The 57671-nt window shown below is 62.0% G+C and carries 39 protein-coding genes and 1 pseudogene (1 of these 40 running past the window's edge); 27 read left to right on the plus strand and 13 right to left on the minus strand.

Annotation, left to right across the window (positions count from 1 at the left end; genetic code table 11):
• The 3 genes from H096_RS25565 to H096_RS25570 form a co-directional block, all read right to left on the minus strand.
• Nucleotides 1-2936, minus strand: a 2936-nt coding sequence (locus H096_RS25565; RefSeq protein WP_033902131.1) for an amino acid adenylation domain-containing protein, incomplete at its 3' end; no start/stop codon positions are given.
• Nucleotides 2937-2974: 38 nt separating this feature from the next.
• The gene (locus tag H096_RS34615; protein WP_033902132.1) at nucleotides 2975-3244 is read right to left on the minus strand and encodes a phosphopantetheine-binding protein; all 270 of its coding nucleotides are present in this window, start codon (nucleotides 3242-3244) and stop codon (nucleotides 2975-2977) included.
• Nucleotides 3226-9393, minus strand: a complete 6168-nt coding sequence (locus H096_RS25570) for a non-ribosomal peptide synthetase (protein ID WP_241495544.1) — start codon at nucleotides 9391-9393, stop codon at nucleotides 3226-3228. The genes H096_RS34615 and H096_RS25570 overlap by 19 nt, the downstream gene beginning before the upstream one ends.
• Before the next feature lie 296 nt (nucleotides 9394-9689).
• On the opposite strand from H096_RS25570, the gene H096_RS25575 reads away from it, so the two are divergent.
• From H096_RS25575 to H096_RS25585, 3 genes are read left to right on the plus strand one after another with little or no spacing between them, the layout of a single operon-like run.
• Entirely contained in the window at nucleotides 9690-10574 is an 885-nt protein-coding gene (locus H096_RS25575; protein ID WP_033902133.1) for an ABC transporter ATP-binding protein, read from the plus strand.
• Nucleotides 10571-13624 carry a membrane protein gene (locus H096_RS25580; RefSeq protein ID WP_033902134.1) on the plus strand — a complete coding sequence of 1018 codons (3054 nt, stop codon included), beginning with the start codon at nucleotides 10571-10573 and terminating at the stop codon, nucleotides 13622-13624. The genes H096_RS25575 and H096_RS25580 overlap by 4 nt, the downstream gene beginning before the upstream one ends.
• Before the next feature lie 33 nt (nucleotides 13625-13657).
• Entirely contained in the window at nucleotides 13658-15805 is a 2148-nt protein-coding gene (locus H096_RS25585; protein WP_033902135.1) for a TonB-dependent receptor, read from the plus strand.
• 200 nt (nucleotides 15806-16005) lie between these two features.
• Here the strand turns inward: H096_RS25585 and H096_RS25590 are convergent, their stop codons facing one another.
• Together H096_RS25590 and H096_RS25595 are read right to left on the minus strand one after the other, a co-directional pair.
• Nucleotides 16006-16464 carry a transposase gene (locus H096_RS25590; RefSeq protein ID WP_033902136.1) on the minus strand — a complete coding sequence of 153 codons (459 nt, stop codon included), beginning with the start codon at nucleotides 16462-16464 and terminating at the stop codon, nucleotides 16006-16008.
• Nucleotides 16465-16669: 205 nt separating this feature from the next.
• Entirely contained in the window at nucleotides 16670-18724 is a 2055-nt protein-coding gene (locus H096_RS25595) for a TonB-dependent receptor (RefSeq protein ID WP_082461847.1), read from the minus strand.
• A gap of 232 nt (nucleotides 18725-18956) precedes the next feature.
• Between H096_RS25595 and H096_RS25600 the strand changes: the two genes are divergently transcribed.
• Entirely contained in the window at nucleotides 18957-19946 is a 990-nt protein-coding gene (locus tag H096_RS25600; RefSeq protein ID WP_241495545.1) for a helix-turn-helix domain-containing protein, read from the plus strand.
• Nucleotides 19947-20022: 76 nt separating this feature from the next.
• Here the strand turns inward: H096_RS25600 and H096_RS25605 are convergent, their stop codons facing one another.
• Nucleotides 20023-20937, minus strand: a complete 915-nt coding sequence (locus H096_RS25605; RefSeq protein WP_028616088.1) for a LysR substrate-binding domain-containing protein — start codon at nucleotides 20935-20937, stop codon at nucleotides 20023-20025.
• A 247-nt stretch (nucleotides 20938-21184) separates the two neighbouring features.
• Between H096_RS25605 and H096_RS25610 the strand changes: the two genes are divergently transcribed.
• From H096_RS25610 to pgm, 4 genes and pseudogenes are all read left to right on the plus strand, one after another.
• Entirely contained in the window at nucleotides 21185-22207 is a 1023-nt protein-coding gene (locus H096_RS25610) for a zinc-dependent alcohol dehydrogenase family protein (RefSeq protein WP_033902139.1), read from the plus strand.
• A 706-nt stretch (nucleotides 22208-22913) separates the two neighbouring features.
• Nucleotides 22914-24323, plus strand: coding sequence for a hypothetical protein (locus tag H096_RS25615; protein WP_033902140.1), 1410 nt, complete (start codon nucleotides 22914-22916; stop codon nucleotides 24321-24323).
• A pseudogene (locus H096_RS25620) lies at nucleotides 24320-25726 on the plus strand (PLP-dependent aminotransferase family protein). The gene H096_RS25615 and the pseudogene H096_RS25620 overlap by 4 nt, the downstream one beginning before the upstream one ends.
• Nucleotides 25727-25832: 106 nt before the next feature.
• Complete coding sequence (gene pgm / locus H096_RS25625; protein ID WP_033902141.1) at nucleotides 25833-27476, plus strand: phosphoglucomutase (alpha-D-glucose-1,6-bisphosphate-dependent); 1644 nt, start codon at nucleotides 25833-25835, stop codon at nucleotides 27474-27476.
• 41 nt (nucleotides 27477-27517) lie between these two features.
• Here pgm and H096_RS25630 read toward each other — a convergent pair whose 3' ends face one another.
• Nucleotides 27518-28213, minus strand: a complete 696-nt coding sequence (locus tag H096_RS25630) for a pirin family protein (RefSeq protein WP_033902142.1) — start codon at nucleotides 28211-28213, stop codon at nucleotides 27518-27520.
• Nucleotides 28214-28431: 218 nt separating this feature from the next.
• Here H096_RS25630 and H096_RS25635 point away from each other — a divergent pair, with 218 nt between their 5' ends.
• Nucleotides 28432-30879: a UvrD-helicase domain-containing protein gene (locus tag H096_RS25635; protein ID WP_033902143.1), complete on the plus strand. Its 2448-nt coding sequence runs from the start codon at nucleotides 28432-28434 to the stop codon at nucleotides 30877-30879.
• A gap of 11 nt (nucleotides 30880-30890) precedes the next feature.
• Here H096_RS25635 and H096_RS25640 read toward each other — a convergent pair whose 3' ends face one another.
• Nucleotides 30891-31163 carry a DUF1652 domain-containing protein gene (locus tag H096_RS25640; protein WP_014718395.1) on the minus strand — a complete coding sequence of 91 codons (273 nt, stop codon included), beginning with the start codon at nucleotides 31161-31163 and terminating at the stop codon, nucleotides 30891-30893.
• Nucleotides 31164-31420: 257 nt separating this feature from the next.
• Between H096_RS25640 and H096_RS25645 the strand changes: the two genes are divergently transcribed.
• From H096_RS25645 to H096_RS25660, 4 genes are read left to right on the plus strand one after another with little or no spacing between them, the layout of a single operon-like run.
• A complete protein-coding gene (locus H096_RS25645) occupies nucleotides 31421-32230 on the plus strand; it encodes a helix-turn-helix domain-containing protein (protein ID WP_033902144.1) in 810 nt (269 codons plus the stop codon).
• Nucleotides 32231-32279: 49 nt separating this feature from the next.
• Nucleotides 32280-33686, plus strand: a complete 1407-nt coding sequence (locus H096_RS25650) for an FAD-dependent oxidoreductase (RefSeq protein WP_033902145.1) — start codon at nucleotides 32280-32282, stop codon at nucleotides 33684-33686.
• A gap of 27 nt (nucleotides 33687-33713) precedes the next feature.
• A complete protein-coding gene (locus tag H096_RS25655; RefSeq protein WP_033902146.1) occupies nucleotides 33714-34055 on the plus strand; it encodes a cupin domain-containing protein in 342 nt (113 codons plus the stop codon).
• 60 nt (nucleotides 34056-34115) lie between these two features.
• Nucleotides 34116-35195: a polyamine ABC transporter substrate-binding protein gene (locus tag H096_RS25660; protein ID WP_033902147.1), complete on the plus strand. Its 1080-nt coding sequence runs from the start codon at nucleotides 34116-34118 to the stop codon at nucleotides 35193-35195.
• 69 nt (nucleotides 35196-35264) lie between these two features.
• Here the strand turns inward: H096_RS25660 and H096_RS25665 are convergent, their stop codons facing one another.
• Nucleotides 35265-36050, minus strand: a complete 786-nt coding sequence (locus tag H096_RS25665) for a helix-turn-helix transcriptional regulator (RefSeq protein WP_033902148.1) — start codon at nucleotides 36048-36050, stop codon at nucleotides 35265-35267.
• A gap of 199 nt (nucleotides 36051-36249) precedes the next feature.
• Between H096_RS25665 and H096_RS25670 the strand changes: the two genes are divergently transcribed.
• The 8 genes from H096_RS25670 (at nucleotide 36250) to H096_RS25705 (ending at nucleotide 46903) form a co-directional block, all read left to right on the plus strand.
• A complete protein-coding gene (locus H096_RS25670) occupies nucleotides 36250-37614 on the plus strand; it encodes an APC family permease (protein ID WP_033902149.1) in 1365 nt (454 codons plus the stop codon).
• A 9-nt stretch (nucleotides 37615-37623) separates the two neighbouring features.
• Nucleotides 37624-38727, plus strand: a complete 1104-nt coding sequence (locus H096_RS25675; RefSeq protein WP_033902150.1) for a P1 family peptidase — start codon at nucleotides 37624-37626, stop codon at nucleotides 38725-38727.
• A 366-nt stretch (nucleotides 38728-39093) separates the two neighbouring features.
• Nucleotides 39094-40542 (plus strand): serralysin family metalloprotease, encoded by a 1449-nt coding sequence (locus H096_RS25680; protein ID WP_033902151.1) that lies wholly within the window; start codon nucleotides 39094-39096, stop codon nucleotides 40540-40542.
• Nucleotides 40543-40591: 49 nt separating this feature from the next.
• The gene (locus H096_RS25685; RefSeq protein WP_033902152.1) at nucleotides 40592-40960 is read left to right on the plus strand and encodes an AprI/Inh family metalloprotease inhibitor; all 369 of its coding nucleotides are present in this window, start codon (nucleotides 40592-40594) and stop codon (nucleotides 40958-40960) included.
• Nucleotides 40961-41062: 102 nt separating this feature from the next.
• Nucleotides 41063-42814 carry a type I secretion system permease/ATPase gene (locus H096_RS25690; RefSeq protein WP_033902153.1) on the plus strand — a complete coding sequence of 584 codons (1752 nt, stop codon included), beginning with the start codon at nucleotides 41063-41065 and terminating at the stop codon, nucleotides 42812-42814.
• The gene (locus H096_RS25695; protein ID WP_033902154.1) at nucleotides 42811-44124 is read left to right on the plus strand and encodes an HlyD family type I secretion periplasmic adaptor subunit; all 1314 of its coding nucleotides are present in this window, start codon (nucleotides 42811-42813) and stop codon (nucleotides 44122-44124) included. Before H096_RS25690 ends, H096_RS25695 begins: the two co-directional genes overlap by 4 nt.
• Nucleotides 44125-44126: 2 nt before the next feature.
• Nucleotides 44127-45455 carry a TolC family outer membrane protein gene (locus tag H096_RS25700; protein WP_033902155.1) on the plus strand — a complete coding sequence of 443 codons (1329 nt, stop codon included), beginning with the start codon at nucleotides 44127-44129 and terminating at the stop codon, nucleotides 45453-45455.
• A gap of 35 nt (nucleotides 45456-45490) precedes the next feature.
• The gene (locus H096_RS25705) at nucleotides 45491-46903 is read left to right on the plus strand and encodes a lipase (protein ID WP_033902157.1); all 1413 of its coding nucleotides are present in this window, start codon (nucleotides 45491-45493) and stop codon (nucleotides 46901-46903) included.
• A gap of 40 nt (nucleotides 46904-46943) precedes the next feature.
• On the opposite strand, the gene H096_RS25710 is transcribed toward H096_RS25705, so the two are convergent.
• Nucleotides 46944-47168, minus strand: a complete 225-nt coding sequence (locus tag H096_RS25710) for a YgdI/YgdR family lipoprotein (protein ID WP_033902158.1) — start codon at nucleotides 47166-47168, stop codon at nucleotides 46944-46946.
• Nucleotides 47169-47354: 186 nt separating this feature from the next.
• On the opposite strand from H096_RS25710, the gene H096_RS25715 reads away from it, so the two are divergent.
• From H096_RS25715 to H096_RS25725, 3 genes are all read left to right on the plus strand, one after another.
• On the plus strand, nucleotides 47355-49001 hold the full coding sequence (locus H096_RS25715; protein ID WP_033902159.1) for a VRR-NUC domain-containing protein: 1647 nt from the start codon (nucleotides 47355-47357) through the stop codon (nucleotides 48999-49001).
• Nucleotides 48998-51253 (plus strand): ATP-dependent DNA helicase, encoded by a 2256-nt coding sequence (locus H096_RS25720; RefSeq protein WP_033902160.1) that lies wholly within the window; start codon nucleotides 48998-49000, stop codon nucleotides 51251-51253. Before H096_RS25715 ends, H096_RS25720 begins: the two co-directional genes overlap by 4 nt.
• 80 nt (nucleotides 51254-51333) lie before the next feature.
• The gene (locus H096_RS25725) at nucleotides 51334-52266 is read left to right on the plus strand and encodes an alpha/beta hydrolase (RefSeq protein WP_033902161.1); all 933 of its coding nucleotides are present in this window, start codon (nucleotides 51334-51336) and stop codon (nucleotides 52264-52266) included.
• Here H096_RS25725 and H096_RS25730 read toward each other — a convergent pair.
• Both H096_RS25730 and H096_RS25735 read right to left on the minus strand, forming a co-directional pair.
• Nucleotides 52229-53695, minus strand: coding sequence for a HAMP domain-containing sensor histidine kinase (locus tag H096_RS25730; RefSeq protein ID WP_033902162.1), 1467 nt, complete (start codon nucleotides 53693-53695; stop codon nucleotides 52229-52231). The genes H096_RS25725 and H096_RS25730 overlap by 38 nt on opposite strands.
• A complete protein-coding gene (locus tag H096_RS25735; protein ID WP_033902163.1) occupies nucleotides 53692-54402 on the minus strand; it encodes a response regulator transcription factor in 711 nt (236 codons plus the stop codon). Before H096_RS25735 ends, H096_RS25730 begins: the two co-directional genes overlap by 4 nt.
• A gap of 141 nt (nucleotides 54403-54543) precedes the next feature.
• Here H096_RS25735 and msrB point away from each other — a divergent pair, with 141 nt between their 5' ends.
• Genes msrB through msrA form a run of 3 tightly spaced genes read left to right on the plus strand, consistent with a single transcriptional unit; the run spans nucleotide 54544 to nucleotide 57506 of the window.
• Entirely contained in the window at nucleotides 54544-55044 is a 501-nt protein-coding gene (gene msrB, locus H096_RS25740) for a peptide-methionine (R)-S-oxide reductase MsrB (RefSeq protein WP_033902164.1), read from the plus strand.
• Nucleotides 55045-55076: 32 nt separating this feature from the next.
• Complete coding sequence (locus H096_RS25745) at nucleotides 55077-56795, plus strand: cytochrome c biogenesis protein DipZ (protein ID WP_033902165.1); 1719 nt, start codon at nucleotides 55077-55079, stop codon at nucleotides 56793-56795.
• A 15-nt stretch (nucleotides 56796-56810) separates the two neighbouring features.
• Nucleotides 56811-57506 carry a peptide-methionine (S)-S-oxide reductase MsrA gene (msrA, locus tag H096_RS25750; protein ID WP_033902166.1) on the plus strand — a complete coding sequence of 232 codons (696 nt, stop codon included), beginning with the start codon at nucleotides 56811-56813 and terminating at the stop codon, nucleotides 57504-57506.
• Here msrA and H096_RS25755 read toward each other — a convergent pair whose 3' ends face one another.
• A protein-coding gene (locus tag H096_RS25755) for a nuclear transport factor 2 family protein (protein ID WP_033902167.1) crosses the window boundary here: on the minus strand, nucleotides 57507-57671 show its 3' portion. It continues 264 nt past the right edge of the window; only the last 165 of its 429 coding nucleotides appear in the window; its start codon lies beyond the right edge, outside the window — the gene reads right to left on this strand; it ends in the stop codon at nucleotides 57507-57509.

Raw genomic sequence — 57671 nt, forward strand, 5'->3', positions numbered from 1 at the left:
TTGACCGCCGTAAGCAACGGCGCGCCTGGCAGCGGCTCGGGTTCGGCGCGTGCGGCCGCGACAAACGCCAACAGGTCGCCACTGACCAGGCTGACCGCACTGTCCACGCCAGGGGTGGCGAGCAGTGCGGCCTCGACCTCACCCAGTTCCACCCGATGCCCGCGAATTTTCACCTGGCCGTCTTCACGGCCCAGGAATTCCAGCTCACCCCCCGGCAAATAGCGGCCACGGTCACCGGTGCGGTACAGACGCTGGCCGTCGAGCGGGTGAGCAAAGAAGCGTGAGTCGCTCAATGCCGGATCGCCCAGGTAGCCCTGGGCCAGACCGACACCGGTGATATACAAGTCGCCCGGCACCCAGGTCGGCGCATCACGCCAGTGGCTGTCGAGTACCCGAAAGCCCTGGTTGGCCAGCGGCAGGCCGTAGGGAATGCTGCGCCACGTCGGGTCGATGGCGCCGATAGGGTGCAGGTTTGACCAGATCGAGGCTTCGGTGGCGCCGCCCAGGCCTACCAGTTTCAGGTCGGGCAACAACGCCTGGAGTTGCGGTGGCAGGTTCAGCGCGATCCAGTCACCGGACAGCAAGGCCAGGCGCAGGCTGTCCAGTGGGCGAGGTTCGGCGTGCAGGTAGTCGGCGAGCATGTGCAGTTGTGCCGGCACTGAGTTCCACAGCGTGACCTGATGGCGCTGTACCAGTTCAGCCCAGTGCGACGGGTCGGCGCCACGTGCCGGGTCGGGCAGCACCAGGGTTGCGCCCACCGCTAGGGGCCCGAACAGGTCATACACCGACAGGTCGAAACTCAACTGCGCCAGGCCCAGTACGCGGTCATCGGCGTTGACGTCGAAGCGTCGGTTGATGTCTTGCACGGTATTGAGCGCGGCGCGATGGCTGATCATCACGCCCTTGGGTTCGCCGGTGGAACCGGAGGTGTAGATCACGTAGGCGAGGTCATCGGGGCCGCCCTCGATCAGCTCGAAATCCGCGCCCGCCGAGGGCAACCGGTCTACGGCGTGCCATTGCAATGTTTCGGGCAACGGCGTGTTTGGCTGTGCCAGGGAATGCCCCAGCACATGCCGCACCTTGGCACTTGGCAGGACGCGGTCGCGGCGTGCGGCCGGAGCGTTGCTGTCCAGGGGCAGGTAGGCCGCGCCGGCGAGCAACACGCCGTAGGCCGCCACCACTTGGTCGAGGCCCTTGGGCATCAGGATCGCCACGGGTTCCTGCGCGTCGCATCCGACCTCACGCAGGGTGGCGGCCACGGCCAGTGCGCGTTCGGCAAGGGCGGCGTAGGTCAGGCTGCCGCTGGCATCGATCACCGCCAGTGCGTGAGGATGTTCCCAAGCCATGGCCAGCAGGCCGTCGTGCAGGCGACCGGTGGGCAACGGGGCGGCGGTGGCATTCGCCGCCAGGCGTTCACGCTGTTGCCAGGCCGGCAGCGGCACGTGCACCGGATGTTCCCAGGCGGCCGGATCGAGGGCGAGCAACTGCAACTCGGCGACAAAGGCCTGTTGCATGTCGTCCACCAGGCCGTCGGGGAATACGCCTTGGCGCACGTCCCAATGGATGTGCAGGCCGTTGGCGTCATCCATCACCTGGCAATCGAGGGTGACTTGCGGCGTCTGGGTGATGCCGTGGCCCACCCGGCGTTGACTGGCCGGCGGTGCCTCGATCCCCAGGCCGATGGCGCTGGTGAAGACCACCGGCATGGCCGCCGCTTCACGCCCACGACGCCGACCGATTTCGCGCATGACCTGGATGCCGGAAAATAGCCGGTGCTCCAGATCGGCAAACAATTGGCTGCCCAACTGGCGTGCCTGGGCGGTGAAGTCCAGCCCTTCGGGATCGTTGACCTGCAACAGGCTGACCGAGGTGAAGTCGCCCACCAGGCGATCCACTTGCGGGTGCAGTGGCAGACGGTTGAGCAATGTCAGGTTGAGGCTGAAGGCGGGCTGCTGGCTCCAGCGTTGCAACGTGGCGACGTAGGCCGCCAGCACCACGATGGATGGGGTAAGACCGCGTTCGCTGGCAGCGCTTTTCAGGGTGGCCCATGGCTGCGGCTCAAGCTGCGCCGAGTGCCGTTGGAAACGGGGTACGCGGGTGTCTTCGCCGCTCAGCGGCGCCGGCAGTTGTGGGGCGGCGGGCAATGCGTCGATGCGGGCCAGCCAGTAGTCACGGTCACGTTGGTGGCGGCTGCCTTCGAGCAAACTGCGCTCGGCCAGCAGGTAGTCGCGGAAGGTGATGTCCAGGGCAGGTAAGGCTGCCTGAGGATCCTGCAGCAACAGTTCCAGCTCATTGAACAGCAGCTGCGCGCTGGCCCAGTCCGCGATCAAGGAATCCATGGAAAAGTGCAGCGTGTCGCCGTTGTCGCTGCGGCTCATACGCAGTTCGAACAGCGGCCAGACCTCGGTGGGGTAAAGCTTCTGCTCCATGGCCTGGCGAATCTGTTGCACCGCGTGCTGGTGCTGCTCGCGGGTGGCGCCACGCAGATCGGCGATGGCCAGAGGATAGTGGTCGACGTCGGGCAGCACACGCTGCGAACCTTCGCTGGCGATCACCGCGCGCAGCATGTCGTGGCGGGCGATCAGGCGGTTCCAGGCCTGTTCCACCTGCTGCGGGTCCAGGGTTGGCCAGCTCAGTTCCAGGTAGCCATGGCAGGCGACATTGCCGTAGCCGAAGGACGATTGGCGGCCCAGCAGGTAGGCATTCTGCACATCGGTGAGGGGGAAGGGCGTGTGGTGCTGCGCCGGATCGGCCTGCACGAGCGGGCGTTCCTGTGTCTCCAGCAGGTGCAGGATCTGTTGCTTGTGTTCGCGTAGTTGCGCCATGCGTTCGGTGTCGAGCAGGCCCTGGGGCGCGCGGAATTTCAGTTGGCCATCCTGGGGCCAGAGTTCGACGCCCAGGGACTTGAGTTCGCTTAGCAGTTTGGCGGCGGGCATGGGGACAGCTCCTGGAAAAAAGGGGGGTTGCGCAGGCATCAGATAACGCCTTCTTCAACGGTGTGCGGGGTGGGCAGGCGTTCGAGGGTTTGCGCCACTTCCAACAGGCTGGCGGCGCCGAACAACTGGCCCATGGGCAGTTCCACACCGAGACGGCTGCGCAGCATTTCGAGAAAACGCGTGGCCAGTAGGCTGTCGCCGCCCAGGCGGAAAAAGTTGTCGTGGCGCGAGATGCTCTGCACCTTGAGCAAGTGCTGCCAGAGCTCGGCGATCACCTGTTCGCCTGCGCTCAGCGGTTGCTCATCCACCGCTCCCGTGGCTGGGCTGCGGCGCTCAAAGGGGCGAGCAGCGCACGGCGGTCGACCTTGCCATTGCTGCTCAAGGGCAGGCGTTCCAGCACCAGGATCTGTTCCGGGCGCATGTACGCAGGCAGGCACTGCTCCAGATGCTGTGCGAGCACCTCGGCGCAGGTGCTGGCCGTAACGGCGGCCATCAGTCGGTGGTCGGCGACCAGCGCTACGGCGCTGTTCACACAGGGGTGACGCGCCAGGGCGGCTTCGATTTCGCCCAGTTCGATGCGATGGCCACGGATCTTCACTTGGCTGTCGGCGCGCCCGAGAAACTCCAGCAGGCCATCGGGGTGGTAGCGGCCAAGGTCTCCGGTACGGTACCAACCGTCGACAAAGCGCTCGGCATTCAGCTGCGGCGCGTGGCGATAACCACGCGCGACGCCGGCACCGCCGATCCACAGTTCCCCCGTGACCCAATCCGGACAGTCACGGCCCAGGGCATCGACCACCCGGTAGGCCTGGTTGGCCAGCGGCACGCCGTAGGGGATCGAACGCCAGCCCGGCATGGCCTGGCGTACTTCAAAGTGATTCGACCAGATCGCCGCTTCGGTCGCGCCGCCGAGGGCGATAAAACGGCAACCGGAGGCCTGCTCTTGCAGGCGTTGCGGCAGATCAAGGCCGATCCAGTCGCCGGACAGCAGTGCGACCCTCAGGTCCAGAGGCTGGCGGTCTTGTACGTTGGCTTCCAGCAGCATGTCGAGCAGCGCCGGCACGCTGTTCCACAGGGTCACGCGGTGCTGTCGCAATGCCTTGAGCCAGGCGCGGGCATCGCGGCGCTGGTCTTCGTCGATCAGCACCAGGGCGCCGCCCACCGAAAGCAGGCCGAACAGGTCGTACACCGACAAGTCGAAGTCCAGCGCCGACAGGGCCAGGCCCCGGTCGCTGGCTTGGACGCCATAACAGCGGTTGATCTCGGCCACGGTATTCATCGCCGCGCGGTGGGTGATTTCCACGCCCTTGGGCTGGCCGGTGGAGCCGGAGGTGTAGATCACATAGGCCAATTCACCCGCCGCGAGCGGCCGTGGCGCCGCCAGCGGTTCGGCCTTCAACGCGGTGGAGGGCTTGAGGTGCTTGACGCCGGGCAGGTGAGGGTCGTGCTCGGCGAGTATCAGGGTCACGCCGGCCTGTTGCAGGATGCGCTGGCAGCGCTGCAACGGCTGATCGACACCCACCGGCAGGTAGGCGGCGCCGGCCGCCAGAATGCCCAGCACACAGGCGACCTGCTGCGGCCCCTTGGCCAGGGACACGGCCACCAGGTCGCCGGGTGCGACACCTGCGTCCATCAGACTGTGGGCGATACGCAGCGCGCGGTCGGCCAGTTCGCTGTACTTCAGCGTGCCGTGTTCGCCCCATAACAGGGCCGGGCGCTGCGGCGTCTGGCGCGCCTGTTCAAAGAAGCCCTGGTGCAGCGTCGGGTCGCCCGGCACGCAGTCGACCGGGGCGTTGAGCTGGGCGCGTCGCTGCGCCTGGGCCTGGGGCAGCAGGTCGGGTGGCGCGCTGTCCCAGGCGTGCTCCGCCAACCAGTTGAGGCTCTGCAAGTAAGCGTCGAACATCGCTTCAACCAGACCTTCGGGAAACAGGCCGACCACACGGTCCCAGTTAAGGGCAATACCACCGTTGGCTTCGACGACCTGGTGGTCGAGCCACACTTGCGGGGTTTGTGTCAGGCCGAACACCTGGTGGGCAAACGGGCCGTCCACCGGCGCCGCCGTGCCATCCGGCACGCCCAGGGCGCTGGTGAACACCACCGGCATGCTCACCTGTTGCTCGCCATTGCCCCGGGCCAGCTGGCGCAGCAGGCTGACCGAACCCACGCAGCGATGCTCCAACGCCTCGCCCAGGGATTGTTGCGTACGGCGTGCACGGTCAACCCAACGCTCACCCGCCACGGGCACATACCCGAGCAGGGTCAGCGATGTGAAGTCGCCCATGACCTGGTCGATCTGAGGGTGCACGGGGCGGCGATCGAACAGTGTGAGGTTGAGGCTCAGGTCCGGGCGTGCGCTCCAGCGACCGAGGGTTTCGGCAAAGGCGCAGAGCAGCACCGCCGAGGCGGTGAGCCCCTGTTGCTGGGCCTTGGCCAGGATCGCTTGCCAGGCGCTGGCATCGATCTGCCCTTGCAGGCGTTCAAAGCGTGGTCGGCCCAGGCTGGCGGGGTCGGCGGCCAGCGGCAACTGCGGATGGGGCGGCAATTCGGGCAGGTGTTCCTGCCAGAAGCGCTGCGCGGCGTGCAGCTCCGCAGGTGCAGGGGCGCACTGCAATTGGTAATCGCGAAACGATAGGTCCAACGGGGCCAGCGCTATGTCGGGCTCGCGGTACAACGCATCGAGTTCGGCGTAGAAACGCAGGATGCTCAAGGCATCGAGGATCAAATTGTCCAGGCTGATCGCCAGGCGCGTGTGCCGGCCGTGGGTCACCGTTTGCACATCGAACAACGGCCATTGGTGAGGGGCGAACACGCGATGGGCACAGTGTTCACGCAGGTCTTCCAGGCTGGCGTGGCCCTGGCCGATCACGAAGGCCGGCACTTGTTGCAGAATGCGCGCCTGGCCATTCTGGTCGAACACAGCGCGGAGCATTTCGTGGCGTTCGATCAAGCGCTGCAAGGCGTGTTGCAGGCGCGGCAGGTCAAGGTCCTCGACGTCGTATTCACGGTAGAAGTGGCAACTCACACCCCCCAGCACGAGGCTGGGGTCGCGGCCCAGCCAATAGGCCTGCTGCACCTCAGTCATCGGGAAGGGCGCGTGGCGTTGCGCCAGGTCTGCAACGACGGTGCGTGCGGGTTCGGCCTGTGCCTGTTGATGCAGGTCCACACAGAACTGCGCCAACACCGGCTTGGCAAACACCTGGGCGATGCGTGCACCGCCCAGCCCTTGTTCGGCGAGCAGGCGCACCAGGCGGGTAGCGCTCAGGGAGTCGCCGCCCAGGGCAAAGAAGCTGTGTTCGCGGCACACCTCGCCACAACCGAGCAACTGCTGCCAGGCGCGGGCCACCTGCTGTTCGATAACGCCGCAGGGCGCCGTCAGGTTGGCCTGCTGCACTGGGCTATGCTGGGCGAGCCACGCGTGCAAGGCCTTGCGGTCGACCTTGCTGTTGCCGGTCAGGGGCAACTGCGCGCAGCCGAGAATCAGCGAGGGAATCATATACGCCGGCAGGCGCTCGGCCAGGCCCGGCGGGTCGATCTGCACAGGTTGCACGGCGCCGTGCGCCAGACGGACCACCGCCGCCAATTGCTGGCCGGCCAGCAACACGACCGCGTGCTCCACGCCAGGGCAGGCCAGCAGTGCCTGTTCGACTTCGCCGGCCTCGATGCGGTAGCCGTGCAGCTTGAGCTGAAAGTCGCTACGCCCGAGGAACTCCACAGTGCCGTCGGGGTGGTAGCGCGCCCGGTCGCCGGTGCGGTACCAGCGCAGGCCTTGATAGTCGACGAAGCGCTCGGCGCTGCGCACACGGTCGCCTCGATAACCTTCGGCTACCCCGGCGCCACCGATCCACAGCTCCCCGGCCACCCAGTCCGGGCAGTCATGGCCCTGGTGGTCGACGATGCGCAGGCTGACGTTGTCCAGCGGTTTGCCGTAGGGCAGGCAGTGCCAAGGCAGAGGCTGGCCGGGGAGGGCTTCGAACAGCGTCGAGTGGATCGCCGCTTCGGTGGCGCCGCCCAAGGCCATGAAGCGACAGCCCGGCGCCTGGGCCCACAACCGTGGCGCCAGGTCCGGGGCGACTTTGTCACCGCCGAGCAACACCGCACGCAGCGGTAGGCGGGCGTCGGCCGGGGCGCAACCGAGCAACATGTCCAGCAACGCCGGCACGCAGTTGAGCACACTGGCGCGGTGCAGCAAGGCCAATTCACGCCAGCGCTCGGCATCGCGCTGCGCTTCGGGCTCGATGCCAATCACCGCCGCACCAGTGGACAGCGCAGCAAACAGGTCGAACACCGACAGGTCGAACTCCAGCGCAGAGAGCGCGAGGATGCGGTCATCGGCGGTCAGTTGGAGGCGTCGTTGCAGGTCGTCCACGGTGTTGGCGGCGGCCAGGTGGCTGATTTCCACGCCCTTGGGTTCGCCAGTGGAACCGGAGGTGTAGAGGATGTAGGCGAGGTCGCTGACCGCGCCGGGCCGGAGCGCGTCCAGCGCGGGGCCCGCAGGTGGCAGGGCCTTGAGCAGCAACCGCGCACCTGAGCTTTCGCAGATTTTCTGGCAGCGGGCGTCGGGCTGGTCGATGCCGATGGGCAGGTATGTGGCGCTGCAGGCGAGGATGCCCAGCACCGCGATGACTTGCTCGGGGCCCTTGGGCAGTTGCAGCGCCACGACATCGCCGCGCTGGATACCTTGGTCTTCCAGGTACGCTGCAACTTGCAGGGCCCGCTCGGCCAGCTCGCCATAGCTGATGACGGGAGGGTGGCCCTGCAGCAGCGCGGGCAAGGTGGGCGTCAGGCGTGCCTGGGCAAAAAAAGCCTCATGCAGGCGCTTGACGGGCAGGGCAGCAGGCTGGCCTTGCACGGTTTGGCGCAGGGCCAGTTGCTCGGCGGGGATCAGCGCAGACGGCGCCTGATGCCAGGCGTCCGGGTCAAAACACAGGCGTTGCAACAGGTCGGTATAGGCCTTGAACATGCCATCCAGCACACCGTCGGCGAACAGCCCTTCACGTGCATCGAGGTTGACCAGGATGCCGCCGTCCAGCTCGGTGACTTGCGCATCGAGCCACACCTGCGGGCCTTGGGAAATGATCCACGCCGGCTGGCCGAAACTGGCCTGTACACCCTCGGCGAACAGCTCACCTAGGCCCAGTGCGCTGGTGTATACAACGGGAGCCAGCACTTGTTCACCGCGTTGGCGGGACAGTTCGCGCAACACTTCCAGGCCGGAAAACGCACTGTGCGCGACATCGCTGTGGAAGCGGCGTTGCAGGGCGGTGGCGCGTGCGGCAAAGGTGCCGGCGACCCGGCCGTCCCAGGCCAGCAGGATCGACGAGGTGAAATCCCCCACCAGGCGATCGACATCGGCGTGCAGCGGTGTGCGATTGAACAGCGGCAGGTTGAGCAGCAACTCAGGGGTATCGCACCACGCGCCGAGGGCTTCACTGAACACCGCCGCCAACGCCATGGCCGGCGTGAGCCCATGCTCCCGCGCATGGCGTTCGAATGCCTGGCGTTCTGACGGCGGCAGCCAATGGTGACGACGGCGGACCTGGCGGTCATCGCCCTGGGGCTTGATCGGCAGGCTCGGAGCACCGGGCAATTGGTCGAGGCGCTGCAACCAATAGTCGCGCGCCTGTTGGTGGCGATCCCGCTGCTCGACGCTGGCCTGTTCCTGGCGTTGGTCGGCCAGGTAGCGGGCAAAGGTATAGTCCAGCGCGGGTAGGGGCTGCTGGCGGTACAACTGCACCAAGTCGCCGAGCAGGGTGCGCAGGCTCAGGGCGTCGGCGGCGAGCATGTCCAGGTTCAGGTGCAGGCGGGTGCCGTCGGGCAACAACGACAGCTGGATATCCAGCACCTGGCCTTGTTCTACGGCCAACTTTCGATGGGACAGCTCGGCGCGCAAGGCTGCCAGCCGTTGTTGCACCTGTTCGGCGCTGTCCTGGCGCAGGTCATGCACCGTGAGCCCCGGCCACGGGCTGTGCGCGAGGACCTGCTGGCGGCCGTCATCGAGAAACTGCGCCCGCAACATCGGGTGCCGCGCGAGCAGGGCACGCACGGCAGCTTCCAGTCGTAGCGGGTCAACGTCGTGGCCATCGAACTCGTTATAGAAGTGTGCGGCCACGCCACCCAGCGCTTGGCCAGGGGCGCGACCGATCCAGTAAGCGTGCTGCATCGGCGCCAGTTCGAACGGCAAGCCGTCATCGGTAGCGGTGCTGACCGGCGCGGCGGCCGTGGGTGCCGTATCAAGCAGGGCCAACCAGGCACACAGGCGCGGGTCCGCCACCAGGTCGGCGAAACGCGTGGCGAGACCTTGGCGCCGCCATTGGCCGGCAAGACGGATCAGGGTGACGGAATCCAGCCCCCATTCGATCAGGCTGGCCTCCAGGGGCACCTGGTCGGCGGGCAGTCCAAGGGCGTCGGACAGGGATTGGCGCAGCAGTGTTGCGGTTGAGGTGCTGGGAGTGGCCATGGCTCAACGTCTTCTCATCGCTAGGGCCCGGGCCGGGGTTGGCCCAGGCGCTGGGGGCAGGCAAATGCATGGGGCAAGATGCTAGTCATTCTCATTTTGGTAACTACCCGGATCGAATCGTTTTTGCCCCGTATCCGTTTGGTCGGTGCGGATTGCACGGGCGCAACTGCGGGGGATGACGCCAATACGCCGCGCGATGCGGTTGGAAAATGACTTGAATCGGGTAGAGCCCGGCCCACGGCCTTGACTACCGTCGCTCGCCGCCCTTTTTGCAGGGCTTCTTCATGGAGTTGCGGATGTCAGTCGATTCGGGTTTACAAGTGCGCGGCCTGCGCAAGCGCTACAACAACGGCGTTGAAGCGCTGCGCGGCGTTGACCTGAGTGTTGGCCCCGGCATGTATGGCTTGCTCGGCCCCAACGGCGCCGGCAAGAGCAGCCTGATGCGCACCCTGGCGACCTTGCAGCAGCCGGACGCCGGCAGCATTCACCTGGACGGCGTGGACGTTCTGCGCGGCCCCGACCATCTGCGTCGCCGCCTGGGTTACCTGCCGCAGCAACTGGGTGCATACCCCGGCGTGAGTGCGCGGGATTTGCTCGATCGGTTTGCCTGGCTCAAGGGCCGTACCGACAACCGCCAGCGCCGCGAGGAAATCGAGGCCCTGCTGGAAAAGGTCAACTTGCAGCAGGCGGCCCACCGTGCGTTGGCGACCTATTCGGGCGGCATGTTGCGCCGGTTCGGTATCGCCATGGCGCTGGTGGGCTCGCCGCGCTTACTGATCGTCGATGAGCCCACGGCGGGCCTCGACCCGGCCGAACGCAACCGTTTTCATCGGGTGCTGGCGGATGTCGCCGCCGAATCCATCGTGCTGCTCTCGACCCATATCGTCGAAGACGTCGAGAACCTGTGCAGCCGCCTGGCGGTGTTGGCCGGCGGGCAGATTATTGTCGAAGGTCGCCCGGCCGACTTGCTCGCTGCCGAACAGGGCCGCTTGTGGAAAGCGCCGTTCAGCCGTGGCGAAACGTTGCCCGCGGCTTTGCATGTGGCGGCCAGCCCCGAAGGCAGTCGCGTGATCGTGCACGGTGAGCGTCCAGCAGACCCGCGTTTCAGCCCCCACGCGCCGCGCCTGGAAGACATCTATTACCTGGCGCTGGCCCAGGCCGGCGAGGCGGTGGACGCATGAATACCTTCGCCTTGCTGTTGCGTGAAGCCTGGGTGGAAGTCCGCGCCGGGCTGCGCAGTGGCATTCCCTTGTTGGTGTTTCTTGGCCTCACCGGCTACCTGCTGATGTCCCTGACGAATGCCGATTACGTGCAGAAAATGGGCGCCAGCGACATCGCACGCAATGCGCCGAGCCTGATTTACCTGATGTCGTGCGGTTGCATGTTCTTCCTGTTTTTTGCCTGGGCCTGGGTGTTTGCGCAGCCGGCCCTGCGCGACCGCAAGGCGCAGTTGGAAGAGGTGCTGCTGGCCTTGCCACTGTCACTGCCGGCGCTGCTGTGGGGGCGTTTTATCGGCGCGGCGCTGGTGGGTGGATTGCTCGCGAGTGCGTTGATTGTCGGCTTCCTGGTCAGCCCGGTATTGGGCTGGCTCGGCTGGGTACCCGCGGCCAGTATCGGTGCGCCGGTGTGGTCGGCGTTGGCCTTTGCCTGGGTCGCCTTGCTGTTGCCGGTGAGTACGGGGATCGGTGCGTTGTATTACCTGCTGGCGTTGCGCAGCCGTGGCCTAGCTGCGCCCTTTGCCCTGGCGACGGTATTGATGCTGCTGTGGATGTTTGCGGTGGTCGTACTCAAGGGCGGGCATATCAACCCGCTGTTGGCGGCCAGCCTGGACCCGTCGCTATTTACCTTTGCCCAGGCCCAGGTCGAAACCTGGAGCGCCGCGCAGAAGTCGCAGTCGCTGCTGGCGCTGACGCCGGGGTTCTGGCTCAACCGCGCGTTGTGGTGTGTGTTGCCGCTGCTGGTGCTGGCCGTGGTGTTGGCGCGCACCACGCGCCAGGGCCTGATGGGCCGGCGCAGCGGTGCGGTGCTGGCGGAACCGCCGATGCTGCGCAGCCGTGACGTGCAATTGCCGGGTCCGTTGACGGCCAGTCGTTGGACGCACGCCTTGTGGCATGAAGCGCGCTGGCAGGTACGCCAGTTGTTTGCACGGCGGATCTGGTGGGTGGCGCTCGGCTTGCTGCTGGTGATGGGCGTGCTCAGTGGTTTTGTCCACGGCGTGTGGCATGCGCGCGGGCCGATGGTGCCACGGGCGGATCTGACCCTGCCGCTGTTGTCGAGCGCGTTGTTCCTGGTGATCGCCTTTATTATCGCGGCGCTGGTGGGCTTGGTGTGTCGGCGTGATGACGTCGAAGGCCTCGGGGCGATGTTGCAGGCGACCCCCGCACCGACCTGGCTGCGATTGTTCGGACGCACGGCTTGTGTGCTGTTGGCGACCCTGACCTTGGCGCTGGTGCCAGGCATTGCCAGCCTGCTGATCAGTGCCATCGCTGCGCCCGACAGCCTGGCGCCGGGCTTTGTACTGATCTACCAAGTGCTGGTGTTCGCGCCGCCGCTGTTGGAGCTGGCCGCGCTGACGGTGTTGGTGCACGCGTTGATTCGCCGTTCGGGGCTCGCGTACGCCACGTCGATGCTGCTGACGTTTTTCCTGGTGCTCAACCATGAATTGGGGCTGGTCAGTTACCCCGCCTATGCGATGGGGATACCGGCGCATGTAGCGTTGTCGCAACTCGCCGGCTGGGCGCCCTGGTTACCCTATCTCGGCACCCTGGCAGGCTGGAAACTCGCGGGTTGCGCGGTGATGGTCGGCGTGGCGGCACTGGTGTTGCCTCGCGGTCCCGAACGCCGCCGTTTCGCTGACGTGCGCCAGCCGTTGCCGCTCGCCGTATTGGCCCTGGGCGCCTTGGGTCTGCTGGGCAGTGGCGTGGCTTTGCACCATCACCTGGTGGAGCAGGGCGACTACCAATCGGTGGCCGAGGAGCGTGTTGAACGCGGCGCCTGGGAACAGCGCTGGCTGCCCGGCGCAACGGCCTGGCAGGTGGCGGGCGGGCGCGTGCAACTGCGCGTGGATTCTGCTGCGCGTCAGGTTGAGGGCCAGTGGACGCTTGACGCCGTGCTGGCCAGCCAATTGGATGCTGAGCTGCCGCCAGGCTTGCAGGTGACGGCGGTGAGCGTGATGGGGCAACCGGTCACGTTCGAACAGGCGACCGAGCACCTGCGGGTGCCTCTGGCACCGTGTGCGACGAACGCCTGCACTGTGGAGTTGAACTGGACGGTCAGCGCCAACGGCTGGCCGTCAGAAGGCGAAGCGTTCTGGTTGGGGCCGCAGGGTGTGTGGCTGCAAGCGCGCCGCGTTATGCCGCGCCTGGGGCTGGACAGCGAGCGGCTGCTGCGTGCGCCGGTGCAACGCAGCGAGGTCGGTTTGGCAGCCGACGTGCCCACCTTGGCGGCAGGTTCCGCCGTCGCCGTGGAGGCCATCGCGCCGGCGGGCGACTGGCAATGGCAGGTCGAGATTGATGGACAGGACTTCAACGGTCACAGCGCGGCGCCCTTGGATTTTGCCTACAGCTTGCAGGCAAAGGCGGATGCCAGCCGCCAGCAAACGGCTGTTGAAGTGCGCGAAGACCTGGACCTGATGAGCGCCTGTGTGGCGCGACGCCTGGGCAGTCGCCCGGTGGTGGAGGGCGTGAACCAGTGGCCGACCGGCATGGGCGACAGCCGCTTGAGCCACGGTCAGCTGTTGCTCGCCCAATCGCCGGATTGGGACGTGGCCGCGACCGGCGTCGGGCGTTCGGCACGCCGTGCGCATATTGCCGAGTTGCTTGCCCGCCGGGTGTTGATTGACGCCAGCGACCTGCGGCAGGTGCCGGGTTACCTGTGGTTGAGCCAGGGCGTGGCGGGCGCGACCGGCTTGCTGTGTGTGGCGGATGTAGACGGTCCTGAGGCGCGCGCGGCACTGGTGAAACTCATGGCCGATGACCTGACCCGCGCGCTGGGCAATGACGGCGAACCCGTCGGCACCCTGGCTGATGCCCGCGAGCATGGCTGGGCCGCCAACTATGCAGCGCTGGCGAGCCTGGCATGGACCGCCGAACAAAGCCCCGAACAACTGACGGCAATGACCGCCGCCATCCGAAACGGCCAGGGATGGCCGGCTGCGATCCAGCCCTTGTTGGGCGCGCCTGATCCTGACGCGATTGCCGCTGCGCTTGAGCGCTGGGGCCCAGCGCAATGAATTTGAACCATCCCTGCCTTTTGGAGCGTTGTCATGTCATCTGCACTGTTTATCCAACCGCTGCGCCGTCCCCTCGGCTGGCGGGCCAACGTCCTGACCCAGGCCATGGCGCTGGGCTTGTCCAGCCAGATGTGTACGGCCTATGCCGCTGACTATCAACCGGAGGCCCCCACGGAGGCCATCGAACTGGCACCGCTGACGGTCAGCGCGCGCCTGAGTCAGGAGAGTGCCAAGGACATCCCCTTTGGCCTATCGGTAATCGATGGGAAAACCCTCGAGACCCGGCGCCTGCGCACCCTGGAAGATGCGCTGCGCACCACGCCGGGGGTGGATGTGAACTCCTGGGGCGGTGCCAATGACGCCAATGTGCGTATCCGAGGTGTCGGCTCACTGAACCAGATGAGCATGGATGACGGCTCGGTGGTGTTGAATGTGGACGGCGTGCCGATGTCAGTGCGCAATGCCGCGCTGGCGACGCTCGACGTGCAGCAGGTGGAGGTGCTCAAGGGCCCGCAGGGCACCTTGCTGGGGCGCAACAGCGAGGCAGGCGCAATCAACGTCACCACCCGCAAACCGACGCGCGAGCTGGAGGGGTATGTGCGTGGCGAAGTCGGCAACCAAGGCCAGTTCATGACGGAAGGCGCCGTGGGCGGGCCGTTGACTGACTCGCTGGCCGGGCGTATCGCGGTGCGTCGCAGCGGCTTTGATAACTGGGTCGATGACCAACAGGACGGCGACCCGCTGACCAAACCCCGGGACCTGGCCCTGCGCGGCAGCCTGCTGTGGGACAACGACCAGGGCACCACCGGCCTTTTGACCGCGGAGCGCCAGCGCGCCGAGCACTATGCGGGCCTGGAGCTGTTGCGTCCGTTTGGCAATCGCCCGAGCCTGGACTACACGCCTGGTACCTTCGATGGCAACCAGAAGACCAACGAGCGTTACTCCTTCGAACTCAACCACGATCTGGCGCAGTCGCGCATCACCTCGATCAGCGCCTACACCAGCACCGACTTCAATGCCGTCAAAGGCTACGATCGCAACATCACGCGGGCGTTGTATGGTTCCCCGTTCGAATACCTGATCGAAGACTCGGCCCATGAGCGCGTGTGGAGTCAGGACCTGCGTCTGGGATCACTGGCGGATGCCGATGTGTTTTGGGTGACGGGGCTCAACTTGTCGCGCTCCGAGCGCAGTTTCGATTCCAACAACTTCACCAATGGCGCGCAGCAGATGCGCGATTTCAGCACCAACAGTTATGCGGCCTATGGCGAGGTGACGTACCCGATTGCCGAAGACTGGAAGCTCACCACTGGCCTGCGCCACACCTGGGACCGCAAGACCTATGGTGCCGATTATTCCAGTGGTGGCGCACAGGTCAGCGACAGCCGGCGTTTGCAGGACAACTACAGCACCGGGCGCGTGGCGCTGAGCTACGCGCTGACGCCGCAGACCAATGTGTATGCGGTGCTGTCACGGGGCTACAAATCGGCGGGGTTCAACGACTACGCCACGTCGATCAAGGACAGCGAGCCCTACAAGGCCGCCAAGGTGAATTCCGCCGAGCTGGGTTTCAAGCATGAAAGCCCCGGGGGCGAGTTGAGCCTGGAAGGCGCGTTGTTCATCACACGTGTACAGGACGACCACCTGCTGGGCTACGACTTCAACACCCTGGCGGTCAGCGCGGTGAATGCCGACACCCGCAGCAAGGGCGCCGAGCTGTCGACCACCTGGCACGTCACCGATGAACTGACCTTGGGCAGTGCCGTGAGCTACACCAATGCGGTGGTGACGTCGGATGCGCCGGGCGTGTCCGGCGGTGACGTGGCAGCGGGCAGCCGCGTGCCGGATGTGCCGCTGTGGAGCGGCAACTTCAGCGTCGCCTGGCAAAAAAACCTGGGGGCCTTGCTCGGGTTGCCGGCGCCACGCCTGAACACCTTGCTCAATTACCGCGTACAGAAAAATCGCCCGGCCGACCCGCAGAACCACTACGACCTCAAGGGCTACGCCAAGCTGGATCTGCACCTGGGCCTGGAGAGTGGCGGTTCGGAGATCTACCTGTGGGGCGACAACCTGCTGGATGCACGCTACGACCTGTACGGCTCGTACTCCACCGACCAGGTGTTGACTGGCATGCCGGGGCGCGGGCGTTCGGCAGGCGTGGGGTATAGCTACCAGTTCTGACCGACCTGTAGGCGCGAGCTTGCTCGCGAAGATTGCCCAGGCTCCGCTAGTAATCAGGCTGCCCGCGTTAACGTTGACGTTTTTCGCGAGCAAGCTCGCTCCTACAGGAGGAGACCGTCACCCACTGTAGGAGCGAGCTTGCTCGCGAAGAGCGCCCAGGCACCGAGATATCTCAGGTTGTCCGGCTAGCAAGCTCGCGCCTACAGCCAGATCGCATCCCACAATGGGTACTGACCGATGTGCTCGACCAGGCCAGCGCGCAAAGGATTGGCGATGATGTAGCGGGCCATGGCCTTCATGTCGTCCTCTCGACGCAATGCCCGATCAAAGTAGCCCTTCTGCCAAAGCGCTCCATGGAAGCCCTTCACTGCATTGATCGTTCGTGCACTTCGCGATTTGGTTATTCGCATCAGCCTCGGCAAATCACCGTTGTGCAACTCGACCAGCCAGTGAAAATGATCCGGCATGATGACCCAGGCCAGTGAAGTTGCCTCGCCGTCTACTTGGGCTCGCCTGAATTCGCTGACCAGTAGCCGACCGATGCGCCAATCCTGAAAGATTCGTTGTCGTTGGTGGGTAACAGCGGTAAGCAGGTAAATACGGCCATTTTCGGAGTAGCGACCTAAGCGCAGGCGATGTGCGTTTTGCTGGGTGGACATTCCTTCGTCCTCTTCTGTGGATGGAAGAGAAACGGTAGGAGCCATCCGCGTCTATTGCCGTTTAAACAGTAGTACCAGATATGTCCCAACCCTGTAGGAGCGAGCTTGCTCGCGAAGAGCGGCAACGCTGACGCACGCGTCCAGAACAAATGCGGTGCCTGAGCGTTCTTCGCGAGCAAGCTCGCTCCTACAGTGAGGGGTGGGGTCAGAACTGGTAGGTGTAGCCCACGCCCAAGGTACGGCGGCGTGCCGGCGCACCGTAGGCCACCGGGTCACTGTAGAAACCGTAGGTGTCGTAGGTCTGGTTCAGCAGGTTGTCGGCGAATGCATAGACTTCGCCGAACTTGCTTTCCAGGCCCGCGCGCAGGTCGAGTTTCTCGTAGTTGTCCAGGTTGAAATGGTTTTGCGGGTCCGCTGCGCGCTCGCCCACCCAGTGATAGTTCAGGCTGGTGTTGAGGGTGGTTTCGCCGAGGCTGGCGAAGGTGCCCAGCGGGTGTTTCCAACTGGCGTTGAAGTTGCCACTCCAGCGCGGAACATCCGGGGTGCGGTTGCCGGCAGCGACGTCACCGGCCTGGATGCCTTGCGCGCCGCTGGTGATCCTGGCATCGAGGTAGGTGGCGCTGGCGGCCAGGGTCAGGCCGTAATCGAAGCGCCAACTGCCTTCCAATTCGGCACCACGGGTGCGGGTGTCGGCGTTGAAGGCATTGGTGGCGAAGGTTGCTGCGTCGTAGCCGAGCAGGTGATCGTCGTGTACGCGGGTGAAGAACAGCGCACCGTTGAGGTTGCCGCGACGGTCTTCGGTTTCACTCTTGAAGCCCAGTTCCGCGGCTTTGCTGACGGCGGCCTTGTAGGGCTCGCTGTCGGTGACCTGCGAGGCATAGTCATTGAAACCACCGGATTTATAACCCCGCGCGAGTTGCACGTAGACGTTGGTTTGCGGCGTGAGGGCGTAGCTCAGGGCGACGCGGCCGGTGCCGTAGTCGTCGGTGAGCTTGCGTGAATCCTGCACCGCACTGCTGCCGGAGAAGTATTGGCCGTCGTAGGTCTTGCGGTCCCAGGAGTGGCGATAGCCGGTGGTGAGTTTCAGGCGCTCGGTGAGGGGGAAGGTGACTTCACCGTAGCCGGCGTAGGTGGTGGTGGTGAAGTCACGGTATTTGGCGCCGGAGGTGCCGTAGGTGTTGCGCGGCGTGTCGTAGCTGCGCTCGTTGCGGCTGGCGGCGAGGCCCGCCACCCAGAACACCTCGGAGTCGGGCAGCGAGCTCAGGTGCAGGTCCTGGCTCCAGCTGCGCTCGAAGGATTTGTCCACCACCCAGAATTCGCTGGGGGTGCCGTACAGGGCGCCCATGAGTTTGCTGTCGTAGGCGATCAGGCCTTCGAAGTCGGCGGTGCCGGTGGCGGTGGTGGAGGTCAGGCGGCTGTTGGCGAAGTCGTGATCGACCTTGAGCGTATAGCGCTCGGTGGTCTTGTAGTTGTCGTCGAACAGGCCTGGGGTCAGGTCCAGGCTGGGGTCGCTGCCGTAAGGGCGCAACACCAGCGAGTTGGTGGCGCGCTCGGTTTTCTGGCGTTCGGCGCTGACCAACACATGGGTGTCATCGTTGAGGTCCCAGAGCAGGCTGCCTCGGTAGGCTTCGTTACGCGGCTTGGTGATGGGGTGGTTAGTCTGGTCGTTGTCGATCCAGCTGTCATAGCCGGCACGACGCACAGCCAGGCGACCGCTGAGGCTGTCGCTGATCGGCCCGCCGATGGCGCCTTCGGTGAGGAATTGGCCTTCCTGGCCGACTTCGCCACGCACATAACCCTCAAGTTCGCGGGTAGGTTGGCGCGTCGTGATATTCACCGCGCCCGCCTGGCCAATTGCACCGGACAACGTGCCCTGAGGCCCCTTGAGCACTTCGATACGATCGACGTCGAGGGTGCCGAAACCGAGGCTGCGCGACGACACGGGCACACCGTCGATATTGAACGCCACCGAGCTGTCATCCATCGACATCTGGTACAGCGAGCCGACGCCACGGATCAGTACATTGAAGTCATTCGGCCCCCCGGACGAATTGACGCTGACCCCGGACGTGTTGCGCAGTGCGCTTTCCAGCGTGTCGAGGCGCTGGGTGCGCAGTTGCTCGCCGCTGATCACGCTGAGGCTGATGGGCACTTCCTTCGGGTCTTCCTGCTCCATGCGCGCAGTCACCGTCGAGGCTGGCAGTTGCACAGGCTCGCTGGTGGCGGCGGCGAGCGCCGAATTGGCCAGTGTCAAACTCATGGCTATTGTTATAGTATTACGTTTGTAGCAAGATTGGCGGGTAGCCGTCGTGTTGCATCGTGCAGACATGATGGGACCTTGACTGAGGATTCTGATCGGCGCGCGTTGCGGGGTGGCAGCGGCGATTTGGCGGAGCCTGTGCAGCGCGCCAGATGCTAATAATTATCAATTGCGCACTTCCACCCCGATGTGATCTGATTCGAGCCGTATCCGGTCAGCCAGGAGATTTACGATGTCAGCCGTTCAAGGAGGCGCAGGGGAGCCGATGCCGGTCTCGCGAATCATTACGGGAGGATATGGATGCGACCTCGGGCCAGGGGCGCACTGTCGCGTCACCCGCGTGTCGCTGCAGGACGGGCTGGACATCGTGCGGTGGCAAAGCACCTTCGATCAGCCAATAGAATTACCCTTGCAGGACGACAGCGATTGCATCCATTTCAGCTTCACCAACCTGCTCAAGGGCAAGGCCTCGTGCAGCTTTCAAGAGGGGCGTCGGCAACGGCGCTATGCGATTGACGAGGGCGCGGGCAGCATCAGCTTTGGTCGTTGCCGCCACGGTCTTTACCACCAGCACGGCGAGATCGATAACATCACCGTGATGATTCGTCCTGAAGTGCTTGAGCAATGGGAACTGAAACTCGACCCACTGCTTAACAAGGCACTGGCGTGTGACCATTGCTTTCTCGATGGTCACCGCAGTGGCGAAATGAGCGCGACTGCGCACCTGCTAGGCGCCGCCATGGACCAAGGTGCTGGCCTGGCACCGGCCCAGCCGCGCAGCAACCTGTGGCTTTACGGGCAGAGCGTTACGCTGGTGAGCTTGTTCCTGGAAGTACGCCAGGACGCCGAATGCACCTGCCGCGTCAGCAACACCGACCGCCAACGGCTGGTGCGTGCCCGTGAGCGTCTGCTTGAAGACCTGGGCAAGGCGCCGAGCCTGTCTGAGTTGGCGCGTGAGTCCGGGTTGAGCCAACCCAAACTGACACGCGGGTTTCGGCAACTGTTCTTCAACAGTGTCTACGGCGTATTCCAGCAAGCACGCATGATCCAGGCACGCAGTCGCTTGATGAGCGGCGATGACTCCGTGATGCGCATCGCCTCGGACCTGGGCTACGCCAATGCCAGTCATTTTGCGACGGCGTTTCGTAAGCAGTTCGGAATCAACCCGTCGACGCTCAAGCACGGCGGGAGGAGCAAATCACTGGGTATTAATGCGTCGTAAACGAAGGTGTGCCTAAGCGCTCTGATTTCGTTGGACGCACAGGTGGGTGCGGCATGGAGCTGAGGTCAAGCATTTACTAGAGGCTGTCGGGGTCGCCGAAAAACATCTGGATTCTCGACCGCAACCACCGTTCTCCCGGATCATTATCCTGCGATCCACGCCATGCCATATGCAGCTCAAAGCTGCGCACCGGCAACGGCGGATCCTCCGCACGCAAGCCACCCGCCGAGGTCAGCGCCTCGGCCGCATAGTCCGGCACGGTCGCCAGAATATCCGTGCCTGCCAGCAAGGTACCCAAGCCGTTGAACTGCGGCACGGCCAGTACCACGTGGCGTTTGCGGTCGAGTTTTTCCAGTTCTTCGTCAATAAACCCGCTCAAGTCACCGGCAAACGACACCAGCGCATGGGGGCGGGCGCAGAAGTCGTCGAGGCTCAGGGAGCCCGGTACGCTGTCGGCGCGCAGCAGTTTTGGCAGGCTGCGGCGCAATACTTTGCGTTTGGCGTTGGCGGGCAGGTCGGCGGTGTAACTGACGCCGATGGAAATTTCGCCGGAAGCCAGCAGGCCCGGCATCAGGATGTAGTTGACGCGACGCACCACTAGCACAATCCCAGGGGCTTCGGCACGCAGGCGTTTGAGCAGTTGGGGCAGCAGCGCGAATTCAACATCATCGGACAGGCCGATGCGGAACACGGCGGTGCTGGTGGCCGGGTCAAACTCGGCGGCGCGGCTGACGGCGGTGGAAATGGAGTCCAGGGCCGGGGAGAGCAGGGCGAAGATTTCCACCGCCCGGGCCGATGGCTCCATGCTGCGGCCGGTGCGCACGAACAGCGGATCATCAAACAGCCCGCGCAGGCGTGACAACGCTGCGCTGATGGCCGGCTGGCCGAGGAACAATTTCTCGGCGGCACGGGTCACGCTGCGCTCATGCATCAAGGTTTCGAATACGATCAAGAGGTTAAGGTCGACACGACGCAGGTCGTTACGGTTCATCTTGTGTCCTGGAAGAGTCAGCAAACTTGACGAGAGCGGCCATATGTAAACAATGACCGGCATGAATCTTACGGGGAAAGGCTGGTACTCTGCACAGGATAATTGAGTTTTCCTACGATAGCTGAGGTCTATTCCTCACATGCGGAATCAATGACAGGCATGTCGACTATTAATGGCGACCGGTGGTCTTACCCGGAAAGCCCAGATAGAGTTCATGGCATTAGAGGTTACTTTGACGAGGTTTGCGATGTCCCGCACGATCCGTTTTCACAAGTTTGGTCCGGCCGAGGTGCTCAAATGCGAAGAGCATGCAGCCGCGCAGCCCGCACCGGGCGAAGTGCAGGTGCGTGTCGAAGCGATTGGCATCAGCTGGTATGACATTCTGTGGCGCCAGAACCTGGCGTCTTCCCATGCACGCCTGCCGTCTGGCCTTGGCCATGAGATGGCCGGTGTCGTGGTCGCCGTAGGCGATGGCGTGGATGATTTGACCGTGGGCGATAAAGTGGCCAGTTTTCCGGCCGAGAGCCCCAATGATTACCCGGTGTATGGCGAACAGATCGTCCTGCCCCGTTCGGCCCTGACCCGGTACCCGGATGTCTTGAGCCCTATCGAGGCGAGCGTGCACTACACGCCGCTGTTGATTGCCTACTTTGCCTACGTCGACTTGGCACGGGTCAAGCCGGGGCAGTTTGCCTTGGTGACTGACGCCAGCCACTGCGCCGGCCCATCCTTTGTGCAACTGGGCAAAGCCCTGGGTGTGCGGGTGATTGCCGCGACCAAAGACAGTGATGAGCGTGAATACCTGCTGTCCCTTGGTGCCGAGAAAGTCATCGTCACTGAAGAACAGGACCTGCTGATGCAAATCAACAAGTTCACCGACAACCGCGGCGTCGACGTGGTGTTCGACGGTTTGGGCGGCCCGCAGATGTCGTTGCTCGGCGATGTGCTGGCGCCCCGTGGCAGCCTGGTGTTGTATGGCTTGCAGGGCGGTAACCAGACGCCATTCCCGGCGTGTGCGGCGTTCCAGAAGAACATTCAGTTCTTCGTGCATTGTATCGGTAACTTCACCGGCAAGCCTGAACTGGGCATTATCCAGGACCAGGTCGCCTTGCAGCGGGCCTTGCGAGATATCAACCAACTGACCGCCGACCGCGTGTTGGTGCCGCTGAAAACCACGGTGTTTCCGTTCAATCAGTTCGTGGAAGCGCATCGCTACATGGACGAATGCCCGTGCCGCGAGCGCGTTGCGTTGCAGGTTGAGGCTGTTTAGGGTGTAGGAATATTCTCAAATGAGTATTCCTCGCTCCTACCTTGTGGGGCATATGCGCCATTTGAAAGGGCTGAAACTGTAGTGTTCCTCCACGATAAGGCTGGTGTTTTAACGCCTGAATCCTGACTTTCCCCCCCACGCCGCGCTGGATTCCAGCGCGGCGTTTTCGTGTGCGCGTGATTCAGGGAGTGTCCGCAAGTCATCTGCACTGGTTTTCGGCAGGGTTCTGTATCTATTAATCATTATTCCAGCACTGATAATTGCGCCTTCACTTTCATCTCAAGGACTGAGCAATGATTGAATATCCGACACCACTATTGCGAGTAGTTGAAACTAATCTCGTGGTAAACGTCGGGCGCCAGGGAAATACATGCGCCCATGAAAAGACGCAATGCAACAAGTTGGAAAGTTGGTCGCAGTTATTTGTAAGACGCTTCCTAGAATAGTTGGTTAGATGCGTGCAAGGGTTTGTCGGAAAGATCCTAGGATCACGATTATGTTCGCCCGGCCCCAGCAAATACGGCGCTTGCGTGTGTTTGCACGGCGTGCCCCCAATCCGATGGCACTGATGTCATTTTATTGCGTGGTGCTAGTGTCTAGTCATAACCGCACAGGCTGCGCGCGAATTTCTTACACGTGTAATAGGTCGAGCAAATACTGTCAGCAGTTGCTTGAAACTGAATATCCAAACTCAGGTAATAGAATGATGAGCACTATTCACGAACAGGCTATGACTTATGTTTATCAGCAAGTTCTACAGCGCTTGATCGGGCACTTCGCTCGCGAAGAGCGCACGGCACTCCAGTTGTTGGTCCAGCGAATCGTTGTGGCGGCAGGTGGCATGGAGCAAGTGGGGGGCTACAAAGTGCTGGTAGTCCATGGCGGTGGCAAAGTGAGTAGCTACACGCTGGCCTTGTTGCGGGCCGCGCAATTGACCATCGCTGGTCGATCCCCCCGCACCTTTCAACTGCGTGTCGCGACATTACGCCATGCGGGAATGACCGAGGGCATGCTCGACGGCATCAACCAGGGCTACGGTCGCCTGTTTCTGCACGATGACCCAAGGGTTGACCTGCTGATGGTGGAAAACCAGGAAGTGTTGCCCTTCAACCACTTGCGACCTGTTTCCAGCGTTGGGCGAGAAATCAGCCAGCGCAACATGTTGATGGTGGGCCATTTGAGTTCAGGCGACTGCCGCGCCACCCTGTGCAGTGATACGTACCTGGCGCTGGGGGATTTCTACCAGCGCATCACGACCTGGAATGGTGGGGTGCACGCACTGGTGAGCGGTGACTCCCCGCGCAAGCAAAGTCAGTTCCTTGCCTGGCTCAAGAACACGGCGTTGGGCGCCGGTACCGCGATACCGCAAGGCTGGCCGTCGTCACTCACCGGTTTGTTCGCGCGCATGGATGAGTGGAGCGACGGGTATTACCGTGATGTGTATGGGGAGCATTATGTTGCAAGTGACAACCCCAGCAGAAACGGTCATCGCCACTTGGCTTACATTGGCGTTGCCGATTTGCTGGACGATGTCGACCTTTCATCCTCGGCCATGCTCAACGAATTCATGGCCTTCGCACCCGACCCGCAGGAATTTCACTTCAGTCATCCCGCGTATTCCAACCCTCGGCTTATGGCACATCTACGTGGGCTGCAAGCCCAGTGCTTGCGGGACCTGGATTACGAGGAGGGAGTACAGCGCTTTATCCAGCAGGTCCCACACTGCATGCCCGATGAACTGCTTGCGCAGGTGGGGGGCCGCGAAGGTCGCATCCAGTCAGGCGCCTACGCCCAGCAGTTCTTTGGCTTGGACGAGACTCAATTGATTTGCCTGCTGTTTTCGCCGTTTATCCATCACGGTGAACGCCTGGAAGGCTATTTGCGCCAATGCCACCCAGGCATGCTGGTGGCCTTGCCCGAATTGCACAAGGTCCTGCAAGGCAAGCCGTCCGCCGACATGCTGCAACAGTGGGTCACTGACACCAGCGGCTTGCCGATGACTTTGTTGCAACACCTCTATCGCAAACGTCCGCTGGGCTATGCAGGCGGCAAATTGCGCAATGTCGGTACTACGGCCCATGACAGCGCGCAGGCCTGTCAATTGTCCGGACGATGACGCTGCGCGGCGAGCGGCAGGCAGATTTCGCGTATCAGGCGGTCTATCGCTACATGATCAGCCTGATCAACGAAGTCAGTACTGACGCACGGGTAAAACTGCCCTCCCTGCGACAATTGGCGGGGCGCTTGAATGTGTCGATTTCAACCGTCCAGTATGCCTACTCGCTGCTTGAAAAAGAGGGCCGGGTCTATTCGGTGGCCAAATCGGGTTATTACGCCTGGCCGCTCTCGGCAAATCCGCTGGCAGGTGCCAGCGGTGACCTATTGGATCGGCTCTACGCAGCGGCACGGCGCCCAGGCATGGTGGTGCTCAGCGGCGATGAGCCTGCGCTGCTGGCTTCGCTGGATGGCACGCTGTTGCGCTTGGAGCGAGAACTGGTCCGCCAGTATCCGCAATATCTTCAACCCTAGTCCCAGCCTTGCGGGGTCTGGGAGCTGCGTGCAGCGCTGGCGGCGCGTTATACGTCGTCGCCGACCCGCTGCTGGCATGCCGATGACGTCTATATCGGCGCCGACCTGCGCGGTGTATTGGACATCCTCATCGAAGTGTTGGGCCTGAGGGGGGCTGCGGTGATTGTGGAGTCGCCGTGTGATTGGCTGGTCCTGCGCCTGCTTCAGGATGCCGGGGTGCGTATTATCGAGTTGCCCTGGACGCCAGAAGGGCGACTCGATCTGGTGTGCCTTGATCAATTGTTATGCGCCGAGTCGGTGCATCTGGTGTTGCTGTCATCCAGGGTCAGTGTGCCAGCCGGAGTTTCCATGCCGCCCCAGGATCGAGTGGCCATCGCGCACATGCTGGATCAGTACGGTTGCTGGTTGCTGGAGAACGACACCTTTGGCGAACTGGGTTTCCACGAGCCACAGGTCGCGCTGCGCGAGTTGGTGAACCCTGAGCGATTGATGGTGTTTTCCTCGTTCGAGAAAGTACTGGGCTCGGAAGCGCCCTATGGTTACCTGCTGTCTCGGCGTATGAACAGCGAACTGCAGCGCCATTTCCTGCTGCGCTCCTTTCGCTTGTCGCCGATTCGCCAGCGTGCCATTGCCCGTCTTTATCACAGCGGGCGAATCGACCAGCACCTGCGTGGGCTGCGCCTGCAGCTACGTCAGCAGGCAGACGAAATGTGCGTGCGCCTGGAACAGCATCTGGGGGACCAAATGGCCTATCGTGCACCCGCTGCGGGCGCGGCGTTCTGGTTGAACGCCACACGACCCGTGGATATGCGCCAGGTCTTCGAGCGTCTGCTCTCCCAGCAAGTGGTGATTGCCCCTGGCGAACTGTTCAGTATCAGTGGCCTGCATCAGCAGCATTTGCGCCTGAGCCATACCTTTCAGGGGCAGCCGAACCTGGATATTGTCCTGGCGGCTCTCAGCGAAGCGTTGCGTAAGGCACAGATAGGATGATCGCGTGAAGTTTCTCTTACTGTTGTAGGATCGATAACGTCGCGCAGCAGTCCAACTCTCAGTAAACTGCCATTTTATTCCAAATCCTTCTTTCCGAGGTTTATGCATGACAATCAGTCCTTTTGCGGGCAAGCCGGCGCCAGCCCAACTGCTGGTGGATATCCCGCGACTGGTCACGGCCTACTACACGGGCCAGCCTGATGCAGCAATCTCCACCCAGCGCGTGGCATTCGGTACTTCCGGGCACCGTGGTAGCTCGTTTGAACTGAGCTTCAACGAATGGCACGTACTCGCCATCAGCCAGGCCATCTGCCTGTATCGCGAAGCCCAGGGCATCAACGGCCCGCTGTTCGTCGGCCTGGACACCCACGCACTGTCGACACCTGCTGGTGCCAGCGCCCTGGAAGTGCTGGCTGCCAATGGTGTGCATGTGATGCTGGCCGAAGGCGATGAATACACGCCGACGCCTGCGATTTCCCACGCCATCATCTGCTACAACCGTGGCCGCACCAGCGGCCTGGCGGACGGTATCGTCATCACGCCGTCGCACAACCCGCCGCAGAGTGGCGGCTACAAGTACAACCCGCCGAATGGTGGCCCAGCCGATACCCACGTGACCAAGTGGATCGAAGCCAAGGCCAATGAGCTGCTGGCCAACAAACTCGCCGGGGTCAAGCGCATCACCCACGCCCAGGCGCTCAAGGCCGATACCACGCATCGCCATGACTACCTCAACAGCTACGTGGCTGACCTGGTCAATGTGATCGACATGGACGCCATCCGCAGCGCCGACCTGCGCCTGGGCGTGGACCCGCTGGGCGGAGCAGGGGTGCGCTACTGGTCGGCGATTGCCGAGCATTACCGCCTGAACCTGGACGTGGTGAATACCGAAGTCGATTCCACCTTCCGCTTCATGAGCGTCGACTGGGACGGCCAGATTCGCATGGACCCGTCCTCCAGCTACGCCATGCAGGGCCTGATTGGTCTCAAGGAACGCTTCGATGTGGCGTTCGCCTGCGATCCAGATCACGACCGCCACGGCATCGTCACGCCGTCCGGTGGCTTGCTTGCGCCTAACAACTACCTGGCGGTGTCCATCGACTACCTGTTCCAGAACCGTCCTGAGTGGCGCGCAGACGCCGCCGTCGGCAAAACCGTGGTCAGCAGCGGCTTGATCGATCGCGTCGCTGCGCGCATTGGCCGTCGTCTGTATGAAGTGCCGGTTGGCTTCAAATGGTTTGCTGATGGTCTGTTCGAAGGATCGTTGGGCTTTGGTGGCGAAGAAAGCGCCGGTGCTTCGTTCCTGCGCAAGGACGGCACTGTCTGGAGCACTGACAAGGATGGCCTGATCCCGGCGTTGTTGGCCGCGGAAATGACCTCGCGCAAAGGCCAGGATCCGAGCCAGATCTACCGTGGCCTGACCGACGCATTGGGCGAGCCGTTTGCAATTCGTGTGGATGCCAAGGCTACTCCGGCGCAGAAAGCCCTGCTGGGCAAGCTGTCGCCAGACCAGGTAACGTCTACCGAATTGGCCGGTGAAAGCATCCAACAGATCCTCAGCCATGCGCCAGGCAATGACCAGGCGATCGGCGGGTTGAAGGTGATGACTGAAAACGGCTGGTTTGCCGCACGGCCATCCGGTACTGAGGATATCTACAAGATCTACGCCGAGAGCTTTATTGGTGAGGATCACCTCAAGCAACTCGTGGAAGAGGCGCAGGTGCTGGTAGACGGTGCTATCAGCCAATAAGTAGCCCTTGCAGGAGCTGGCAAGCCAGCTCCTGCATACATTCAGGCGAGGTCGACCAACACAATTTCGCTGTCTTCAATTGCCGTTACCTGCAACACCTGTTCATCTTCAACCGCGACACCATCTCGAGCTTGTGCACGCAAGCCATTGATTTCAATCACCCCGGTCGCCGGCACCAAGTAAGCTCGACGCCCGCTGTCCAACCGGTATTCAGCGCTTTCCCCAGCCTTCAGGTTCGCCGCCACCAGGCGTGCATCCGCACGAATGCGCAAGCTCTCGCCGTCCCCGGCCTTACCACTCGCCAGTGTCACAAAACCCTCCCGGTCACCCTTGGGAAACGGCTTGGCGCCCCAGGAAGGTGGCAAACCGGCTTCGTTCGGAATAATCCAGATCTGGAAGATTTTGGTCGGCGTGTCCTCAAGGTTGTACTCGCTGTGGGCAATCCCGGTGCCTGCGCTCATCACTTGCACATCACCGGCTTCGGTACGGCCTTTATTGCCAAGGTTGTCGGCATGGCTGATCGCGCCTTCGCGCACATAGGTGATGATCTCCATGTCGCGGTGTGGGTGCTGCGGGAATCCGGTGCCCGGCGCGATAATATCGTCGTTCCACACCCGCAGGTTGCCCCAGTGCATGCGCTTGGGGTCGTGGTACTCGGCAAACGAAAAGTGGTGATGAGCGTCAAGCCAGCCGTGGTGGGCGCCGCCCAGGGAAGTGAAAGGTCGAAGTTCAAGCATGATCGTCTCCTGTGAATGGCCCTATGATCCTGCAGCTCATGATCGATAAAAAGCGTAAAAACTGCCTGATTCCTATCAGTCGATTAGATTGGTTAGTGGCGCTTTGACTTTCAGTTCATTGCCTAACTGCATGACGGCAAAGCAATTGGCTGGAACTGAGCGTCGATTCCGGCGACCATGGCGCACTTGTTTGAACCCAGCTCATCGCAGGAGTCCGCGTGTCGCAACAAAAGCCTGATCTTCCTCCCGAACTGCGCCCTTTGGCAGACATGCCGCTATTCAAACGCCTGGCTGCGCGCCTGTTTGGCCACGGCTTGACCCGTTTGCGCGCCCAGCACCGGTTTTCCTGGCTGCACGGGCAGGCGGACGGTTTTCGCAGCGGGCATGAGGCGGGTGTGGAGTACGGCTATCGCGAAGGGAAAGCCGATGGCATCGAAGAAGGTCGCCAGGTGCTGTTGATTCGTGACTTCCGCCCGGATGAGCACCGTGCACCGGGTGTGGATGACAGCCTGTTCGATGATTGGCGCCTGCCGCTCACCGCCGAGCTGAAGAAACGCATGAAGGCCGACGTTGCGCGATTGCTGCCGGCTCATGCCCAGCCGAGCGCGGCGCAATGGAAGATGATTTTCAGCGAGACGCCCTCGACCTCCGTGATCGCCGGGGCCGGTGCGGGTAAATCCACGTCGCTGGTGCTGCGCATTTTGCTGCTCACCCATTACCTGGGCTTTGAGCTGAGTTCGATGACGGTGGTGACCTTCACCCGCGAATCGCGCAAGGACTTCATCAACAAGCTCATGGAGATTCTCAACCTTTGGGGCCAACCCCTTGGTATGAAAGAAGCGCAAGCCGTGGTGCGGACCTTTCACTCGCGCATTCTGCCCATGGTACGCAGCCTGCCGGGCTTTGAGCGCCTGCAAGCCTTCGAGAACCTGAATTCGGGTTTTGAAGACGCTGACAGCAACCCCTTTGACCTGCGTATCAACGACGCCCAGCGCCAGCAGATGAATGCCTGCTATCACCGGTTGCAGGGGCAGCACCCGCGTTTCCGTGAGCTGATTGCGCCACTGGCGCGCCACGGGCTGCAGCTCAAGGAGCTGGAGCGCGATCATCCGGACGTGCAAAAACGCGTGGCTGTGACCGAACTGGCGGCCAAACGCGACGAAGAACTCTGCGATGTGATCGAGGACCTGTGGTTTCGCGCAGGCGCGTGGCCAATCAAGGGCATTGAACCCAACCGCCAGACCGTGGAAATCAACGGTGCGCAATTTCACTGCCATGGCTACATTCCCGAGCTGGATGCCTGGGTGGTCCTGGGCTTCGACTCACGGGAAAACGCGCAGACCAGCCGGCCAAACTCGAAGCTGTCGGTGCGCGCAGAATGGGCGGTAAAGCGTACGTTATTTCAAGCTTTCTGTCGTAAGCCTATGATATGGCTAGATAGCTACGAATCATCAAAGCGCCTGCTAAGCAGCCTGGCCGGCGATGCCACCGCCGGCCCCTGCTTTGATTACAAGGTCAAAGGCGAGTTGGCTTCAGCGCCGCTGCTGGACAGTTTTGTGATGGCCGCCGGATTCATCGAAAACCTCGGCCTGGACGTACCCACCGCCGTTGGGCAGATGAGCTTTGCCAAAGATGACCCGGACCGCTTCTTCTTCGAAGCCCTGAGTATTTTCTGGAAAGCCCTGGAAGATCACTTGCTGGACCAATCGCCACCGATCATGACCTATAACCGGATGTTCTCGCTGTTTGGCGAAAACACCCCGGAAAATTTGAAGCTGCTGAGCGATCCGCTACTGCGTCCCCTGTCGCACTTGATGATCGACGAGTTCCAGGACGTTTCGCCGCAGATCGTCTCGTGGATCCGTGCCAGCCTGCGCGAGATCCGCAGCCGTGGCCCAGCCATGCATGTAGGGCGCGGCGCGCAGCGCTCATCCTTGCTGTGTGTGGGGGATGATTGGCAGTCGATCTATGGCTGGCGCGGCAGTTCGCCCAAGTACTTCATGGAGTTCGACAAGGAGTTCCCATCGCCGTCGACCACCCGCGTGATGCTGGGCGAGAACTACCGCAGCCACCAGCACATCATCGATGCGGCCGAGCACATCGTGCGCGCCGCACCGGCGATTCCTGGCAAGAAGGCCAAGGCCAGTGGCGCGCCCAAGACATTGGTGCCGGTCAAGGTGTTGGAGCGCGACGATGCGGCATTGGGGCGGCAGTTGTCGGAGCACTATCAGAAGGGTGAATCGATCTTGATGCTTTATCGAAAAAGTAGCGATAAGCTATTGATTCAAGAGCATATTCAATCTGTAGTTAATGTGGATTCTAGCTTGCAACCGCAGGCGCGCAGGTTGAAGCAGTTGACCTATCACAGTGCCAAGGGGCTTCAGGCAGACGCGGTTTTTCTGCTTGGGGATTGCCAGCATGTCACCAGCTCGCCGTACAAAAATCAGGTCTACCGCATGGCGGGCCTGGGCAAGGCTGGCGACAGCGAGCCCTATGACAATGCGCAACGGGACGAAGTGCTGCGCCTGGCGTACGTGGGCATAACCCGCGCCGTGAGCCATTGCTACTGGTACGTGGAAAAGCCTGAAGGCCAGGCCGTGAACGTGCCGAGGGCCTCGGAGCGGGTGGATGGCAAGAAGGCGTTTTTCGATGATCAGCGCGTTTAGGCGCTGATCACTCAGGCCCGCAATGACACCGGCGGCACAAACGACTCCAGCTCATCCTCCACGGCCTCAATGATGCGCTCCACATCGGCGGCATTCATCACGGTGGCGCAGGGGATGCCGGCGATGGCGATCAGCGTCTCGCCGCTGGCGCGGTCGAACAATCGGGCGATCATACTGCCAGGCGCATCCATGCTGCCCTCAAAACCCATCGGATGAAAATGCCAGCGCATCAGCTGGCAGGCGTTGGGGAACGTCACTTTGTTCATGTTGCCCACCTTGTTCATTGAGCGCTTCCTTTAGCTCGCGGCAGGGGGCCAAGACCTTCACTGGTCGTGGCATCTAAGAACTTAAAAATAGCATCCGTTCGCACACGCAAGGTGACTTTTTTGGCCCCGTTCGGCGGTTGTTTTTCATAAGTTTGATGTGGGTCATGTCCTACCTGGAATTGGGCGAAAGGCCATTAGTCAGAACTGCCAATTCGCCATTGAAGGCCCCGGCAAAATTCGGCAATCTCCAGGGTTTACCCGCCGCAGAGCCTTCCATGCCCGACATCGCCCAAGACGATGAGCCCCAGCAGTCCCACGCCACACGCGAATTGGTGCTGCGTCACCACCTATGTTGGCGTCATCGGGATCTGGAGGGCGTCATGTCCTACTACCATCCGGACATCCAGTACCACGACTTTTTCCAGAACCGTGTCGTCGGTTACGCCGAGCTGCGTGATTACCTGCAAGCCAGCATGCCGCGCGAGGCCGATGAAGCCATCGAGCACAGCGACCGCATCCGCGCCGATGGTGATACGGCCTTCATCCAGTACCGCATCACCTTGCGTGGCGGCCACGGCCTGGTGTCATTCCGCACCAGCGAAGCCATCACGGTGCGCGATGGGTTGATCTGGCGTGTCAATGAATACGCCTCCCTGGTGCACGAGCAACCTATCCAGGCCGCGCGGCCTTCGGTCAGCCGCTTGGGCTTGTCGCCCCAGCAATTGGGGCATATGGCCAATGACCTGCAGCAGTATTTCGAACGCAAGCAACCTTATCTGGACCCGGAACTGGACCTGCAGCGCGTCTCCAAGGAGTGCGGCTACAGTCGTAATCAGATTTCCTACCTGCTGAACCAAGTGCTGGGGCAAAGCTTCTATCGCTACGTCAACCAGGCCAGGCTCCAGCACCTGCTGGCCGCACTGGACAAGGCAGCACCGCCGATAAAGGTCGACGACCTGGCCTTTGCCGCCGGTTTCAACTCACTGTCAGCGTTCTACAGCGCATTCCGTCAGCACACGGGCCAGTCACCCAAGGCCTACGTCAAACAAATTTCCCTGCGTGCACGCGCGCAAGACAGCTCCTGACACCGCGCTCTAGGATCCACCCTATCGAAACGAGGTAGGGGAACCCGGCATGCCGGCATGGCGCAACATCAGCTTATGGATGGACCAGTTGGATGACCCGCTGCTCGCGCGGCCATCGCTGGAGCAGGACCTGGACGTCAACGTGGCCATCATCGGCGCCGGTTATACCGGGTTGTGGACCGCGTATTACCTGAAACGCCAGGCGCCCGAACTGAACATCGCGATCATCGAGGCGCAAACCGCCGGCTTTGGCGCCTCCGGCCGCAATGGGGGTTGGCTGATGGGCAACCTGCTGGGCGAGGACCGCTTGTTGGCAGGCCTGAACCCCGAACAGCGCCGCGCCTCGTTTGACCTGCTGCATGCCATCCCTGATGAAGTCGCCCAAGTGCTGGCGCGTGAAGGCATCGACTGCGACTACCGCAAGGGCGGCGCGTTGTACTGCGCCGCGCGCTACCCCGAGCAGGAAGGCAGCCTGCGCAGTTACCTCGACAAACTCTACGCCCAGGGCCTGACCGAAGCCGACTATCGCTGGCTCAGCCCGCAGCAACTGGCTGAACAGATTCGTATCGCCAAGCCTTATGGCGGTATCTATGCACCCCACGTGGCGACCATTAACCCTGCCAAGTTGGTGCGTGGCCTGGCGCGGGTGGTTGAGAGCATGGGCGTGACGATCTACGAAAACAGCCCCGTGACCCATTGGCAATCCGGCGGCCTACGCACGGCGAAGGCCGGTGTTCGTGCCGCTTGGGTGGTGCCGGCAGTGGAGGGCTACGCCAACACCTTACCGCCCCTGGGCCGTTATCAACTGCCGGTGCAAAGCCTGATCGTCGCCACCGAGCCGTTGCCGGCCAGCACCTGGGATGAAATCGGCCTGAGCCACGGCCAAGCCTTTGGCGAAAGCAGTCGCCAGGTGACCTACGGCCAGCGTTCGGCGGACAACCGCCTGGTGTTCGGCGCCCGTGGCGGCTACCAGTTTGCCGGAAAGCTACGCCACAACTTCGATCTGACTGACAGCGAAGTGGAGCTACGTCGCTACCTGTTCGGTGAGCTTTTCCCACAGCTCAAGCACGTGAAGATTACCCATTCCTGGGGCGGCAACCTGGGCATGTCGCGCAATTTCCGACCGCACATGCTGTGCGACCACAAGACCGGCATCGCACTGTCCGGCGGATATGGCGGGGAGGGCGTCGGCGCCACCAACCTGGGTGGCCGCACCCTGGCCGACCTGATCCTCGGCCGCGACACGCCGCTGACCCATCAACCCTGGGTAATCCGCGAACGCGGCCTGGACGCCCTCAAGCCCTGGGAGCCCGAACCCTGCCGCTGGCTGGGCTACAACGCGATCATTCGCAGTTTTGTCCATGAAGACCAAGTGTTGGCCAACCCCAATACCGCCCCTTGGCGCCGCAAGCTGGCGACCGGCGTGGCCGGGTTCATGGAAGGTTTCATGCACTAAGTCGTTTCACTCACACGGGAAAACCCCATGAGCATCACGCAATTCAAAGACACGCTGAACGCCCACCTGCCGGACTCGTCGCCCGTCGCCGTGCCGTTGGGCGAGCCCATTGCCGTGGCCTCGACCCTGAGCGTCGAGCGCAACGATGGCGTCGAAACCGGCATCTGGGAATGCACCCCAGGTGTCTGGCGTCGACAGATCAAATCCCAGGAGTTTTGCCACTTTATCCAGGGCCGCTGCACCTTCACCCCTGACAGCGGTGAAATCGTCCACATACAAGCCGGTGACGCACTGATGTTGCCGGCCAACAGCACCGGCATCTGGGACATCCAGGAAACCGTGCGCAAGACCTACGTATTGATCCTGTAACGCTTTGATCCTTGATCGCCTGCCATAAAAACAGCCCTAAAACCGCCAGGAAATCGAACCATGAAAGCCATTGCCCTGTTGCCCTTGATGTTGGTGGCCTCTATCAGCCAGGCCGCTGAGACGGTGAAAATCTACAACTGGTCGGACTACATTGCGCCGGACACCACCAAGAACTTCCAAAAAGAAACCGGCATTGGTTTCACCTACGACGTGTACGACAGCAACGAAACCCTCGACGGTAAGTTGATGACCGGTAAATCCGGCTACGACGTGGTGTTTCCGTCCAACCATTTCATGGCCCGGCAGATCCAGGGCGGCGCGTTGAAGAAGCTCGACAAGAGCCAGTTGCCCAACTGGAAGAACCTGAACCCGGTGCTGCTCAAGGCCCTGGAAAACAACGATCCGGGCAATGCCCATGGTTTCCCGTACCTGTGGGGCAGCACCGGCATCGGCTACAACATCGACAAGGTCAAGGCGGTGCTGGGCGACAATGCGCCGGTCGATTCCTGGGACCTGATCTTCAAGCCGGAGAACATGGCCAAGCTGCAAAAATGCGGCGTGGCCATTCTGGACAACGGCCCGGAACTGCTGCCAGCGGCACTCAACTACCTGGGCCTGCCGCACCACAGCAAGAAGCCTGAGGACTACAAGAAGGCTGAAGACTTGCTGATGAAAGTGCGCCCTTACGTCGCGTACTTCCACTCCTCGAAATACACCGCCGACCTGGCCAACGGCGATATCTGCGTGGCGGTGGGCTTCTCCGGCGACATCCTGCAGGCGGAAAGCCGTGCCAAGGAAGCCAACAACGGCGTGAACATCGGCTACAACATTCCCAAGGAAGGCGCCGCGATCTGGTTCGACATGGTCGCCATGCCTGCGGACGCCCCGGATGAAAAAGCCGGGTATGCCTTCATGAACTACCTGTTGCGCCCGGAAGTGATGGCCAGCATCACCAACTATGTGCATTACGCCAACGGCAACCAAGCCGCCGACAGCCTGGTGGAGCCCGCAATCAAGGCAGATACCAAGGTGTATCCGAGCCCGGAAATGATGGGCAAGTTGTTTGCGCTGGAGGCGATGCCATTGAATATCGACCGGGTGCGTACGCGGGTGTGGAACACCATCCGCACCGGTAAATAAACGTTACGCATCACTCATGTGGGAGCGGGCTTGCTCGCTCCCACATTTAAACCGAGTGCAACCTCGGGCTCAGGGGTGTTCCAAATCATGCCCCAACGACTGGATAAACAACGAAAACAACTCTGGCTGTGACGATATATCCAGCTTGGCGTACAAATGCCGACGGTGCACCTTCACCGTGTCCGGCGAGATATTCAGCCGCTCGGCCATAGCCTTGGACGAGAACCCGCGCAACACCAACCGGGCGATTTCCAGCTCGCGGTCCGACAGCACACCACAACCGAACTGGCTCAACGCGTCCCTGATCTGACTGTCCATCGCCGGCGCACGCTGGGTGCTTTGCTGCCAGTGCTGCTGCATCAGCGGCAATACCCAGGCGGCCACGGTGGTCATCAGCCCGGTCTCATCAAAACTGAAACGCCGCTGCATGCCCAACGACAGCGACAACGTCCCCGCGCCCGGCAATTGCAGGATGAACTGCACCTCGTCTTCCAGCACGTTGTCATGGAAGTAATTGAGGAAGTATTCACTCTGGCGAAAATGATCCGGTGCCACTTCCTCCAGGCGGTACACGCCGCTGGCATAGCCCTCGCGACAGGCCTGGAAAAACGGGTCGAGCAAATACAAGCCATTGAGGTACACCAGCATCGACGCCGGTTTGCTGCTGGGCTGCGCGTCGTATTCTTCCAAGGCCTGGGGCGGGCCATCCACCGGGTAGAAGATCGCCAAGGCGTTATCGAACGGCAGGCACTGGTGCAGCAACAACACCAACTGTTTCCAGAAATGCTCGGTGCCGATGTGTGCGACGGTGCGGCCCAGGCCGGCGTGCATGCCGACTTCGCGAAACAGGCTCATGTGGCAGGCTCCCACCCGCAAAAGATCGGCCAAGGGTTCGGCTTTTGCCCGGTGGCGTCAAGGGGAGTACGCCAATAGGGGAATTGGCTGACATGAACGCCCTGTTTATGGTTGCCATTATTCAGCGGGAAATATATCCCGCGATATTCAGACGTTTCGTTTCTGCCTCACACCAAGAACAACGACAGAGGATAACGATATGAGCACTTCCCCCACGCTCGACGGCGTGCTGAAACCCACCTTGAGTGTCTTTGATGTGGTCGCCATCACCGTGTCGGCGGTGACGCCGGCCAGTTCCGTGTTTGTGATTGCGCCCTTTGCCATCCAGCAGGCCGGCAGCGGCGTGTTCCTGGCGTTTGTGATGGCAGGCTTGCTCGCGCTGATGTTTGCCTTTTGCTACGCCGAACTGGGCCGCGCCCACAACAGCGCCGGGGGCGAGTATGTGTACGCCAAGCGCGTGTTTGGCGGCATGGCCGGCTATGCGACATTCCTGACGGTGCTGGTGATGTTGCTGTTTATCCCGCCGGTGCTGGCCACAGGCGCCGCGACTTATCTGAATAACGCCTTGGGCACGAAGTTCGACTCCCAGACCGTCGCGCTGGTAATCGTGGTGTGCAGCTACGCCTTGGGCATCCTCAATATCAAGCTCAATGCCTGGATCACCGGTACGTGCCTGCTGCTTGAAGTGGCTGCGCTGCTGGTGATCGTGGTGATCGGCTTCGGCAACCCGGTGCAACCGGCCAGTGTGTTGTTCCAGCCGCAGATCGTCGAAAACGGCGTGCTGCACCTGGCGCCGTGGGCGCTGGTGATCGGCGCGGTGGGTATCGGTCTGTTTTCCTACAATGGTTACGGCCCGGCAGTGTTGCTGGCCGAGGACATGAAATGCGGCGGCAAAGGCGTACACAAGGCGGTGCTGTGGTCCCTCGGCCTGGTGGTGATCATCGAGCTGGTGCCGATCACTGCGCTGTTGATCGGTGCGCCATCGCTGAGTGAGATGATCAGCAGCCCGGACCCTATCGGCTACCTGTTGACCAGCCATGGCAATGAAACCTTGTCGCGGCTGGTCAGCGCCGGGATCTTCCTGTCGGTGTTCAATGCGATTGTCGCGATCGTGATCCAGATCGGCCGCGTGGTGTTCAGCAGCGGGCGCGACGCGCTGTGGACGCCGAGCATCAACAAACTGTTCACGCGTATTCATCCACGCTGGGATTCGCCCTGGTTGGCTACGCTGTTCCTGGCGATTCCTTCGGCGCTGTTGAGTTTCAGCTCCAACCTGGCCGACCTGACCTCGTTCAGCGTGTTGCTGATCATGCTGGTGTACCTGGTGGTGGCGTTGAGCGCGTTGATGAGCCGGGTGCTGCTGCGTGATCGCGAGCATCCCTATCGCATGCCGCTGTGGCCGCTGCCGGCGTTGGTCGCGGTACTCGGGGCGGGTTATCTGTTGGTCACCCTGGTGGCGGCGGCTTCGATCCGCGACATCATGATCATCATCGGTTTGCTGGCGCTGTCGGTGATTCTGTATTGCATCAGTGGCCGGTTGAGTCCGGTCTTCCAGAAATTGTAAGGAGTGGTTATGCGCGCACGTCAATTGGGCATCACGTTGGGGCTCGGCACGCCCGGTGAATGGAACGCCATTACCGATGTGCCAGGTGTCCGGGTCGGGCACAGCACGATCAAGACGCTGGTCGACGGCAAGCACGTGCGCACTGGCGTCAGCGTGATCCAGCCGCGCGCCGGCGAAGCCCGCCAGCAACCGTGCTTCGCCGGCTACCACGTGCTCAATGGCAATGGTGATGCCACCGGCCTTGAATGGATCAACGAAGCGGGGCTGTTGACCACGCCGTTGGCCATCACCAACACCCACAGCATCGGCATTGTGCGCGACAGCCTGATCGCCCTGGAACGCGAGCGCCTGGCAGACCCGGCGGTGTACTGGTGCATGCCGGTGGTGATGGAAACCTATGACGGCCTGCTCAACGACATCTGGGGCCAGCACGTCGGCCCCGAGCATGTGCGCGAAGCCGTGGACAACGCCGAAACCGGCCCGGTGCAGGAAGGCGCGGTCGGCGGCGGCACCGGCATGATCTGCCATGAATTCAAAGGCGGCATCGGCACGGCCTCGCGGCGCCTGCCGGCGGAACAGGGCGGCTGGACTGTCGGCGTGCTGGTGCAGGCCAACCATGGCAAGCGCCAGGAGTTGCGGGTGGATGGCTACCCGGTGGGGCGCCAGTTGATGGAGATTGCGTCGCCCTTTGCCGAGCAAGGCACGCCGGGCATGGGCTCGATCGTGGTGATCCTGGCCACCGACGCGCCGCTGTTGCCGCACCAATGCCAGCGCCTGGCGCAGCGCGCGTCCATCGGCATCGCCCGCACTGGCGGCGGCACCGAGGATTCCAGCGGTGACCTGTTCCTGGCCTTTGCCACCGGTAACCAGGATCTACCGCCAGCGGATTATGGACGCAAGGGCCTGCCGTTCAGCAGCGCCTTGCAGATGGTCAACAACGACCATATTTCGCCGCTGTTCAGCGCGGCGGCGGAGGCGGTGGAAGAGGCGATCATCAATGCGGTCCTGGCCGGGGAGGACATGCTCACCGATCAAGGTGTGCAGGTGCCCGGATTAGACGGTGAAACGCTGTTGGCGGTATTGCACAAGACGGGGTGGAGTGTGTCCCGGTAATAGGGGGCACCTTAAGTTATTAATACAAGTAGTGGCTGTTTAATGTTGCTAATGACACCCTGCCAATATATTGGATCCATTAATTAGCGACGCTGCTCTACTTGAGCGGCGTTAGTGCTATTTAATATTTAAATATGAGCCAGCTGTTTTTTGTCGGACAAAACCACTGCCACCCAATAAACACGGCACAGGACTTAACTAAGTTGTTGTTCGAGTGGTTTAGAGTGCTGGAAAAGATGTAGACGAAAGATTTCAAGTTGTGTCAGTTTTCTTACGCCTTCAAAAGAGGCGAGTGATAGGACGATCTCGCCCGCGAGGTTCCTATCGAACAAAGACTGATGCACTTGCAAACAAGGAAGTACGTTTATGTCAAAAGTAAAAGACAAGGCTATCGTGTCGGCGGCGCAAGCCAGCACCGCTTACTCGCAAATCGATAGCTTCAGCCACCTTTATGACCGTGGCGGCAACCTCACGGTCAACGGTAAACCTTCGTTCTCAGTGGATCAGGCAGCTGACCACCTGTTGCGCGAGAACGCGGCCTATCGTGACCTGGATGGCAACGGCAAGATTGATCTGACCTACACCTTCCTCACCTCGGCGTCCTCGGCAACCATGAACAAACATGGCATCACCGGGTTCAGCCAGTTCAACACCCAGCAGAAAGCACAGGCCGTATTGGCCATGCAGTCCTGGGCGGATGTGGCCAATGTGACCTTCACCGAGAAAGCCTCGGGCGGTGACTTCCACATGACGTTTGGCAACTACAGCGGTGGCCAGGACGGCGCGGCCGCGTTTGCCTACCTGCCGGGCACCAACGACAAGTACCACGAAAGCGGCCTGGACGGCACCTCCTGGTACCTGACCAACAGCAGCTACACGCCGAACAAAACGCCGGACCTGAACAACTACGGCCGCCAGACCCTGACCCACGAAATCGGCCATACCCTGGGCCTGGACCACCCTGGCGACTACAACGCCGGGACCGGTAACCCTTCCTACAAAGACGCGGACTATGGACAGGACACGCGTGGCTACAGCGTCATGAGTTACTGGAGCGAGAGCAACACCAACCAGAACTTCAGCAAAGGCGGCGTCGAAGCCTACGCGTCCGGCCCGCTGATCGATGACATCGCAGCGATCCAGAAACTCTACGGCGCCAACTACAACACCCGCGCCGGTGACACCACCTACGGCTTCAACTCCAACACCGGGCGTGATTTCCTCAGCGCCACCTCGAATGCCGACAAGCTGGTGTTCTCGGTGTGGGACGGCGGTGGTAACGACACCTTGGACTTCTCCGGTTTCACCCAGAACCAGAAGATCAACCTCAATGAAGCGTCGTTCTCCGACGTTGGCGGCCTGGTGGGCAACGTGTCCATCGCCAAGGGCGTGACCATCGAGAACGCCTTCGGCGGCGCCGGCAATGACTTGATCATCGGCAACAACGCGGCCAACGTGATCAAGGGTGGGGCCGGCAACGACATCATCTACGGCGGCGGCGGTGCGGACCAACTATGGGGCGGCGCGGGCAACGACACCTTTGTGTTCGGTGCCAGTTCCGATTCCAAGCCAGGCGCTGCGGACAAGATCTTTGACTTTATCTCGGGTTCGGACAAGATCGATTTGTCGGGTATTACCAAGGGCGCAGGCCTGACCTTCGTCAATGCCTTCACCGGACATGCCGGCGATGCTGTACTGACCTATGCCGCAGGCACCAACCTGGGCACCTTGGCAGTGGACTTCTCCGGGCACGGCGTGGCGGACTTCCTCGTCACCACCGTCGGCCAGGCAGCTGTCAGCGACATCGTGGCGTAATGCACGGGCGCGGCGCTTCGGCGCCGCGCTTTAGCGATGGAGCGTGAAGATGCAGCGTTTTTTCAAAGTGATCACCGGCGTGTTGCAGGTGATGTTCGTATCGGCAGGAGCCCACGTGATGGCGAGCAGTCTTGTATTACCCACCAGCGCCCAGTTGGCTGGCCACTGGCAATTGCACCAGCAGGATCAGGTGTGCGCACTGGACTTGCTGGAACAGGCGAATGCCTTGGGCGGCGACGTCGCCTGCGCGGCGCAATGGCTCGGTGAAAAACCACTGACCTGGACGCCGACACCGGATGGCATCTGGCTGATGAATGCCGAAGGCAGCGGGATAACCCACCTCAACCGAGAGCAAGAGGGCGAATATAAAGGTCGCACGCCTACCGGCCTGGAAGTTGTATTGCAACGCACACCTTAGTTGTCGCTATAAGTTTATAACTGAATTTATTAGTTGACCGCTCCGTTGTTTGGGGCTGGGGAAACTATTGCGCGAAATTTGTTTCAGGGAAGATCAGAAGCCATGGCGAAGTCCCATGCCGTCGCGCCGTTATTCAAGGCGTTGGGTGAGTACAAAAGTATCTTGATCAGTGTGGGTTGTTTCACCGCATTGATTAACCTGCTGATGCTGGTGCCATCGATTTACATGCTGCAAGTGTATGACCGCGTGCTGTCCTCCCAGAATGAAACCACCCTGGTGATGTTGACGCTGATGGTCGTCGGCTTCTTTGCGTTTATTGGCACGCTTGAGGTGATCCGCAGCTTTATCGTGATCCGTATCGGCAGCCAGCTGGAGCGGCGTTTCAACCTGCGCGTGTACAAAGCCGCCTTCGAACGCAACTTGAAAAGCGGGCAGGGGCATGCAGGGCAATCCCTGGGCGATTTGACCCACATCCGCCAATTCATCACCGGGCCGGCGCTGTTCGCGTTTTTCGACGCGCCGTGGTTTCCCATCTACCTGTTTGTGATTTTCCTGTTCAACGTGTGGCTCGGCCTATTGGCCACCGCGGGCGCGGTGCTGTTGATCGGCCTCGCCTGCCTGAACGAATACCTGACCAAAAAACCGTTGGGCGAGGCCAGTGGTTATTCCCAACAATCCACGCAACTGGCCACCAGCCACTTGAACAATGCCGAGACCATCCAGGCCATGGGCATGCTCGGTGCGCTGCGCCAGCGCTGGTTTGCGGTGCATTCGCAGTTTCTCGGTTTACAAAACAAGGCGAGTGACACCGGCTCGGTGGTGACGTCTTTGAGCAAATCCCTGCGCCTGTGCCTGCAATCGCTGGTGCTGGGCCTGGGGGCGTTGCTGGTGATCAAGGGCGATATGACCGCCGGGATGATGATCGCCGGTTCCATCCTGATGGGCCGGGTGCTCAGCCCCATCGACCAGTTGATTGCGGTGTGGAAGCAATGGAGTTCGGCCAAGCTGGCCTACCAGCGGCTGGATGATTTATTGCGTGAGTTTGCGCCAGAAGTCGAGCAGATGAAGCTGCCGGCGCCCAAGGGCCAGGTCAGCTTCGAACAGGTCAGTGCAGGCCCGCCGGGGCGTCGGGTGGCGACCTTGCATCAAGTCAGCTTCAACCTCGGCGCGGGTGAAGTGCTCGGCGTTCTGGGTGCATCAGGCTCAGGCAAATCCACGCTGGCCCGTGTGCTGGTGGGCGTGTGGCCGACGCTGGCCGGGACGGTGCGCCTGGATGGCGCGGATATTCACCGCTGGGACCGCGATGACCTCGGCCCCCACATCGGCTATCTGCCCCAGGACATCGAACTGTTCAGCGGCAGCATCGCCGACAACATCGCGCGTTTTCGCCAGGCTGATCCCGAACTTGTAGTACATGCCGCGCAGCAGGCTGGCGTGCATGAGCTGATCCTGCGCTTGCCCCAAGGCTACGACACGCTGTTGGGTGACAACGGCGGCGGCCTGTCCGGCGGCCAGAAACAACGGGTGGCGTTGGCCCGCGCCCTGTACGGCGGGCCGCGCCTGATCGTGCTGGATGAGCCCAATTCCAACCTCGACACCGTCGGCGAAGCCGCGCTGGCCAGTGCCATCGTGCAGATGAAAGCCCAGGGCAGCAGTGTGGTGCTGGTCACCCATCGCTCGTCGGCGCTGGCCCAGGCCGACAAATTGCTGGTGCTCAGCGAAGGGCATTTGCAGGCATTCGGCCCGAGCCAGGAAGTGCTGCGGGCGTTGTCCGGCCAGCAGGAGCCGCCCAAGGAGAAACCGGGCGTGAGTTTCAGTCGTCAGTACCAGGCCGGAAGGAATCCAGGCGCATGAGCAGCCTCACTGTTGAACCTCGCTTCAAAGAACACGACGCCAATTTCTTCGCCCGCATGGGCTGGCTGCTGACGGTGGTCGGCGCGGGTGGCTTCTTCCTGTGGGCCAGCCTGGCGCCCTTGGACCAGGGCATTCCGGTGCAGGGCACGGTGGTGGTGTCGGGCAAGCGCAAGGCGGTGCAAACCCTGAGCCCCGGCGTGGTCAGCCGGATTCTGGTGAAGGAGGGCGAGCTTGTGAAACAAGGGCAGCCGTTGTTCCGCCTCGACCAGACCCAGCACCAGGCCGACGTGCAATCCTTGCAAGCCCAGTACCGCATGGCTTGGGCCAGCGTGGCGCGCTGGCAGAGCGAGCGCGACAACCAGGCCAGCATCCGCTTTCCGGCTGAACTGAGTGCCAATCCCGACCCGGCCCTGGCGCTGGTGCTGGAAGGCCAGCGCCAATTGTTCAGCAGCCGCCGCGAGGCCTTTGCCCGCGAACAGGCCGGGATCCGCGCGAACATCGATGGCGCCACCGCGCAATTGGGTGGCATGCGCCGCGCCCGCAGCGACCTGACCGCCCAGGCCCAGTCCCTGCGTGATCAACTGAGCAACTTGCAACCCTTGGCGGACAACGGCTACATCCCGCGCAACCGGCTGATGGACTACCAACGGCAGTTGTCCCAGGTGCAACAGGACCTGGCGCAGAATACCGGCGAAAGCGGCCGGGTCGAGCAGGGCATTCTTGAATCGCGGCTGAAACTGCAACAGCACAGCGAGGAATACCAGAAGGAAGTGCGCAGCCAGTTGGCCGACGCGCAATTGCGCAGCCTGACCCTTGAACAGCAACTCACCTCCGCCGGGTTCGACCTGCAACACAGTGAAATCAACGCCCCGGCGGATGGCATTGCGGTCAATCTCAGCGTGCACACCGAAGGCGCCGTGGTCCGTGCCGGTGAAACCCTGCTGGAGATCGTGCCCCAGGACACGCGCTTGGAAGTGGAAGGGCGTTTGCCGGTGCATTTGGTCGACAAGGTCGGCACGCACTTGCCGGTCGATATTCTGTTCACCGCCTTCAACCAAAGCCGCACACCGCGTGTGCCGGGGGAGGTCAGCCTGATTTCCGCCGACCAGATGCTCGATGAAAAAACCGGCGCTGCCTACTACGTGCTGCGCACCACGGTCAGCGAAGCGGCGTTCGAAAAACTTCACGGGTTGGTGATCAAACCCGGCATGCCCGCCGAGATGTTCGTGCGCACCGGCGAGCGCTCGTTGCTCAATTACCTGTTCAAGCCGCTGCTCGACCGCGCCGGCTCTGCGTTGACCGAGGAATAGACATGAAGCACATGTTTATCGCCTTGCTGTTGACCAGCGCCAGTGCCCAGGCCGCCATGGGCCCGTTTGATGTGTACGAACAGGCTTTGCGCAACGACCCGGTGTTCCTCGGAGTGATCAAGGAGCGCGACGCCGGCCTGGAAAACCGCGCCATCGGCCGCGCCGGGCTGTTGCCCAAGCTCTCGTACAACTACAACAAGGGCCGCAACAATTCACAGGCCACCTTGCCGGACGGGCGCGGCGGCAATTACCACGATGACCGCAACTACAACAGCTACGGCTCCACCTTCAGCCTGCAACAACCGCTGTTCGACTACGAGGCCTACGCCAACTACCGCAAAGGCGTGGCCCAGGCGCTGTTTGCCGACGAAAGCTTTCGCGACAAGAGCCAGGCGTTGCTGGTGCGCGTGCTGACCTATTACACCCAGGCCTTGTTTGCCCAGGACCAGATCGACATCGCCCGCGCGAAGAAGAAGGCGTTCGAGCAGCAGTTCCAGCAGAACCAGCATTTGTTCCAGCAAGGCGAGGGCACTCGCACCGACATCCTGGAAGCTGAATCACGCTATGAACTGGCCACCGCCGAAGAGATCCAGGCCTTGGATGAACAGGACGCGTCCCTGCGGGAGCTGGGCGCACTGATTGGCGTGCAAAGCGTCAACATCCACGACCTGGCCCCGCTGAATCAGGGCTTTGCCGCCTTCACCCTGACGCCGGCCAACTACGACACTTGGCATGAACTGGCGATCAGCAATAACCCTACGCTCGCCTCCCAGCGCCAGGCGTTGGAAGTGGCGCGTTATGAAGTGGAACGCAACCGCGCCGGGCACCTGCCCAAGGTCACGGCCTATGCCAGCTCGCGCCAGCAGGAGTCCGACAGCGGCAACACCTACAACCAGCGCTATGACACCAACACCATCGGCGTCGAAGTCAGCCTGCCGCTGTATGCCGGTGGCGGTATCTCCGCGTCCACGCGCCAGGCCAGCCGCGCCATGGAGCAGGCCGAGTACGAACTGGAGGGCAAGACCCGCGAAACCCTGATCGAACTGCGTCGGCAGTTCAGTGCCTGCCTGTCGGGGGTGAGCAAGTTGCGTGCGTATCAGAAGGCGCTGGTGTCGGCCGAAGCGCTGGTGGTGTCGACCCAGCAAAGCATCCTGGGGGGCGAGCGGGTCAACCTCGATGCACTCAACGCCGAGCAGCAGTTCTACAGCACTCGCAGAGACCTGGCCCAGGCGCGGTACGACTACCTGATGGCCTGGACCAAATTGCATTACTACGCCGGCAACCTGCGCGATACCGACCTGGCCAAGGTCGATGAGGCGTTTGGGCGTTGATTTTGGGTGTTCACAACAATAAGAGAGGCACTGACATGGGTATCTTTGACTATAAAAACCTCGGCACCGAGGGTTCCAAGGCGTTGTTCGCCGACGCGATGGCGATCACGCTGTATTCCTATCACAACCTGGACAACGGCTTTGCCGTGGGTTACCAGCACAATGGCCTGGGGCTGGGCTTGCCGGCCACATTGGTCGGCGCGTTGCTCGGCAGCACGGATTCCCAGGGCGTGATCCCTGGCATCCCCTGGAACCCGGATTCGGAAAAAGCCGCGCTGGAGGCGGTGCAAAAGGCCGGTTGGACACCGATCAGCGCCAGCACCCTGGGCTACGGCGGCAAGGTCGATGCGCGGGGTACGTTCTTCGGCGAAAAGGCCGGTTACACCACGGCCCAGGTCGAGGTGTTGGGTAAGTACGATGACGCCGGCAAGCTACTGGAGATCGGTATTGGCTTTCGCGGCACCTCAGGGCCTCGGGAAACCTTGATCAGCGATTCCATCGGCGACCTGGTCAGTGACCTGCTGGCCGCACTGGGCCCCAAGGATTACGCGAAGAATTATGCCGGGGAGGCCTTTGGCGGTTTGCTCAAGAACGTTGCTGACTATGCCAGCGCCCACGGCTTGAGCGGCAAGGATGTAGTCGTCAGCGGCCACAGCCTGGGCGGGCTGGCCGTCAACAGCATGGCCGACCTGAGCAACAGCAAATGGGCCGGCTTCTACAAGGATGCCAACTACGTGGCCTATGCGTCACCGACCCAAAGTGCCGGCGACAAGGTGCTGAATATTGGCTATGAAAACGACCCGGTGTTCCGTGCGCTGGAGGGCTCGTCCTTCAACCTGTCGTCCCTAGGCGTGCATGACAAGCCCCATGAGTCGACCACCGACAATATCGTCAGCTTCAACGACCACTACGCCTCGACGTTGTGGAATGTGCTGCCATTTTCCATTGTCAACTTGCCGACCTGGATCTCGCACCTGCCCACGGGTTATGGCGATGGCCTGACGCGGGTGCTGGAGTCAGGTTTCTACGAGCAGATGACCCGTGATTCCACGGTGATTGTCGCCAACCTGTCCGACCCAGCGCGGGCCAATACGTGGGTGCAGGATCTCAACCGCAATGCCGAGCCGCATAAAGGCAATACCTTCATCATTGGCAGCGACGGCAATGACCTGATCCAGGGCGGCAAGGGCGCGGACTTTATCGAGGGCGGCAAGGGCAATGACACGATCCGCGATAACAGCGGGCACAACACCTTTCTGTTCAGCGGGCATTTCGGCCAGGACCGGGTGATTGGCTATCAATCGACGGACACGCTGGTGTTCAAGGATGTGCAGGGCAGTGTGGATTACCGTGAGCACGGTGGGGATACGGTGATCAGTGTGGGCGGGGATTCGGTGACACTGGTTGGGGTGAGCGGATGGTCGGGGGAGGGTGTTGTCATCGTCTGACAGACACATGTGGGGGCCAGGCCCCCACATGATTGCTCAATCAGTCTTCCTTGCGCACGGTGGCCACATCGTCGGCCTTGACCCGTACACGCTTGCCGGCGATATCAGTGAATTCGTAGAAACCGTCGGCGGTCTTGGTTTTCGGGGTGTCCTTGGTCAAATACTGTGTGCCGTTTTGCAGCGTCACTACGGTCTGCGTCGCGCAACCGGCCAATACCAGAAAAGTGAGTGCAACCAGTGGCAGACCCAAATTCTTCATGTTCATAACCCTTACCTTTAACCTTGAAAAGTCCCACGCCAGAGGCGCGGGCAACAAATGTTACGCCATCGGCTCACCCATCTGATCACTTTTATGTGAAAAGTTGCAGGCGCCATTTATCTATTAGCCATTGCAACCTGGCCTTGGCGACGGCACTCTGTATGCATAACCAGTATTTGATCGCTGCACGCCATGGCCAACCCCCTCGAAGACCCGCTCTATTACCTGCATAACTTCCGCCAGGTCCTGCATTGGCTGGGGCAACGCTATGCGGACCTGCTGGATGCGGACGAACAGCATTTCATTCAGCAATTTGACAGGTTGCCGCAGGCGTCCCAGGCGCTTTTGGTGCGCATGGTGATGCGCAAGGGTGTGCATTTTCGGGCAGGCAAGCTCAATTACCTGGAGATCGGCTGCACCCATGCCGCGGCGGCACCATTGCTTGAATTGGGCTGGGTCGACAATCAGTCCCCACTGGCCTTTGAAGCGCTGTTCGGCTTGCTGCAAAAAGGCGAGATACTCGGCGCGTTCAAGCCCTGGATCGACCAGCCCAAGTGCAAGAAGTCCGATTGGTTGGAAGGGCTGGCGGCGCAATTCACCGACAGCCGCAGTTTTGCCAACTGGTGTCCGGACCTTGCGGACACCCTGTACAGCCTCACCGTCATGGAGTTGTGCGATCGCCTGCGCCTGATGTTCTTCGGCAACCTGCATCAGGACTGGTCGGAATTCGTGCTGGCCGACCTGGGCATCTACACCTACGAAAAAGTCGAGTTCTGCGCAGAATCCCGTGGGCTGCGCAGCCGTGAAGATGTGCACGGCTTTCTGTTCCTGCACCAGTGCCAGCAGGCCTTTGAAGCCGGTGAAGCGTTGGAGGAGGTACTTGCCAGGGTCGCAACCCTGAGTAGCGACAACCCCTGGCTGGAAAAACGTCGGGCTAAGTTGTTGTTCCAGGTCGGTCAATATTGCGAGCGCATTGCCGAGTTGGCGTTGGCGGAACAGATTTACCGCGCCTGTACCTATCCTGGTGCCCGCTCACGACTGATTCGCGTGCTGGAGCGCCAGGAGGACTACGGCCAAGCGATGGCCCTGGCAACTGCCGCCCAACAGGCCCCGGAAAGCGCCGCCGAGCAGCAACATTTATTGCGTGTCGTGCCACGCCTGCGCCGCAAACTGGGTGAACCTGCGTTGCCCAAAACGAAGCCACGTCCGCTCACCCGACTGGACCTGGCCCTTGCACTGCCCGAGCCGCTGATGTCGGTGGAATACTGCGTGCAGGCCCACCTCAGCGAGCCCGATGGGCCAGTGCACTACGTTGAAAACGGGCTGATCAATTCACTGTTTGGCCTGTTGTGCTGGGACGTGATCTTTACGCCGCTGCCGGGCTCATTTTTCCACCCGTTCCAACGCGGTCCAGCGGACCTGCACAGCGAAGACTTCCACCAGCGTCGTGCACCGCTGTTCGCCGCGTGTTTCGAGCAATTGCAGGACGAACGCTACAAAGCCACCATTCGCCAGCGTTACCTCGACAAGTGGGGGATCCAGTCACCTTTCGTGTTCTGGAACCTGCTCAGCGAAGAGCTGCTGGAACAGGCCCTGGCCTGCCTGCCCGCCGAACACCTGCGCTACTGGTTTGAACGGCTGCTGCTGGACATCCGCGCCAACCGCGCCGGCATGCCCGACCTGATCCAGTTCTGGCCAGCGCAAAAAACCTACCGCATGATCGAGGTCAAGGGACCTGGCGATCGCCTGCAGGACAACCAGTTGCGCTGGCTGGAATTCTGCGGCGAATACCAGATGCCGGTGACGGTCTGTTATGTGCGTTGGGCAGAGTCCGCTTGAGCTACAACGTTGCCGTGCGTGCGCTGTGTGAGTTCACGGCCAAGGTCGGTGACCTGGACCTGCGTTTTACGCCGTCGCCCAGCGCCCAGGAAGGCATTGTCGGCCACCGCACCGTCGCCTCGCGGCGCAGCGCGCACTACCAGAATGAAGTGGCGCTTGAGGGCGAGTACCAGCAGCTCAAGGTGCGGGGCAGGGCAGATGGCTACGACCCGGACGCGAACCGCCTGGAAGAAGTGAAGACCTATCGCGGCGACCTCGACGCCCAGCCGGCCAACCATCGGCAGCTACACTGGGCCCAAGTCAAAGTGTATGGCTGGCTGATGTGCCAGAAGCTCAACCTCTCGGAAATCGACCTGGCGCTGGTCTACTTCGACATCGTCGGCGAAGGCGAGACAGTGCTCAACCAACACTTTCAAGCCGCCGAGCTGGAACCCTTCTTCAACCAGCAATGTGCGCTGTTCCTCGGTTGGGCCGAGCAGGAAATGACACACCGCGAAGCGCGCAACAGCGCCGTGCAAACCCTGGCGTTTCCCCATGCTGGTTTCCGTCCTGGCCAGCGTTCGCTTGCCGAATCGGTGTTCAAGGCGGTCAGCACCGGCCGTTGCCTGATGGCCCAGGCACCGACCGGTATCGGCAAGACCATCGGTACGATTTTCCCCTTGATCAAGGCCCTGACGCCCCAGCAACTGGACAAGCTGTTCTTCCTCACCGCCAAGACGCCCGGCCGCAAACTGGCCCTGGATGCCGCCCAAGTGCTGCATGCCAGCAGCCCGGAGCTGCCACTGCGTGTGCTGGAGCTGGTGGCGCGGGACAAAGCCTGCGAACACCTGGACAAGGCCTGTCATGGCGACTCCTGCCCTTTGGCCAAGGGTTTCTACGACCGTTTGCCCGCCGCACGCATCGCCGCCGCCAAGGTGCGCCTGCTCGATCAGCGCAACCTGCGCGAGGTGGCCCTGGCCCATGACGTCTGCCCCTATTACCTGAGCCAGGAAATGGCGCGCTGGGCCGACCTGGTGGTCGCCGACTACAACTATTACTTCGATTTTGGCGCCATGTTGTTCGGCCTGGCCCAGCTCAACCAGTGGCGCGCAGCCGTGCTGGTGGACGAGGCGCACAACCTGGTCGAGCGGGCCCGCTCGATGTACAGCGCCAGCCTCGACCAGTACCACCTCAAGACCCTGCGCGACACAGCCCCGGAGCCCTTGAAGAAACCCTTGCAACGCCTCAACCGTGAGTGGAACGCGCTGCATAAAGACCAACTTGCGCCGTACCAGGCCTACAGCGCCCGCCCCGAGAAACTGCTGCAGGCCCTGAGCCTGTGCGCGAGCGCCATGGGCGAATACTTCAACGATCACCCCGAATCCCTCAGCGGCGACCTGCAAAATTTCTACTTCGAGGTGCTGCAATTCGGCAAGGTCGCCGAGCTGTTCAACGAACACTTCATTTTCGACATCAGCAAGCGCCAGCTCGGCGGCAAACGCAGCAGCTCGACCCTGTGCCTGCGCAACGTGGTGCCTGCCGAGTTCATCCGCCCACGGTTGACGGCGGCCCGTAGCAGCGTGTTGTTTTCCGCGACCCTGAGCCCCCGTCATTACTACGCGGATTTGCTGGGCCTGCCGACGGACACGGCGTGGATCGATGTGGAGTCGCCGTTCAAGGCCGAGCAGTTGCAGGTGCATATCGTCGATGCAATCTCCACGCGCTTCGTGCACCGCGAGGCCTCGCTGGAGCCGATCGTTGCGTTGATCGCTAGCCAGTACCGGCAACAGCCGGGCAACTATCTGGCGTTTTTCTCGAGTTTTGATTATCTGCAGCAGGTGGCGCAGTTGCTGGCCGAGCGACATCCGGAGATCGCGCTGTGGCAACAGTCACGCGGCATGGCCGAGGGCGAGCGCCAAGCCTTTCTGGACCAATTCACCGAGCACAGCCAGGGCATCGGGTTTGCCGTGCTGGGCGGCGCGTTCGGCGAGGGCATCGACTTGCCCGGAACCCGTTTGATCGGCGCATTCATTGCCACCCTTGGCCTGCCCCAGTTGAACCCGGTCAACGAACAGATGAAGTTGCGCATGGGCGCGATCTTCGGCGCGGGCTACGACTACACCTACCTGTACCCCGGCATCCAGAAAGTTGTGCAGGCGGCGGGTCGGGTGATCCGCAGCCAGCAGGACCAGGGCGTGGTGATGCTGATCGATGATCGATTTGGTGAGGCTCGGGTACGTCAGTTGTTGCCGCGTTGGTGGGCGGTGGCTTGAGTCATTCCTGCCATCAATGATGCTGGTGGCTTCAGCCGCCATGGTCCACGCTGGGGAAAACCTTCAAATAGGTCATGCCCATGCGCCAGCACCTCATCAGCGTCAACGGTATTGAGTTAAGCGTTCATATTGCGGGCCCAGAACAGGGGACGCCGATCTGGTTGCTTCACGGTTTCCCTGAGTGCTGGCACTCCTGGCGCGAACAGATTCCCGCACTGGCAGCGGCGGGTTATCGCGTATTTGCCCCGCAAATGCGTGGTTATGTCCAGACAAGTTCGCCCAGTGAAATTGCCGACTATGACCTGTTGACCCTATGCGGCGATATCCAGCAAGCCATGGACCATTTTGGGCATACGCAGGTGGTGATGGCCGGCCATGACTGGGGCGCTGTGGTGGCGTGGCACCTGGCGTTGCTTGAGCCTGAGCGTGTCACACACTTGATCACGATGTCAGTCCCGTTCGCTGGGCGCGCACGGCGGCCGGTGATCGAAATCATGCGCGAGCTGTACGCCGACCGCTTCAACTACATCCTGTATTTCCAGGCGCAGGGCGTTGCCGAGCAGGAGTTGAATGCTGATATCGAACGGACTTTGCGCCTGTTCATGCAGGACCAGGATGTGTTTCTACAGCGCAAGCCAGCCAGCGCCACCTTGCTCGAAGGCGTGTCGGCGCCCGGTGCATTGCCGCATTGGTGTTCCCAGGCGGACTTGGACGTGTATGTGAACACTTTTGCCGAGCACGGTTTTCGTGGCCCGCTGAACTGGTATCGCAACTTTGAACGCAACTGGCAACGCACTGAGTGCCTGGCGGGGCAGCAGGTCCTGCAACCCACGTTGTTCCTGATCGGCGACCGCGACCCGGTCGGGGTCTTCGAGGCCCACACGCTCAAGCGCATGCCGGATTCAGTGCCGCAGCTTGAGCAGCACGTGCTGGCCAACTGTGGTCACTGGATCCAGAACGAACAAGCCCAACAGGTCAACGCGCTGATGCTCGGGTTTCTAGGGAAAACGTAAAGGTCGCGCCTCGACCCGGTTGATCCACCAGGCGGATGCTGCGCCCATGCAATTGCAGGATGCGGTGCACGATGCGCAGGCCCAGGCCACCGTCGCGACGGGCACCGCCAATGGTAAACGCGCGCAGGAACAAGCCTTCGCGCAGCTCGGCGTCGATGCCTGGGCCGCTGTCGCTGACGGTGATGGCGACAGCATTGGGTTCCGGCGACAACGTCACCTCAATTTCGCCGTTCACCGGGGTGTGGCGCAGGGCGTTATCCAGCAGGTTGGTCAGCACTCGCTCGATCAGGCCCAGGTCCGCCAGCACCGTGGGCACTTGCGGCGGCAAGGTCGCGGTGAGCGTAATACCGCGTGCTTCGGCGGTCAGTTCAAATTTCTGGAAGATGTCCTGCACCAAATCAGGTAATGAAAACCCTTCGATCACCGGCTGGACAAAACCGTGTTCCAGACGCACCAGTTCCAGCAATGACTGTGCCAGTCCACCCACTTTGCGGCTCTGGTCCAGGGCAATGCCGAGGTAACGGCGGCGTTCTTCGGGGCTGAGGCTGGCATCCTTGAGCGACAGGGTTTCCAGGTAACCATGCAGCGAGGCCAACGGCGTACGCAGGTCGTGGGAGATATTCGCGACCATTTCGCGACGTTCCTGGTCCTGATGGGTGATGGCGCGCCATTGTTCGCCCAGGCGGTTTTCCATCTGCACGAAGGCATGGTCGAGCACAGCGATTTCATCGCCGCTGGTGAGTTCCGGCGCAGCGGTTTCAGCCGCTTTCGGTGCGCCATTGATGTCGAACTGGCCGACTTTGTCGGTCAACTGGCGCAGCGGCCGGGTGATCCAGGCGAACGCAATCAGGCCGGCCAACAAGCAGAGCAGGGCGACCAGGCCGATGGACCACAGTGCGATCTTCAACGCCATGCCGGTGGCATCCTTGGCGTCATACACGTCGTGGGCTTCACCCAGCAGCACCACATACAGGAAACCGGTCTGCTGACCGCCCGCCATGAGGGGGGCCGCGCTGAACACTTTACGCCCGTCAAGGCTGCGCGGGTCATCGCCGAGGATCGGCAGCATGAACCCGGCGAGGAAGCGCCGGATGGGCGCCAGGTCAACCCGATCACGCAGCAAGTGACCACTGGGCGCGGCGTTGCCGACCACGCGGCCGTCGATGTCGAGCAAGTACACCTCGACGCTCGGGTTGACCAGCATCAACTGGCTGAACAGGTTGCGCACCGCGTCGGGCTTGAGGCCATCGGCGTCCATCAGTTGTGTGTCGCGGGCAATGTGCGCCGCCAGGTCGCGGGACAGGCCTTGCACCACCTCCAGCTCATGCATGCGGTTGGAGCGCACCTGCAACCAGGCCGAGGTGCCGCTGCAGACCAGCAGCAATACGGCGAACACCACCGACAGGCGCTGGGTCAGGGTCAGTTTCATGGTGGGCTCTCGGCAAACTTGTAGCCGCGACCCCACACTGTGAGGATGCGCGCCGGGTTGGCCGGGTCGTCTTCGACCTTGGCGCGCAGGCGGTTGATATGGGTGTTCACCGTGTGTTCATAACCCTCATGGCTGTAGCCCCACACCGCATTGAGCAGGTCCATGCGTGAGAACACCTTGCCAGGCTGGCGGGCAAAGAAGTACAGCAGGTCGAATTCCCGTGGGGTGAGGTCCAGGCGCTGGCCTTGCAGGGTGGCGTCGCGGGTCAGCGGGTTGATGAACAGTTGGCCCAGATCGAGGCTGCCGGCGTCCATCTTCAGGTTACGCGCCATGGCGTCGACCCGGCGTAACAGCGCCTTTACGCGAGCAACCAGTTCCGGCATGGAAAAGGGTTTAGCGAGGTAGTCATCTGCGCCCAGCTCCAGGCCGAGGATGCGGTGCAATTCGCTGGAGCGTGCGCTGGTGATGATGATAGGTGTGTAGCGCGTCATGGCACGGGCGCGGCGGCAGATCTCTAGGCCGTCGACGCCGGGCAGCATCAGGTCGAGGATCAGCGCATCCCAGCCGCCTTGCTCCAGCAGGCGCAGGCCTTCGGTGCCGTCGGCGCTGTGCACCACCTGGAATTGTTCATCACGCAGGTGCAGGCAGATCAGGTCGGCGATATGGGCATCGTCCTCAACCACCAGGACACGTTTTGGCTGATCCATGTAAGAGAAACCTTCGCTTGTAGTCCGCGCATTGTGCGGGTTTTGCAACAGTGTAGTTATCACGAATTGTTTAACTCTGCGTGAGGATTCCGCGACCGGCCAGGGCTCAGGATGGTTTCAATGTTTATGGAGGAATGCCCCATGTACTCACGCCGACAATTACTCCTCGCCAGTGGCGGACTGGGTGTCGCCGTCCTGGCCGGCGGGCTGCTCAAACAGCTCGACCTGGTCACCGAAGCCGAAGCCGCCGAACCCTTCGAAGTCACTCACACCGACGCGCAATGGCGCAGCCTGCTCACTGCCGAGCAGTACGAAATTCTGCGCGAGGAGGGCACCGAGCGTCCTTACACCAGCGCGCTGAACGACGAACACCGTGCGGGCACCTTCGCCTGCGCCGGTTGTGCCTTGCCGCTGTTTTCCTCAGCCACCAAATTCAACAGCCACACCGGTTGGCCGAGTTTCTGGCAGCCCCTGGACAACGCCGTGGCCAGTCGCAGGGACACGTCCTACGGCGTGGTGCGCAAGGAAATCCACTGCCGTCGCTGTGGCGGTCACCAAGGGCACGTGTTCGATGACGGCCCGCAACCCACCGGCCTGCGCTACTGCATGAACGGCGCCGCCATGACGTTCACGGCGGCTTAAGCCGATGTCTTTCTCTTATAAGGTTCCCTGCCATGTGGCTTCTGGTTCTCGCGTACCTGGGCGGCGTGCTGACAATCGTCAGCCCGTGCATCCTGCCTGTTCTGCCTTTTGTCTTCGCTCGCACCGGGCAGCCGTTTTTGCGCAGTGGCTTGCCGCTGTTAGCGGGGATGGCGGTGACATTCGCCCTGGTGGCAACGCTCGCGGCGGTGGGCGGCGGCTGGGTGGTGCAAGTCAATCAGTACGGTCGCTGGCTCGCGTTGCTGTGCGTTGCGCTGTTCGGCTTAACGCTACTGTTGCCGCAGCTGTCGGAACGTCTGATGCGTCCGTTAGTGGCCGCCGGCAGTCGCCTGTCGGAAGCCGCCGGGGCCGATGCCAGGCCGCGTCCGGGCGCATCGTTCCTGATCGGCGTGGCAACCGGGTTGCTGTGGGCGCCGTGCGCCGGGCCGATCCTGGGGCTGGTGCTCACCGGCGCCGCACTGCAGGGTGCCAGCATCGGCACTACCTTGCTCTTGCTGGCTTACGCCGCCGGGGCTGCTACCTCCCTCGCGCTGGCCTTGTTGGTCGGCGGTAAAGTCTTTGGCTTCATGAAAAAGTCCCTGGGTGCCGGTGAATGGCTGCGCCGAGGCCTGGGTGCGCTGATGCTGGCCGGGGTGGCCGCCATTGCGCTGGGCCTGGACACTGGTGTGCTGTCGCGGTTATCGACTGCCTCCACCGGCGGCCTGGAGCAACGCCTGGTGGACACCCTCAGCGCCAAGCCGGAACAAAAGGGCGGGGCGATGATGGCGGGGGGCGCAATGATGGCCGCCGCCAACCACAGCGACACACTGCCCATCGAAGGTGCGCTGCCGCCCCTGGACGGCGCCGTGCAATGGCTCAACAGCCCGCCACTGAGCGCCGAAGCGCTCAAGGGCAAGGTGGTGCTGGTGGATTTCTGGACCTACTCCTGCATCAACTGCCTGCGCACCTTGCCCTACGTGAAAGCCTGGGCCGAAAAATACCGCGACCAGGGCCTGGTGGTGATTGGCGTACACGCGCCGGAATTCGCCTTTGAACGCGACGTGAACAACGTGACCAAGGCCATGAAAGACCTGGGCATTACGTACCCGGTGGCCATCGACAACAACTACAAGGTCTGGCGCGCGTTCAACAACCAGTACTGGCCGGCCCATTACTTTGCCGATGCCAAGGGGCAGATCCGCTATCACCACTTTGGCGAGGGCGACTATGCCGAGTCGGAGCGGGTGATCCAGCAATTGCTGCGTGAAGCCGGAGCCCAGCACGTCGCAGGCGGCTTGATCGAAGCCGACGCCAAGGGCGTGCAGCAAGCGCCGGACATGAACGAAGTGCAATCGCCGGAAACCTACCTGGGCGCCCAGCGTGCCGAGAACTTCGTCAAATCCGGCCCCCTGGCCCTGAACAACTGGACCCTGGAAGGCCAATGGAACGTCGGCGGCCAGCAGGTCACCCTCGACCAGGCCGGCGGGCGCATCGCCTACCGCTTCCATGCCCGTGACCTGCATCTGGTGCTCGGTCCTGGCGCCGATGGAAAACCGGTGCGCTTCAAAGTCACGATCGATGGCCAGGCCCCAGCCGACGCCCATGGCACCGACGTGGCCCCGGATGGCAGCGGCACCGTCACCGAACAACGCTTGTACCAGCTTGTGCGTCAGCCGGGCGCCGTGCAGGACCGCACCTTCACCATCGAATTCCTTGACCCCAACGTGTCGGCGTATGCCTTTACCTTTGGTTAACCCGGAGTGCTTGCCATGAATGTATTCAAATACCTGTCCGCACTGGCCTTCGCCGCCTTCGTCGGCCAAAGCTCAGCCTTCTCCTTCAGCGCCGCCGACGATGCCGTTGTCATCGCGCCGCCGGCCCTCGACCTGCCTGCAACCTCAGGCAACCTGCAAACCGCCGTGTTCGCCGGTGGCTGTTTCTGGGGTGTGCAGGGGGTATTCCAACATGTGCAAGGCGTGAAAAACGCCGTCTCAGGCTACGACGGTGGGGCGGCGAGTACCGCGCAATATGAAGCGGTCAGCGAGGGCGATACCGGCCACGCCGAGTCCGTGTCCGTCACCTACGACCCAAGCACAGTCAGCTACGGCAAACTGCTGCAGATCTACTTCTCGGTCGCCCACAACCCCACCGAACTCAACCGCCAGGGCCCAGACACCGGCACCCAATACCGATCTGCAATCTTCGCGCAGAATGCCGAGCAGCAAAAAGTCGCCCAGGCCTACATCGCCCAGTTGGATGCCGCTAAATCCTTCGACAAACCCATCGTCACCCAGATCGAAATGGGCAAGGCGTTCTACCCGGCGGAGTCCTACCATCAGGACTTCCTCACCGAGAACCCGTCCTACCCCTACATCGTGATCAACGACCTGCCGAAAGTGGCGCAACTGAAAAAGCTGTTTCCGACGCAATACAGCGCCGAGCCGGTGCTGGTGAAAAACCAGTAATCAGCCTTTGGCCTTGGCCAGGTAAGGTGCCAGGCGCCGGCCCATTTCCTCACCCAGGGCTTGCAGCCCGCTCAACGGGCGGACCATCACTTCAAACTCAATGATCTGCCCGTGTTCGTTGAAGCGGATCAGGTCGATGCCCTTGAGCTGCTTGTCGCCCACGCG

Source organism: Pseudomonas sp. FH1 (assembly GCF_000510895.2).
Classification (GTDB): Bacteria; Pseudomonadota; Gammaproteobacteria; order Pseudomonadales; family Pseudomonadaceae; genus Aquipseudomonas; species Aquipseudomonas azotoformans_A.

Excerpts from the sequence above, each read along its gene's own strand:
- H096_RS25570 (WP_241495544.1), bottom strand. The coding sequence starts at position 9,393 with ATGGCCACTCCCAGCACCTCAACCGCAACACTGCTGCGCCAATCCCTG.
- pgm (WP_033902141.1), top strand. The coding sequence starts at position 25,833 with ATGACAATCAGTCCTTTTGCGGGCAAGCCGGCGCCAGCCCAACTGCTG.
- H096_RS25735 (WP_033902163.1), bottom strand. The coding sequence starts at position 54,402 with ATGGATCAGCCAAAACGTGTCCTGGTGGTTGAGGACGATGCCCATATC.
- H096_RS25590 (WP_033902136.1), bottom strand. The coding sequence starts at position 16,464 with ATGTCCACCCAGCAAAACGCACATCGCCTGCGCTTAGGTCGCTACTCC.
- H096_RS25615 (WP_033902140.1), top strand. The coding sequence starts at position 22,914 with ATGAGCACTATTCACGAACAGGCTATGACTTATGTTTATCAGCAAGTT.
- H096_RS25585 (WP_033902135.1), top strand. The coding sequence starts at position 13,658 with ATGTCATCTGCACTGTTTATCCAACCGCTGCGCCGTCCCCTCGGCTGG.
- H096_RS25700 (WP_033902155.1), top strand. The coding sequence starts at position 44,127 with ATGAAGCACATGTTTATCGCCTTGCTGTTGACCAGCGCCAGTGCCCAG.
- H096_RS25580 (WP_033902134.1), top strand. The coding sequence starts at position 10,571 with ATGAATACCTTCGCCTTGCTGTTGCGTGAAGCCTGGGTGGAAGTCCGC.
- H096_RS25675 (WP_033902150.1), top strand. The coding sequence starts at position 37,624 with ATGCGCGCACGTCAATTGGGCATCACGTTGGGGCTCGGCACGCCCGGT.
- H096_RS25725 (WP_033902161.1), top strand. The coding sequence starts at position 51,334 with ATGCGCCAGCACCTCATCAGCGTCAACGGTATTGAGTTAAGCGTTCAT.
- H096_RS25710 (WP_033902158.1), bottom strand. The coding sequence starts at position 47,168 with ATGAACATGAAGAATTTGGGTCTGCCACTGGTTGCACTCACTTTTCTG.
- H096_RS25610 (WP_033902139.1), top strand. The coding sequence starts at position 21,185 with ATGTCCCGCACGATCCGTTTTCACAAGTTTGGTCCGGCCGAGGTGCTC.
- H096_RS25630 (WP_033902142.1), bottom strand. The coding sequence starts at position 28,213 with ATGCTTGAACTTCGACCTTTCACTTCCCTGGGCGGCGCCCACCACGGC.
- H096_RS25575 (WP_033902133.1), top strand. The coding sequence starts at position 9,690 with ATGTCAGTCGATTCGGGTTTACAAGTGCGCGGCCTGCGCAAGCGCTAC.
- H096_RS25655 (WP_033902146.1), top strand. The coding sequence starts at position 33,714 with ATGAGCATCACGCAATTCAAAGACACGCTGAACGCCCACCTGCCGGAC.
- H096_RS25670 (WP_033902149.1), top strand. The coding sequence starts at position 36,250 with ATGAGCACTTCCCCCACGCTCGACGGCGTGCTGAAACCCACCTTGAGT.
- msrB (WP_033902164.1), top strand. The coding sequence starts at position 54,544 with ATGTACTCACGCCGACAATTACTCCTCGCCAGTGGCGGACTGGGTGTC.
- H096_RS25645 (WP_033902144.1), top strand. The coding sequence starts at position 31,421 with ATGCCCGACATCGCCCAAGACGATGAGCCCCAGCAGTCCCACGCCACA.
- H096_RS25605 (WP_028616088.1), bottom strand. The coding sequence starts at position 20,937 with ATGAACCGTAACGACCTGCGTCGTGTCGACCTTAACCTCTTGATCGTA.
- H096_RS25690 (WP_033902153.1), top strand. The coding sequence starts at position 41,063 with ATGGCGAAGTCCCATGCCGTCGCGCCGTTATTCAAGGCGTTGGGTGAG.
- H096_RS25660 (WP_033902147.1), top strand. The coding sequence starts at position 34,116 with ATGAAAGCCATTGCCCTGTTGCCCTTGATGTTGGTGGCCTCTATCAGC.
- H096_RS25705 (WP_033902157.1), top strand. The coding sequence starts at position 45,491 with ATGGGTATCTTTGACTATAAAAACCTCGGCACCGAGGGTTCCAAGGCG.
- H096_RS25665 (WP_033902148.1), bottom strand. The coding sequence starts at position 36,050 with ATGAGCCTGTTTCGCGAAGTCGGCATGCACGCCGGCCTGGGCCGCACC.
- H096_RS25695 (WP_033902154.1), top strand. The coding sequence starts at position 42,811 with ATGAGCAGCCTCACTGTTGAACCTCGCTTCAAAGAACACGACGCCAAT.
- H096_RS25745 (WP_033902165.1), top strand. The coding sequence starts at position 55,077 with ATGTGGCTTCTGGTTCTCGCGTACCTGGGCGGCGTGCTGACAATCGTC.
- H096_RS25650 (WP_033902145.1), top strand. The coding sequence starts at position 32,280 with ATGCCGGCATGGCGCAACATCAGCTTATGGATGGACCAGTTGGATGAC.
- msrA (WP_033902166.1), top strand. The coding sequence starts at position 56,811 with ATGAATGTATTCAAATACCTGTCCGCACTGGCCTTCGCCGCCTTCGTC.
- H096_RS25600 (WP_241495545.1), top strand. The coding sequence starts at position 18,957 with ATGTCAGCCGTTCAAGGAGGCGCAGGGGAGCCGATGCCGGTCTCGCGA.
- H096_RS25680 (WP_033902151.1), top strand. The coding sequence starts at position 39,094 with ATGTCAAAAGTAAAAGACAAGGCTATCGTGTCGGCGGCGCAAGCCAGC.
- H096_RS25685 (WP_033902152.1), top strand. The coding sequence starts at position 40,592 with ATGCAGCGTTTTTTCAAAGTGATCACCGGCGTGTTGCAGGTGATGTTC.
- H096_RS25715 (WP_033902159.1), top strand. The coding sequence starts at position 47,355 with ATGGCCAACCCCCTCGAAGACCCGCTCTATTACCTGCATAACTTCCGC.
- H096_RS25595 (WP_082461847.1), bottom strand. The coding sequence starts at position 18,724 with ATGAGTTTGACACTGGCCAATTCGGCGCTCGCCGCCGCCACCAGCGAG.
- H096_RS25640 (WP_014718395.1), bottom strand. The coding sequence starts at position 31,163 with ATGAACAAGGTGGGCAACATGAACAAAGTGACGTTCCCCAACGCCTGC.
- H096_RS25730 (WP_033902162.1), bottom strand. The coding sequence starts at position 53,695 with ATGAAACTGACCCTGACCCAGCGCCTGTCGGTGGTGTTCGCCGTATTG.